Source organism: Pseudoalteromonas sp. SG43-4, assembly GCF_014164325.1.
GTDB classification, from domain to species: Bacteria; Pseudomonadota; Gammaproteobacteria; order Enterobacterales; family Alteromonadaceae; genus Pseudoalteromonas; species Pseudoalteromonas distincta.
In genome coordinates this window covers 288,357-346,027 of sequence record NZ_JACJFB010000001.1, presented here as the reverse complement: position 1 = coordinate 346,027, position 57,671 = coordinate 288,357, and the positions used below count along the sequence as shown (strand labels likewise).

Genomic DNA, 57,671 nt, shown 5'->3' with positions numbered 1-57,671 from the left:
CTCAGCAATAAAATAGTGAGTTTAAAACACTTTCACAGTAGCCCGAATATGAGTGACGCTTATTCGGGCTTTTTTTACTCTGAACTTGCTAAAACATGGTTTGTGCCTAAAAATCAATTAGGTCATTATTCGGTCATGTTAAAATATTAAACTATTTTTGTTACCCGGGGTTGACACCGGTGTCATTGCTATGCGTTAATACAGTGACACCGGTGTCAGGGTTGTTGTGAGAGGCTCCCTGGTAGCGTACCTTTGAACGGGTAAATCAAAGATGCTCAGTACAGTTATTTACGTGGAGTCTGTAGTTGCTACTGAGCCTTTATCCTCTAACTAATAGAGATGAGTTAAATTATGTTACATCCTCGTATTCAAGAAGTTACCCAGCGCGTTATCGAACGCAGTAAAAATACCCGTCAAGATTATTTAGATCGCATTTCGCACGCAAAAAAACAAACAAGAGTTCGTGCCGGTTTAGGTTGCGGAAATATAGCCCATGTTATGGCTGCATGTAGCAGTGATGACAAAGCACGCTTAAAGGCTGATGAGCAACCAAATCTTGCTATTATCAACTCATACAACGACATGTTATCGGCTCATGTGCCATACAAAGACTACCCAGATTTAATTAAAGACATTGCAACAAAATACGATGCTACAGCTCAAGTTGCTGGTGGCGTTCCTGCAATGTGTGATGGTGTTACGCAAGGGCGTGACGGCATGGAACTTTCACTTTTTTCTCGCGATGTAATTGCTATGTCTACAGCAATTTCTCTTTCGCACGATGTGTTTGATGGCGTTTTTTGTTTAGGCGTTTGTGACAAAATTGTTCCTGGTTTATTAATTGGTGCATTGTCGTTTGGTCATTTACCTGTGTTCTTTTTACCAGCAGGTCCAATGCAATCAGGTATTCCGAATAAAGAAAAAGCACGTATTCGCCAAAAGTTTGCACAAGGTTTAGTGAGCCGCGAAGACTTACTTGAAGCTGAAAGTGCGTCTTATCACAGCGCTGGTACGTGTACGTTCTACGGTACTGCCAATTCAAACCAAATGTTAATGGAAATAATGGGCTTACACCTTCCAGGTAGCTCGTTTATTAATCCTTACACTGAGCTTCGCGATGGCCTTACAGGTAATGCTGTAGAGACAATGCTTAAGCAGCTTACGGATGATAAAGAAAGCCCGTGTTTAGCCGATGTGATCAGCGAAAAAACGATTATAAATGGTTTAGTGGGTCTGCTTTCTACAGGTGGTTCTACTAACCATGCAATCCATATTGTTGCGATAGCAAAAGCTGCCGGCATTCAGGTTACGTGGAAAGATATGTCTGACTTATCAGAAGTTGTACCACTTCTTACACGTATTTACCCTAACGGCTCAGCTGATGTAAACCACTTTCAAGCAGCAGGCGGTATGGGTTTCTTAATGCGAGAACTAGCAAGCGCTGGTTACTTACATACAGACGTTAAAACAATGCTTGGCGATGGTTTAGCACCATACATGACAGAGCCTCGTTTGGATAAAGACGATAGCTTGATCATGAGCGACTCAACTGGCCCAACTAAAGTTAAATGGGTAGATTGCCCAGCAAACTCGCACGATGAAGAAGTACTTCGCCCAGTGAGTAACCCATTTAGTAAGCAAGGTGGTCTGCAACTTCTAACTGGCAACTTAGGTAAAGCTGTTATCAAAGTGTCAGCTGTTGCTGAAGAACATCAAACCGTTACTGCTCCTGCAAAAGTATTTAGTTCACAAAGTGCTCTGCAAGATGCATACACTCGTGGCGAATTAAACCAAGACTTTATTGCCGTGCTAAAAGAGCAAGGCCCTAAAGCGAAAGGTATGCCAGAGCTACACAAGTTAACGCCAGTAATGGCAACGCTTCAAGATGAAGGCTTTAAAGTAGCCATTGTTACTGACGGTCGGATGTCGGGTGCATCAGGTAAAGTACCTGCTGCTATTCACTTAGCACCAGAGGCAGTAGAAGGCGGCGTTATTGCTAAAATCCGAGAAGGCGATTTAGTGACGCTTGATGCGCCAAACGGAATATTAAAAGTACACGTTAGCGACGAAGAACTTGCTAAGCGTGAAGCAGAGCTTAGCCTGCCAAGTGCAACATTTGGTACAGGTCGTGAATTATTTACTGGATTTAGAAATATCGTAAGCAGTGCCGATTTAGGCGCGAGTGCTTTTGGACTTGAATAAATATTAGCCATACTGGGTAATGAGGAACAAGTAATGAGTATTGAAAAAATCTTAGCATCGGCACCCGTAGTGCCAGTGGTTGTAATCGAAAAATTAGAAGATGCAGCACCACTTGCAAGAGCTTTATACAACGGTGGCTTAAAAGCCTTAGAAATAACACTACGTACACCCATTGCTGCAGAAGCTGTAAAGCTAATGAAAGCAGAAGTACCTGAAGCCTATGTAGGTACTGGTACGGTAGTAGATAAGGCAAGTTTTGATCTTTCGGTTGCTGCTGGTGCAGATTTTATGGTGAGTCCAGGTGTGAGCGATGAGCTTATTGCTTTAGCTAAAACATCAGATATACCATTTTTACCAGGCGCTGCAACTGCAAGTGAAGTTATGCAACTTGCGTCGCATGGTTTTAAGTATTTAAAATTCTTCCCAGCAGAAGCTGCAGGCGGAACAGCTATGCTTAAATCAATCGGTGGCCCATTACCACATATTACTTTTTGCCCAACTGGCGGCATTAGCCTAGCAACTGCTCCTAATTATTTAGCGCTTAACAACGTTATTTGTGTTGGTGGTACGTGGATGCTAGATAAACAACTAATTGAAAATAAAGACTGGCAAGCAATTGAAGCGCTTGCTCGCCAAGCAAGTGAACTTAAATAGGAGTCTAAAATGATTAATGTAGCAATTAACGGGTACGGCCGTATCGGTAGAAATGTTTTACGTGCACTTTATGAGTCAGCTCAAAACAGCGAAATTAAAATTGTAGCAATTAACGATTTAGCACCAGCTAACGTAAATGCACATTTAACGCAATATGACTCTGTTCATGGTCAATTTTCAAAAAAAGTAACACTTGAAAACAACACTATGCTAATTGGGGATGACGTAATTACGTTAACGCAAGAGCGTGACCCTGCAAACTTACCGTGGAAAGAGCTAAACGTAGATATCGTTTTAGAATGTACTGGTTTTTTCACTAAACGTGATGACGCCGCTAAGCACATTACTGCAGGCGCTAAAAAAGTAATCGTATCTGCTCCAGGTACTGGTTTAGATGCAACAGTAGTGCATGGTGTAAACAGCGACGTAATTAATGCTGACAGCAATATCATTTCTAACGCTTCTTGTACTACTAACTGTTTAGCGCCAATTGCAAAAGCAATTAACGACACAGTAGGTATTGAGCAAGGTAGCATGACGACTATTCACGCTTACACCAACGATCAAAACTTATCTGACGTTTACCACCCAGATTTATACCGTGCGCGTAGTGCAACTCAATCTATGATCCCAACTAAAACAGGAGCTGCGGCAGCTGTAGGTTTAGTATTACCAGAACTTGCTGGTAAATTAGATGGTATGTCGGTACGTGTACCTACAATCAATGTTTCTTTAGTTGATTTTACGTTTATCACTAAGCGTGATACGACTGCAGAAGAAATCAATGCAATCATGAAAGAAGCATCAACGGGTTCAATGAAGAGTATTTTAGAATATAACGAGCTTCCGCTTGTTTCTATCGACTTTAACCATAACCCAGCGTCGTCTATCTTTGATGCAACGCAAACTAAAGCCAATGGCAAACTAGTTAAAGTAATGGCTTGGTACGACAATGAGTGGGGTTTCTCAAACCGCATGTTAGACCAAGTTAAAGCATTAGGTCAGTACTTATAATTGACCTTGTAAAAGTTTAGCTTTATCCAACCAAGCCACGCATTGCGTGGCTTTTTTGCGTTTAGTTTATCTGTATATTTGCAATTCAAAATTAGAAGGGAACTATTTGTATTTTTTATACCCTAAATTTTGTTAATATGTGGGTGTGTAAATCAATGGAATTTCGTTGTATTTAATCAACTCAACGACGCAAGGAATAATAAAAATGATCAGAGCTCTATCGCGAAAAGTATTTCGCACAAATCATCTTCAGATAGGTGAGGGCAACATAAGTGGCTACATAGCCTGCTTTTTAGCAATACTGAGTTGCTTAGGCGTATTAGCGTTTCACTTTCCTGAATATTTAACCACACCAGAGCTGAGAAAAAGCTACAGCGTCGACTTTTTACGTCAGCTTATGTTTGCATCATTATTGGTCTCGGGCAGTTTAGGATTACTTAACTTTGTACGTAATACCAATAAGCGTTTAGGGGCTACAGCGTGGTTTTTTATTTTACTCGCTATTATGTTTGGCGGACCAAACGTTGAAGTAAACGAATTTGCTTCTGATACACCTTATATAGGGCTTGATTGGTTTATTTTAGATTTACTCGGCTCAACACTTATATTTATTGTGATTGAAAAGTTATTACCTCATCGTAAAGAGCAAAAAATATTACGTAGCGAATGGCGAGGCGATTTAAACCACTTTTTTGTAAATCATTTAATTATTGGTTTTGTATTACTCGTTACTAACCACTTTGTGCATTATGGCTTTGGCTGGGCTGTATCATCTACAGTACAAAGTTATATAGAGCAAACACCCTTTATAGTGCAGTTGTTTTTAATAATACTCGTGGCTGATTTAATGCAGTATTGGGTGCATCGTGCCTATCACGAAGTCCCTTTATTATGGCGCTTTCATGGCGTACATCACAGTGCTAAAGAAATGGATTGGTTAGCGGGCTCTCGCCAGCATATTCTTGAAATACTCGTAACGCGCAGCTTAGTGCTCACGCCTATATTTGTGCTTGGTTTTTCACAGCAAATAATTAGTTTGTACGTAATAATTGTGGGTTTGCAGGCTGTGTTTAACCATGCAAATGTGCGTGTGAAATTTGGTTGGCTAAAATATTTTATGGTTACACCGCAGTTTCACCATTGGCATCATGCGTCAGATAAAGCCGCGATTGACCGAAATTACGCTGCACATTTTTCGTTTTTAGATTATGTGTTTGGTACTGCTGTTAAAGGCCAAAAAGAGTGGCCACAAGCGTATGGTGTAGTCGGGGATTACATGCCCGTAGGTATGCTTAAACAACAGGTTTACCCGTTTAAGCGCACTAAATAAGTACGGAAAATCCGAATAAACATAAAATAAAAGCGAGTAAGATGTTACATTTTGCTCGCTTATATTATTAATATTAAATTTATTTTAGCTCTGCTAATAACTCAGTAAATGTAGGTCTTTGATTTAATGTAGGTTGCATGGCACATTTTGCCATATTGGACATATTAACAAAGAGCTCACTTTGTTTATCATCGCCAGTTACCGTGCCTAATAAGTCTTCAATTAAACACCCTAATGCACGTACTTCAATTAACTCGATTTGCTTTTGTTGATAATCACTTAACATGGCTAAGTTTGTGGCTGCACCAAAATCACCAAATAATACATCAGCATCTTTGTTTATCATGGTGTTATGCGCATACACGTCGCCATGGCTTACTTTACAAATATGCAAGTGATGTAAGGTACTTACCATTTGCTGTGCAATTTTTAAAATAGCGTGAGTTGAGTAATGGCAATCATCATTAAAGGTATCACGCGTACAGGTTTCAAGGCTTGGAGGCAGGCCTAAATTAGCAAAGTTTTTATCTATTAGCTCCATTACTAAACCTAGCTGATCACTTTGCTCAATGTAGGCAAGTACTTTAATTAAATTAGCGTGTTCGCCTGCTTGTAAGCAGCAATTTACTTCATCAAGCGGGTAGCCGTCGCTGGTAATTGCGCCTTTGAATAATTTAATCGCTACAGCACTTTCAATAGCTTGTGCTAAATGAATAACGCCCGATGCACCTTGGCCAATAACATGACTAAGTGTGTAATCGTTAAGAGGCTTATTTTCTAAGCTACACTTTGTAAGGCATTGGGCTTTATTAAAATCGTTACCGGCAAACGCAAGCCAAGCAAGTTTTGGTAATTCAAACAGCCAGTCGTCTACGTGTGTTAAGTTATTAGCAGAGAGCCTAACAAGCTCAAGGTTTTTACACTGCGCCATGCTACTTGGTAGTTGCTTAAGTTGATTGCCTGCAAGCGCAAGCTTTTTAAGCTGGGTGTAATTACCAAAATCTTCAGGTAATTCGCTTAACGTATTATCGGTGAGTATTAGCCACTCAATATTTTTTGGCAGGCTGTTTAAAGCAAATTCAGAAATTTGGTTACCTTTAAACGCGATCATAATTAAAGCAGGGCATTTAGCGAGCACTTTAGGAATATGCTTAAACTGGTTAAACGATAAAAACACACGCTTCAGGTGTGTTAAACAGGCAAATTCATCAGGTAGTGTTGATAAGTTATTATTTGATAAATCGAGAACTTCAAGCGTGTCAGCTAAGCTAAATATTTCTTCAGGGAATATTGTTAGCTCTTCTACTAATTGCAGGCGAGTAGCACCAACAAGTTTGCCACTTTTAAGCTCTTTAAGGGAGTTCATATTAATACCATGTTCTAAAAATGAAAAAGCCAACATAGCTGTTGGCTTAAAGTCGTTCTAACTTACTAAATTGCTATTTAGAATTGCGCGTTATGGTAAACGTTTTGTACGTCGTCGCAATCTTCTAACATTGCTAAAAAGCGTTCCATAACTTCAACGTCTTCACCTTCAATCGGCGTTTCAATTTGTGGCACAAAGCTAATTAGGTCTTCGTCAAATTCAGTCACGCCCATTTCTTCAAGCGCTGTACGTGTATTGTTGTACTCTGTGTGAGGAGCAAAAACAGTAACTTTACCGTCATCTACTTCTACGTCAGTTACATCAACATCAGCCATCATAAGAGCTTCAAGTACTGCTTCGTCGTCAGCACCGTCAAATACAAAAATAGCAAGGTGATCAAATAAATGTGAAACAGAGTTTTGAGCGCCAATTTTAGCATTTGCTTTGGTAAAACAAACACGTACATCAGCGAAGGTACGCTTGTTGTTGTCTGTTAAACAGTCAACAATAATCATACAGTTACCAGGGCCGTAACCTTCGTAACGTGTTGCTGCGTAGTCTTCACCGCCGCCGCCTTTTGCTTTGTCTATTGCGCGGTCAATAACGTGTGCTGGTACTTGGTCTTTTTTAGCGCGTTCAATTAAACGACGCAATGATAAGTTACCATCTGGATCTACACCGCCGTTTTTTGCACAAATATAAATTTCTTTGCCGTACTTAGAATAAACTTTAGTTTTAGCACCCGCAGTCTTAGCCATTGAATCTTTTTTGTTTTGGTAAGCTCTTCCCATCTGCGTTTCGCCTTAATATATGTAAATAATAGAATAAAATTATAATGCGTATTCTAAAGGTAAATGCATTCAAGGGCTAGTAAGTATTAAAACAGATTAAAACGGTAACGTTTAAAAGCCATGTAAACTGTATTTTATTAATGGGATCATCGAGGGTTCTAGACGTTGGAATTATATCTATTATGTGTAAATTTAATTCAATAAAAAAGCAACCTGTATAACAGGTTGCCTTACTAAGTAACAAAAAGTAAGTGTTACTTACCAAATACGTACACGCTCATCTTCAGGAAGGTATAACGCATCGCCTGGTTTTACATCAAACGCTTTGTACCATGCATCGTGGTTACGCGGCGCTTGTGCTCTAAAGCGACCAGGGGCATGTGTGCCACCACGCAGTTGGTTAAGCATGCTTTGCTCAGTACGTTTTTCTTTCCATACTTGTGCCCACGCAAGAAAGAAACGCTGATCGCCAGTAACGCCGTCAATAACAGGCGCTTCTTTACCATTTAAACTGAGCTTGTACGCGTGATAAGCCATTGATAGCCCACCTACATCACCAATGTTTTCGCCAAGGCTATTTCGACCATTAACAAAGTTACCTTCTATTGGCTCGTATTTACTGTACTGCACAGCCAGTTGATCGGCTTTTTTGTCAAATGCAGCGCGGTCAGCATCAGTCCACCAGTTACGTTGCACACCGTTTTCGTCAGATTTTGAACCTTGATCGTCAAATCCATGACCCATTTCATGACCAATGACAGCGCCAATACCGCCATAGTTTACAGCCGGATCGGCATTTGGATCGAAAAACGGCGGTTGTAATATCGCAGCCGGAAATACAATTTCATTAAACGAGCTATTGTAGTAAGCGTTTACGCGTTGTGGCGTCATGCCCCAGCGGTTACGGTCTGTTTTTTGTAGCTCTTTTTCAACACTTTCTGCATGAAAAAATTCACGCATGTTTTTCACATTACCAATCAAATCGTTTTTAGTAATGCTTAAACCTTCATAAGACTGCCAAACATCGGGGTAACCAATTTTTGGTACAAATGCAGCCAGTTTAGCGCGCGCATTTACTTTAGTTTCATCGCCCATCCACTCTAGGTTATCAATACGTTCACCAAGAGCTGTACGTAGGTTTTCAACCAGCTCAGACATTTGTTGTTTTGACGACTCAGGGAAGTAACGCGCTACGTATATCTTACCAATAGCAAAACCAAGCGAACTTGTGCCTGACATTTCACTTATTGCACGTTTCCAACGAGGGCGAGGCTCTTGTTGTCCGTTTAGTTCTTTACCAAAAAAAGCAAAATTAGTATTAAATACGTCTTCTGATAGTAAACCTGCGTTACCGCTAATAGCGTGATACGTTAGGTAGTCTTTCCATACTGCAATATCTTCTTGATTGATTAGCTCAATCATCGCTTTTATTGGCTCAGGCTGAGATACATTTAACTGAGGTACTTTATAACCTGTTTGCGCAAAGTATAAATCCCAGTTAAAGCCAGGGTAAGCAGTGCTTAAATCGTCACGTTCAACTTGGTTTAGGGTTAAATCGCGATTACGGCGCTTTTCACGAGGCCAGTGACCTTGTGCAATTTTGGTTTCAAGGTCAAGAATAGCTTGAGCGCGCTCAGTTGCATTTTCAGTGCCTGCAAACTCAAGCATGTCAGCAATGTGAGCAACATAAGCTGTACGGGTTTTTACAAAGCGCTCAGCGTCTTCAAGGTAGTAAGAACGATCTGGTAAACCTAAACCACCAGCACCTAGTGACATTTCATATTTATTAGGGTCTAGGCGATTAAACCACATGCCGCCGCCAAAAGGGGCTTTATTACCGGTTAACCAAGACTTACCAAACATCTCAGCTAAATCGTCAGTTGACGCTATATCACTAATTTCACTTAACAATGGCTTAATAGGCGCTACACCGAGTTTATTAAGTGTTTCGGTATCCATATACGCATTGTAAAAATCAGCAACGAGTTTTTCTTCTGCGTTTAAATCTTTACGTGCGGCTATTTCTTCAATAATAGCTTTAACATCGTCTTCGCTTCGCTCAGCTAATCCAGAAAATGCACCATAGCGGGTTTTATCTGCAGGCATTTCGTAGTTGTCATACCACGTGCCGCTGGCATACATAAAAAAGTCATCGCCTGGTTTCACTGCTTCGTTACGAGCTGTTAGATCAACACCAAAACTACCTAACTCTGCTTTTTCTGTCACTGTTGCTGTAGTTACTTTAGGTTGTTGCTCGTCTATTTTTGTTGTTTGCGGCTCTGAACAACCTGTAATAAATGTGGCAGCTAATGCTGCGGCAATTAAACTCTTTTTCATTACTTACTCCTGAGTATCACTGATTGAATTAAAGCAGCAGTGAATCATTTTTATTGTTACGAATATTTAACTTATCGATTGTTATTGATATTAATCAGACAAACAAATCTTTTGAGGTGAATCACCACAGTGCTCGATAAAGCTAATATAGGAGAAAAGAGAAAGGCTAATAGGTTCTATAAACGCTTTATTTAGCTCGAATACTTAAAAGTATCCGAGCTAAGAGGGGGCACACACTATTTATTTTTTATGCTGAAGCTCCCACATACGGGCATATTCTCCGGCGAGTGTAAGTAACTCATCGTGCTTACCTTGCTCAATAATTTGTCCGGCTTTGAGCACAATAATGGTGTCTGCATCGGTAATAGTAGATAACCGATGAGCAATAACAATACTCGTATGGTTACTGGCAACTTCACGCATTGCTGCGAGAATTGCTTGCTCAGAATGAGAGTCGAGTGCAGATGTTGCTTCATCAAAAATTAAAATAGGGGACTTTTTCAAAATGGCGCGGGCAATGGCAATACGCTGTTTTTCGCCGCCGGATACTTTTAAACCGCGCTCGCCAACCAGTGTTTTATCGCCTTTATCAAGTGTGCCTATAAAGTCTTTTAAATGCGCCATAGCAATGGCTTCGTCAATTTCAGCATCGCTTGCTGATGGTCTACCGTAAGCGATATTTTCACGAAGGGTGGTGTTAAACAGCACGGTGTCTTGCGGCACTATTGCAATGGCTTTTCGTAAACTATTAAGTGTTACTGAGTTTATTGCTTGATTATCAATACTAATTTCACCGGCGCTTACATCATAAAAACGATAAAGCAGTCGCGCCAATGAGCTTTTACCAGCCCCACTGGCACCAACAATAGCTACTTTGCTGCCTGCTTTAACACTAAAGCTAAGATTATTAAGAATAGGGCGATGCGCATCGTAACTAAAACTTACATTATTAAATGTTATTTCACCTTGGCTAATATTGAGCTCTTTAGCATTAAGTGCATCGGTTATTTGTGGTTTTTTGTTAAGTAGCCCAAGCATGTTTTCAAGGTCGGTTAGCGCGCGTCTTATTTCGCGGTACACAAAGCCTAAAAAGTTAAGCGGTAAAAACAATTGAATCATATACGCGTTGATCATCACTAGTTCACCAATAGAAAGCGTACCTGCAACTACCTCGGTTGAGCCCAACCACATTAACGCGGTAATAGCACAAGCAATAATAAGTGCTTGGCCTGAGTTGAGGGCGAGCAACGACATTCTATTTTTTAAACGGGCTTTTTCCCAGTTTGCTAAAAAGGTGTCGTACGTTTTGGCTTCAAACTGCTCATTATTGAAATATTTTACAGTTTCATAATTAAGCAAGCTGTCTATTGCGCGGGTATTACTTTTATTGTCGGCAGCATTTGCTTCTCTAATAAAGCGGTTTCGCCACTGAGTAACCACCACAGTAAAGGTAATATAAATGGCGACTGCCAATAATGTAATCAGCGCAAACCAAACAGAAAACAACGTGCCAAAAATAATCGCAACGGTCAGTATTTCAAACAAAGTAGGCACAATGTTAAACATTAAAAAGCGCATTAAAAAACTTAACCCACTAGTACCGCGTTCTATATCGCGGCTAATACCGCCAGTTTGCCTATCTAAATGAAAAGCCAGCTCAAGTGAGTGCAAATGCTTAAATACTTTTAAACCAATATCACGCATAGCGTGCTCGGTTACCCGAGAAAATACAGCATCTCTTATTTCACCTAAAAATACGCTAGCAAAACGCAGTGCACCGTACATCAATAACAATAAAGCGGGGATAACTAACAGTGGGTTAATCGACTTATCTACCGAGTCTATAATTTTTTTAAGTGCCCACGGCATCAACAAAGTGGCACCTTTTGCGCCTATAAGCGCCATAAGTGCAATAAAAACACGGCCTTTAAATTTTGTAAGGTAGGGCCACAGTGTTTTTACACTTTGGCGTAAATTCATGGCGTCGGGGCGTTTTTCTGTGCTTTGTCTGGGGCGCATTAGTGATCTCTGTTAAAACTAAATACTTAATTAATAAGCATTGTATTTTAAATGCTTGCCCTTATATACTACGCATCCCTTATTTTAGTTTTAAAACGTGAATGTTTAAATTTAGAGTGTTTTTAACTGCCTTTTTACTACTTGCTGCACTTTTTAGTGTGCAGAGCAATGCTATGGGCGCCTCACAAAATTTAAATATTACTGTTAGTACGCAGGTTTCGCTTACTGATATTGCCGATTTAACTAAAATACAGCCTATTAGTAAGTCTGTAGATACTGCGCAGCATAAAAAAACGCATCAAACCGATTTTGACGCGCACCAACCAAGGTTAACTGCCAATAATTCATCATTGTTTTTGCACACTGTTCAAAGTGAGCCAGAATACGATGTGGTTTTTGAATTTTTTGCTCAAAATCTTGTTAGGCATATATTCTTACGACCAAGAGCGATTAATCCTATACAGCCTTGGTATACGCTTGTAACTAATAGTAAAAAGTCGCGCTTGAGTGGCTGGAAAGACGTTAATTTACTCTACAGAGCTGTAACTACCTACCACGCTTAATTTTCCTTATTTAATTTTATTAGGTTTTAACTTTTAAAGTTTTAGCCTGCAGATTAATTGTGCTTTTAAAAAGTACGTTGCTAGCTTTGCTGGCAATAAGGATTCAACATGTTAAGTTTTAAAAAAGACAAAAAACCGTCTACGGCTAAGTTCAAATTAAGCTATATAGCCATGCTAATAGTATTGGTTTTATTAGCTATCAGCGCATTACCAAATTTATACCCAAATAAATCGTGGTTGCACATCAGTGCTGCTCCGCACAGTGAAACGCAATCTTTACCGAGCACTAAAACGCTAGTTACTTTTTTAAATAACCAAGGGTTAGAGGTTGAGCAGGGTTTAGATAAGCAATCAACTATTAATGTACTTTTAAACGAGCCAACTAAAAGCGCTCAGGCACAAGCGGCTATAAAAGCGCAATACCCAAACACGCAAGTTAAAATTGTTGAGCATGCAACCAGCCCTACATGGTTACAAAATTTTGGTTTATCACCAATAAAGCTGGGCCTTGATTTAAATGGCGGTGTGCTATTTGTATTAGACGTAGATTTAGATAAAGCCGTTGATGAGCAGTTAGTCAGTGCGTATCAACAAGCTAAATCAATCATTATTAAGCAAAAAGCACATGGCGTAAAAGCGCAGCAAACTCAGCACGGGTTTGAAATAAACGCATTGCCTAATGCAACAGACAAGTTAACCCCCGTTATTGAAGAGCTACAAAGCCGGTTTGCTAATTTAGCCGTTGTAACAAGCAATAACGGCAGCGTTGAAACTGCCAAATTTAGTTATTCGGAGCAAGGCCGCAGCAGCTTTGATAAAGAAGTAATGGGGCAAACACTCACAACCCTTCGTTCACGTATTGAAGAGTTAGGCATTACCGAAGCGGTAACACAGCGCCAAGGAAAGCACCGCATTCGTATAGAGCTACCAGGCGTGCAAGATCCAACCGAAGCAAAACGTATTATTGGTGCAACAGCATCGCTTGGTTTTTATCAATTAAAAGAAATTGGCGGGCAAACATTTAATATGCAATCGGGCGGAAAGATAAAGCTCGATCCTGTGCCAATTTTTACAGGCGATCATATTAATAATGCAAACATAGGCCGCGACGATTGGGGTAAACCATTGGTACAGCTAAGCCTAGACGGCCAAGGAGGGGATGCAATGTCGGCGTTTTCAAAAGCCAATATTGGTAAGCCAATGGCGACGGTTTACTCTGAGTATTCTCAAAATGCTAAAGGTGAAGTAGTTAAAAAAAGCGAAGTTATTAATGTTGCCAATATTGCTCAGCATTTAAGTTCGCGTTTTAGTATTACCAATATGAAAAGCCAACAAGCGGCAGCCGATCTAGCATTGTTATTACGTGCAGGCTCGCTTACAGCACCCGTTACAATTGTGCACGAACAAACAATAGGGCCAAGCCTCGGCAGCGAAAATATTAGTAATGGCTTAGCCGCGCTTATGTTAGGCATGGGTATTACGCTTGCATTTATGGCGCTTTGGTATCGCCGTTTAGGCCTTATTGCAAACGTAGCACTTATATTAAATTTAACGTCGCTTGTGGGCTTAATGTCATTATTACCAGGGGTTGTGTTAACGCTTCCGGGTATTGCAGGTCTGGTGCTAACCATAGGTATGGCGGTAGACACTAACGTAATAATATTTGAACGCATTAAAGAAGAACGTCGCCAAGGCCGTGCACCATATCAAGCTATTCAAGAGGGATATAAACAAGCCGCAAATACAATATTTGATGCCAATATAACCACCATGATCACCGCACTTATCTTATACGGCATAGGCTATGGGCCCGTTAAAGGTTTTGCCATTACATTGGCACTGGGGCTTTTAACATCTGTATTTACAGGTGTGTACGTATCAAAAATATTAAGCCAAACGTTGTATTTGAAAATGGGTAAAAAAGCAGGAGTAAAAGCACATGCTTAACACTTTTTTGAAAGGTGAAAAGGGTACACGTTTACGTTTTATGGGCATGCTTTTAAGCGCCATATTAGTGCTGCTATCAGTATTTACGCTTACGCAAAAAGGTTTAAATTTTGGCTTAGACTTTACCGGCGGCTATTTAACTGAGTTTACAACCAGTCAAAGTGTTGAACTAAAAGAGCTTCAATCGTTTATTGCTAAAAATCACAACGGTGAGTTTGAGCTAACCGCGCAAGGTAATAGTCATTTTCAATTAAGAGAAGCGCCAAGTGCATCAACAACAGGTAATAGCCTTGATTGGCAAAGCGCTGTTACACAAAACGATGATATAAACGCACAGGTATTATCGTCAGCTTATATTGGCTCACAAGTGGGCGATGAGTTATTTGATCAAGGCTGTTTAGCCATGTTTGCTGCAATGATTGCGGTAATGATTTACCTTGCAGTGCGTTTTGAATGGCGATTAGCGGTAGGGTCTGTGGTTGCGCTAGTGCACGATTTAATACTCGTACTTGGGTTATTTTCACTATTACAAATTGAATTTAACCTAACCGTACTGGCAAGTTTACTGGCTATTATTGGTTACTCACTTAACGACTCAATAATAGTAGGGGATAGAGTGCGTGAGCTTTTACGTGTTCAATCAAACAATATACTTAGCCCAGCGACTATTATTAATAATGCGATTAAAAGCACACTAACGCGCACCTTAATAACGTCGGGTACCACACTTGCAACGGTTGCCAGCGTTTGGTTACTTGCAGGTGCACCACTGCAAGGCTTTGCTATTGCATTATTTACCGGCATTGTAGTGGGTACGTTCTCGTCTATTTGTATAGCGGCAACTTTGCCAGAGCTATTGGGCTTAAGCGCTAAAAACTACGAAGTTAAAGTAGATGCCCACACGCAGACATTATTAGATATGCCATAAGGTTTTAATAAAGCACAAGCAAAGAGCTGCACCAACCAACAGCTCTTTGCTTGTTTAATGCTAATTTAAGCCCCGCTAGTATTCCCACCAAACTTGCGGGGGTTTAAAACAATGGTTTTAAGCCTAGCAAAAATGTTAAACTAACTGCCTTATTTTTACTGCCTGTATTGTACTAATCCCCATGAATAAAACCCACGTTATCGAACATCTTCGCTTTGCGCTAGAAGCGCAGCTTACAACAGCAAAAGTAGCGGCAAAAACCGCGCACGACACCGCCACACATGAAGAAAACATAGCCGAAAACAAATACGATACCCTAGGGCTCGAAGCCGCTTATTTAGCACAAGGCCAAGCCCAGCGCGTAAACGATTGCTATAAAAGCATAGAATTGTTTGAGCCTGCCTTTAACGAAAAGCCAACCGACAAAATAGCTATCGGTTCGTTGGTGTGTTTAGAAGATGATAACGCAGCGCAAAAATGGTTTTATTTAGGCCCTGCAGCAGGTGGTTTAACCGTAAATGTTAAACAACATGCAATTGCTGTTGTAACACCCGGCGCACCAATGGGTAAGCAATTATTAAATAAACAGATTGATGATGAAATTACGTTAACAATTGCAGGTAAAGCCCACGAATATGTTGTGGTAGAGATCTTATAAAGCTTTGGTTTTTACGAGAAGCGTTTGCTGGCAGAGCTATACTAACGAAATAAACGCTTATTTATATTCATAAATTAATTGTCGGATGGCATGGCTTCGCCACTTATCCGACCTACGTCAATGCTTTAATACCTGACGTGGTGAATATGTAATCTTTAAATGTAGGTCGGATAAGCGAAGCGCCATCCGACAAAGGTAATTTTGTCTCATAACACTATTAAAAGTCGTTTTGGTGCAAAACAACAGAGCCTATTTTATAACATGGCTAATCATTTGTTTACATTGAAGTTATTTAGTGGAATTACTGGGCTAAGTAATACACGTCGTTTTGGGATGTTATAAAACCCCAAAGTGGTGTTCGGTAAGTTGCTAGTTCACTACATCAATTTAGGAGTTCATTTAAAGCACATGAATAATAATTTAGTCAAAGTTTGCTATACAGGTGAAACTGGTTCTAGCGATATAAGAACATTTCATAGAGATGATATTTTATATGTTTCTTTAAGAGACGTACTTATTACGTTAAATAAAGAAAATCGTGAAATTAATGAAAATCATGTCGCTAAATCTATGGTGAACGTGCTTAAAGGGCAATTGAATGCGCTTGATTCAGATGAATATATTATGGAACCAGTCATAGGTGGCAAGTATTCTGATGATGAAGAAATTTTTGTTACACAACCTGGGTTATATCGAGTTTTATCTAGTGATAAAACTATTGCAGGTAAAACTTTCCAAAGATGGTTGTTTCATGAGGTTGTACCTTCATTAACCAAATATGGTGAATACCCACCACCGTTAGTTTCTCAAGACTCTGATGTTAAAAGGCTAGCTACTACTCTTTTAATGGAAATTGAACAAAGAGAAGAGTTGGAACGTAAAACTCAGGAACAATTTAATACACATGAAAAAATGCTAAATCATCTTGGCAATAAATTACAAAATATAGAATCGAACAATCAACAAATTGATTTTATGTGTGTTATGGATTTTTGTAATTTACACGGAATTGACAAAACAGAGGAGCAGCTTGTTCTTGGGTGGTGTATAAAAATCTGTGCAGAAAAAGGAGAACCATCAAGAAGAGTCATAGTTAAATCGCAGGAAGTTCTTCAATTCCCTATGTATGTATTAGTTGCTGCAGCTAAAGAATTACAAATAGATAAATAATTAGGGGACACCCAGCCTAATTACCAACACGATAAACTATTACCTTTGTTCATAAATCTATTGTCGGATGGCATGGCTTTGCCATTTATCCGACCTACGCCAATGTTGTATATATCCTAAATTTACGCTTTATTTATCTAATAGGTATCTAATAATATAGTGGACATACAATGCAATATCGTCGGAATTATGTAAAAGGAGGGTCATATTTTTTTACTGTTAATTTGCTCGACCGTAATAAATCGTTGTTAGTTGAGCATATTGATTTATTAAGAGAGTCTATCCGCGTTGTTAAATTCCAAAGGCCATTTTATATAGATGCATGGGTTGTGCTACCCGATCACCTTCATGCGGTTTTAACCTTGCCAGACAACGATACGGATTATTCTGGGCGCTGGCGAGAAATTAAAAAGCGATTTTCAAAATCACTCCCAAAAACAGAGTTTTTAACTCAAACAAGAAAACGTAAAAATGAGCGAGGAATTTGGCAACGCCGTTTTTGGGAACATACCATCAGGGATGATAATGATTATTGGCACCATGTTAACTATGTTCATTTTAATCCGTTAAAGCATGGTCTAGTTAGTCGAATAGTTGATTGGCCTTATTCAAGTTTTCACAGAGCCGTAAAGCGAGGGATTTATACGAATAACTGGTGTGGCGAAAAGATATAAATTATTTGTAGGTCGGATAAGCGAAGCGCCATCCGACAAAGCCATAGCAACATAATACACTTTAGCTTTGTACAAAAGTTTGTTGTTGAATGAAATAACTTTGGCCTTTATTACGCGTCGGATGGCATGGCTTCGCCATTTATCCGACCTGCGAATTAGCTTTTTTCACAAATTTCGCTGTTACCATCATTTCGCCAATGCCTTCTACTTTACAATCAAGTTCGTGATCTTTTTTATCAAGCACTCTTCTAACGACCGCTTTGGTGCCAATTTTAATTACTTGCGAGCTGCCTTTAATTTTTAAATCTTTGGCTACGGTCACTTTATCGCCATCATTAAGTAAAGTGCCGTTGGCATCTTTTACTAAAATTGCGTCTTCATCATTTGTAGTATTTGGGTTCCACTCATGGGCGCACTCGGGGCAAATAAGCAGTTGTTGGTCTTCGTAAACATATTCACATTGGCATTTTGGGCAAGCAGGCAGCGACATTTTTAACTCTCATAAGGTGTTGTTTTGCGTATTTTAATCTGCATTATTAGTTAATCAATATTTTTCATCTTCACGCTAAAAATATCTCGTTTGTGCGTTTTTTAAAAAGGGCATATAAAGCACATGTCGCTTAAGCAATTTAAGCGCTAACTCGTACAGTAGGTACCTGTTAAAGCACCCATCATATTAAGTGATTCGCGCAATGCCCACTTAGTACGATGGGTGTTTCTATTTATAATGCTTAGTATTTTACTAAGCATGCTTTTTATATTTTGACTTAACTAGGAAAAGTCGTGTTTAAAACCTTAATTGTGGTTGATAACAACGAGCAAACGCTTGCTCAATCGTTCGAAAATGTAATTACGTTTAATACCTACTTACGTGATTACCCAAAACATAACGAACCAAAAACACGCATTATTAATCTGTGCGACTCAAGCCAATACTTGAGCAAAGGTTACTATTGCTCATTACTTGCAGAGGCGCGCAAGCACCAAGTTTTACCCAGTGTAAAAACCATTAATGCTCTTCGTAGTGGCCAAGCTCCTATGTTAAATGTGGGCCAAATAGATGGCACACTTTACTTTGGTAATGCCCAAAACGATTTACAATCAAAAGCGGCAAAGTCGGTATTTAAACAATACCCAGCGCCTATTTTATTTGTTGATGAACAAGGATTATTGCAACAAGGCTCGATGTCGTCTTTAAGCGAGCAGCAGTACAGCGAATTTGTAGCCAAGCTAGATAACTTTACTAAAACGCAGTGGCGTATTAGTTCTGTGCAACGTCGTTTTAGATGGGACATGGCAATACTTGTTGATCATAACGAAAAAGTACCACCGAGTGACAAAGACGCCATTGCACGTTTTATTAAAGCAGCTGCTAAACACGGTATTTATGCACAAGCATTAAGCTTTGACGAAATTGATAACATTGCCCAGTTTGATGCGTTATTTATTCGCCAAACTACAGCGATTGACCACCCAACGTATCGCCTTGCAAGCAAAGCGCAAAGCCTGGGTTTAGTGGTTATTGACGATGCTGAGTCTATTTTACGTTGTTGTAATAAAGTGTATTTACACGATGCGTTTAATTACCAAAAAGTGCCAAGTTTAAAAACGGTTGTAGTGGCTGATCAAGCAAATGAAACGCTTGAGCAATTAGAAGAAGCGTTTACGTATCCGCTTGTTTTAAAAATGCCTGAAGGGTCGTTCTCAAAAGGTGTGTTTAAAGTTTCAAACCGTGATGAGCTTGCCGCTAAGCTTACAGAGCTGTTTGAATATAGCGCATTAGTGCTTGCACAAGAGTACATGTATACCGAATATGATTGGCGAGTGGGTGTGTTAAATGGCCGTGCAATTTATGCATGCCGCTATTTAATGGCGCGTAACCATTGGCAAATTTATAACCACGACGCTAAACGGTTTTTCTCTGGCGGCTTTGAAACTCTACCAACCTTTGAGTTACCAAAAGCGGTGTTAGATGCAGCAATAAAAGCATGTAAAACAGTGGGTAGGGGTTTATATGGCGTAGATGTTAAAGAGCATCAAGGCAAAGCATATGTACTTGAAGTAAACGACAACCCAAGTATTGATCACAAGGTCGAAGACGGCTATTTAGGCGACGAGCTATACATGATCATTATGGATGAGTTTAAACAACGCTTAGAAGCACGAGGCCGTGGGTAATAACATGAGCAACCTTGTTATTCGAAAGGCGCTTAGTAGTGATTTAAATGCACTGATTGACGTTGAAAACGCTTGCTTTAATAACGACAAATTAAGTCCTCGTAGTTTAAAACGCTGGCTTAGTGCAAAACACGGTATTTTACTCGTTGCCCAAAATGGCGAGCAAGTATGTGGATATGGATTAGTGTGGTGCCATAAAGGGACTCGTTTAGCGCGTTTATATTCGCTTGCTGTAAAACCCACAATGCAAGGTAAGGGCGTTGCAAAGACATTGCTTACTAGCCTTGAAAAAGAAACGTATGAGCGAGGGCGTATTTACCTTCGTTTAGAAGTGGCTGTAAATAACGAAGGTGCGATAGGGCTTTATAAAAGCTTAGGTTACAGAGTGTTTGGTCAATATAGCGATTATTACGATGACCACAGTGACGCACTACGAATGCAAAAAAACATTCGACAAACGAGTGAGTTAAAAATGGCGCGTTTAACGCCGTGGTATCAGCAAACTACCGAGTTTACGTGCGGACCTGCTGCACTATTAATGGCAATGGGCGCACTTGAGCCTACTACTGAGCTTAGCCAATCACATGAGCTGGCACTTTGGCGTGAAGGTACCACCATTTTTATGACATCGGGTCATGGTGGTTGCCATCCGTTTGGTTTGGCACTTGCCGCTAATAAGCGTGGTTTTAAAAGCGAGGTAATGGTTAATACCACAGAGCCTTTGTTTTTAGATGGCGTACGTAACGAAAACAAAAAAGTGGTACTTGCCACCGTGCATCAACAATTTGTAGATGGTATTGCACAAGCAAATATACCGCTTACGTATAAAGATGTAGAGCTTGAGCATATTGAGCAGTGGTTAAGTAAAGGCTTTAGTGTGCTGTTATTAATTAGTACATACAGTTTTGATGGTAAAAAATCGCCACACTGGGTGTGTGTTACGCACCTTGATGAGCACTGCGTGTATGTTCACGATCCGTTTTGTGAGCCCGGTAACGATAAACAGCTCGCAATAGATTGCCAATATGTACCTATTGCACGAAGTGATTTTAGCAAAATGTCAGCGTTTGGTAGCCAACGTTTAAGAACGGCGGTGGCTATAGCTAATAAAATATAAGGTTAACAGTGACTTTTTTAGATTTAATTGATGTAGCCCCGTATTCATGGGCAGCTATTGGTACTGCGGCTTTTTGTGGTGCTATTATTGGAATAGAGCGCCAATTGCGCGGCAAGCCTGTAGGTATTCGTACATCAGCCCTAATAACCTTGGGTACGTATTTGTTTTTATCCACTGCGTTTAATTTACAAGGGGATGTAATAGATCATTCTCGTGTGGTTGGGCAAATAATTACAGGTATCGGCTTTTTAGGGGCTGGCGTTATGCTCGCAAAAGATGGTGCGGTAGTTGGCGTAACCTCTGCTGCAACCATTTGGGTACTTGCATCAATAGGCGTGATGATAGCGACAGAAAACCTTGGGGCTGCAATAAAACTCTCGGTGCTGGTGGTCGGTATTTTATACGGTGTAGACGTACTTGAGGCTAAATTTAAAAGCTTAAGCAAAGGCGTACACACTAAAGTAAAAAACTATCAAAAGCGCTATTATCGAAAAGAATTTAACGAATCAGAACGCCACTAAAAGTGGCGTTTATTAATTATAGCGTAATTGTTTGATATTGGATGGCATCTTCAATAGGAGCTGGGCGCCCAATAAAATAGCCTTGTACGTTATCAACGCCTAGTTTTCTTAGTGTGTTTAATTCATCTTGATTTTCTATACCCTCAGCTACAATTGAGCAATTAATAGCTTTGGCAAATCCGCATAGTGCTTTAGCTAATAAAAACTTTCTACTGTCTTTATTTATATTTTGAGTGAGGCTTATATCTAACTTAATGATATCTGCCTCTAATTCTAAAATATGTTGAAAAGACGAATAGCCAGCTCCAACATCATCTATAGCTAATCTTACGCCTTTGCTTCTTAATGGTTGAAGTGCAGTTCGCATCGCTTGGTAGTCTAAAATAGGTGAATGTTCAGTCACTTCTAAAATTATTCTATTACAATCGATGCTTTGTAATACTTTGTCTATTGAGCCTGATAAAATATGCTGAGGTGAAGTATTTATAGTGATATAAGCTTTTTCATCAAATTGATCTAAGTAATGTAATGTATTTTGTATAGCAAGTATTTCTAATGCTTCTCCTAAACCCAGTTTTTCAGCATCTTTAAACCAAATATCAGGTGTTTTATAGGGTTCAATAAAAAAGCGTGACAGAGATTCATAACCCGAAAGTTGGTTGGTTGATAAATTAAATATGGGCTGAAAATAAATCGTAATATCGTTTGTTTTTATAATATTTTCAATAAGCGACTTTGACTCATTATTTAAAATGTCAGACTGAACTTTTTTTTCGATTAACTCAGTAGCTATTTCAGAAATGAGCCTAAGAAATGACAAATCTTTGTCGTTCAGGGCATTGTCTAATACGGTTTTATAACAGCAAAAAGTTCCATAAACTTTTCCGGTGGATAAAATAATGGGTACACCAATATAAGAGCCAATATTTAGCTTTTCTGTGACTGGCATGTTGCGGGTTATTGGGTGCTCAAGAGTATTAGGGATTATTTGTTCTAGCTCGTTATCAGATATTTTTTTACAATAAGTTTCGCAAATTGGATCTGAATTACCTACTGATACGCATGTATTTGTAGTTTGGTTATCTACCACTTTAAAAACGCGCTCAGTATTGGTGAATTTTGAAATAAACGCGACTTCCATACTTAAATGTTTTCGTACAAGTGAAAGTAACTTTAATAACTTTGATTCAATAGAAGCATCGCTTTGTGGATCAAAAAGGTGCTTACTAAGTTTATCTCTCATGCAGTTACCTTGGTATGGCGTAAATTATATTATTGATAAGAGTATAATTTATGTATAAAAAAATGCCAATTTAGAGTGTCGTCGCTGGTTAGCCAAATAACTTTCTCCTAACTACTTTTCTGTAGCCACTGGGTGTTTGGCTTAATACTTTTTTGAACACGCGGGTTAAATGCCCTTGGTCGTTATATCCAACTTCTAAAGCCACTTCTTGAATTGATAAATTTGATGATGCTAATAACTCTTTTGCGCCTTCTACACGTAGTTGTTGCCAATACTCAATTGGGCTTTGGTTAGTGGCGGCTCTAAAACGGCGGGTAAAAGTACGATAGCTTAAGCTAAATTGGGCAGCAACTTCTTGCAAGTTTAGCTCGGTGGCTAAATTCGTTTTTAGCCAAAATTGAATTTGCGCAATTAGCTCATCGGGGTGGCGGTCTACTGCACCTTCTAAGTAGCGTTGATCTTCATAGGGTTTGCGTATTTCGTGCGAAAAATTACGCTCTACATGCTGCGCGGCGGCTTTTGTGTAGTATTGGCTAATAATATGCACGATCACATCTGCAAGCGCATTAAGACTGGCCACCGTATACATTCGCTCTGACTGGGTTATAAAAAAGTCGGGCTTTAAACGTACCTGTGGGTAGTCATGGCTAAATTGTTTGGCGTAATGCCAATGGGTGGTAGCAGGGTGGCCATCAAGTAAGCCAGCCTCAGCTAATAAACAGTTGCCAGTACCGACACCAATTATATGGCTGCCTGCGCTAAAGCTTTCACTTAGCCAATCAACTATTTCTTGATTTGTTCGCACCACTGGGCGTGGGTTCCGCCAAATACCCGGCACTATAATCAAATCGCTGTAGGGCGCGTTAGTTGTTATGCAATCAGGATTTATAGCAAGGCCTGCACGGGTGGGTATAGATTCAGCACTTTTAGCCACTAAATTTATAGCAAGTGGCCTAAAGCTTTGCTTATCAAGATGCCCTTTAGCAAAGGCCTCGCCGGCTCTTAGCATTTCTATAGGCAGCGTTAAACTAGTCACTAATAAATGCGGATATACCGCTATAGCAATGTTTAGAGGTGGATTAGTGTGTTTATCAGTCATATAAATGCTCCGACCAGTACATTTTGGCCTTTTGTGCTGAATATTTGGCTATTAAAGCACAATGTGTGATGCATAATCCATTTAAACTGCCTCTTCTCCTTATAACACGTTTCTAAAAGGTAAATTATGACAGCATTACCCGTTATAGTAGGCATGGGTGGCATTAACGCCGCTGGCCGTACTTCTTTTCATCAAGGTTATCGCCGTATCGTGTTAGATAGTTTAAATGCTCAAGATCGCAGTGAAACATTTTTAGGCCTCGCCACACTGATGAATCTAGTAAGCGTTGTAAACGGCCAATTACAAGATACACAAGGTAATAATGTTGAGCAAAGCGACATAGAAGCACGCTTTGGTGAGCAAATTATTGCTGGTACACTTATTCGTAAAATTGAAAAAGAGCACTTTGATGCCGACGCAACACCGTGGCAGCAAAAAATGACACTAACCGCATCAAGCGATAACGCAATTGTGTTTGAAACGCGTGCTCGCGACTTACCTGCACCTATTCCAGCTAGCTGGCAAGTTGAAGAGCTTGAAGGCAAAAAAGTTAAAGTAACTATTGCAGCCGACTTAGACGTAAAGCATGACTCAACACGCGATAATCCAATTAAATCTGCTGGGCAATTTCCGACTGGGTTTGATCCATCAGTTATGTATAACAGCCGCTATCAGCCTCGTGGTTTGCAAGCCACTATTTTTGCAGCTACAGATGCGATTAAATCAACTGGGCTTGATTGGCAGCATATTATGAATAGCGTAGAGCCAGATAAAATTGGTACCTATTCAGCATCGGTAATTGGCCAAATGGACGACAAAGGCCTAGGTGGTTTAGTAAAGGCGCGCCAACAAGGCGACCGTGTTAGCACTAAGCAGTTAGCACTGGGCTTAAATACAATGTCTACCGATTTTATTAATGCCTATGTTACGGGCAATGTAGGTACTACGTTTTCGACCTCGGGCGCATGTGCAACGTTTTTATATAATTTACGTGCAGCGGTTAATGACATACAAGCAGGGCGCACACGCGTTGCGGTTGTCGCAAGTGTTGAGTGCGCTATTACACCAGAAGTTGTAGAAGGCTTTGGTAACATGAGTGCACTTGCAAACGTTGAAGGGCTGCGTCGTTTAGATAACTTATCAAATGATGAAGAACCAGATTACCGTACTAGCAGTCGCCCATTTGGCGATAACTGTGGCTTTACATTAGGTGAAGGCGCGCAAGTTGCTATTTTAATGGATGATGCTTTAGCCCTTGAGTTGGGCGCTGATATTATGGGCAGCGTACCGGATGTGTTTGTAAATGCAGATGGCGTTAAAAAGTCGATTACATCACCTGGACCTGGTAACTATATTACAATGGCAAAATCAGCTGCACTTGCTAGCAGCTTATTAGGTAAAGAAGCACTGCAAGAACGTAGCTTTATTTTAGCTCATGGTTCTAGTACACCGCAAAACCGTGTAACAGAGTCTTTGATTTATCATAAAGTAGCGCAAACGTTTGCTATTGATAACTGGAAAGTAACAGCGCCAAAAGCGTATGTTGGCCATACTATTGCACCTGCAAGTGGTGACCAGTTAGCGATTGCGTTAGGCATATTTAGTCATAATATTATGCCGGGTATTACCACAATTGATAAAGTGGCTGATGATGTTTACAGCGACCATCTTGATATTCGTAATAGCCATTACGAATGCGCTGATATGGATATTGCTTTTATAAATTCAAAAGGCTTTGGTGGAAACAATGCAACAGCGACTGTACTTTCACCAAAAGTAACAATGCAAATGCTTGCTAAGCGCCATGGCGATGATGTTATGACTAGTTACACACAGAAAAATAGTGTGGTTAGCGCTTCGCAGAAAACGTATCAAACACAAGCAGATTTAGGCCAGTACGAGCTTATTTATCGCTTTGGCGACGGACTTATTGACGACAACGACATTGTAATAGACGAGCAAAGTATTCAGTTACCAGGCTTTGAAAAAGCAATTACGTTTAGCATAACAAACTCCTATCAAGATATGTTTTAAGCACACATACTTGTTAGCAAGGCGCTTTTTAAGCGCCTTTTTTAATGCCTAAAATATATGTAGCTATTAGATTATTTTTGTTACCCCCCCAAATTTAGCTTATTAATTGAACTTATTTTTTGTGTTTATACTTGCTTTTATGTTGATCGTTTGTTTCTATTATATAAACACTATCTAGGATGGATAAAACCGATGAAAAAACTCATATTAGCGCTTTCTTTAACTTCTGCTTTTACTCAACTTCCTGCTTTTGCAGACGACTTTGTTCCTGCAGAAGTGATTAATAAAAACTACGATCAGCTCACTAATACTTCCTCGCGCGCTTCGAGGTTAGAGGGGATTAATTTTAGCAGTTACGTGGTCGATAAAAGCGGGCAGGTTAGTGATATAGAAATTGTAGCTACGGTCGGGCAAAAAAAGTACCAAAGAGAAGTAATGGATTACGTGTCTAAGCTCAACTACAAAAGTGCAAAATTAAATGGCGAGACTATACCTGTAGCAAAAACTATTACTGTAAGTTCGCAAAATTTACATGCTGGATTTTCAAATGATAAAGCGTCTCGCGGCTTTTTTAATGATTATGAACAAGCTAGTAAGTTAATCGATGAAAAGAAATACGATGAAGCTAAAAGCCGTATTAATGAGTTAGAAAACGAACATACGAAAAATACGGTTGAGATTGTTTTGCTTGCATGGCTTAAAAGCCAGCACAGTTATTTTGTACAAGACTGGAAGAGCTTTGATCAGCACATCAACGAAGCGTTTTTATTTAGAGGTAACCTACCAGATCAAATTCAAAAGCGTGTGATAAAAAATGCATTACAATGGTTTATATCAAAACAAGATTATGTACGTGCCTATGACGCAATAGATGCGTTAGGCAATATTGAATCCATCACTTTTACACAGCAAAATAAGGAACAGTTATTAGCTCAAGTTAATGATATTTATAAAAGTTCTGGCGATATAAAACAACAAATAGAGCTATTGCCTAAGCAGGCGGTATTACCTTTATTGTCAAAAAGTGAAGTAGCGCTTGAAGCGCAAATGCCGCTAACTAAAGTTCAGTTACGCTGCGAGAACAAAGTAGTAAATTACGATACAAGCACAATTGATAAAATTGTAATTTCACAAAACGATGTGCGTTGTGGGTTATTAATTAAAAGCGCTCAAGCACAAACCGTAACGCTAAAGCAAAGTGGTGATAGCTTTTTATAAGTTTTACGTATTGGTTAATGATATAAAACCCCGCAAATATTATGCGGGGTTTGTGTTTTTACTTATATATATTTAGCAATTAAGCTATGTTTGTGGCTTCGTTTCCAAACAATGTATCGCTTAGCGAGTAGGGTTGTTAGCCCTATTACAACGGCTATAAATAAAAGTGTTGCTGTGTAACTCATGCCATAACCTTCAGGCAAACCAACGAGAGTATCTGCGTAGGTCATATCGCTAAAATTAAAGCCAAGAATAGGTATAAGTAACCAAGCGATAGCATGTAATAAATACAAATGCACAAGGTATGAAAACATACTTGTTTTACCCAGGACTTGTAAAAAGTTATGCGAAAAATCGGTTTTTAAACCACTTAATGCCTTTAAAGAAATAAGCCCAAGGCCAACTGTAAGTAACATGAACTGAAGCGAAAGCGGATACTTTGTTGGGTTTAGAAACGACATAACAGTGAGTAATGAGCTTGTATGTATAGCAAACTGTGACATGTCACCGTATAAGTTAAACCCACGTAAAATGCCATAAAGCGCAAGGCAAGTAACCCCTAATAACAATGCGTGATTCATCACTTTTTTACTGTATTGTTGCGCTTTGTAATAAACACCAGCGCAATATGCCAATGCCATTAAGCCAACAATAGGGGCAACTGGGTAGGTTGTTCTAATTTGAAAATCAAAAGGGAGATCAAGTACATTTTTTTGATGTGCAATAGACCAAGCAGTATGTGCAAATGTATTAGGCTCAAAGCTTGTTCCATCAAATAAATTATGCCCAAACACGAGTAATAAGCCTGCTACAAAAATGGCATAAATGCCCAGGAAACGCAGCAGTCCTAAAATAACAAAGCCCCAGCCGATAGCCCAAATAACTTGTGCGTATAGCATTGGGTATAATGGGTTAAAGCTCCAAGACCACGAAACAATAGTAAATTCAAACAAAATTAGCACTAAACCACGAATAATCAAGCTCTGTGAAAATGCTTTAGTGGATACATATTTATGCTCTGTTATTGCCGCAGATAGACCTGCTAAGAATACGAAGAGTGGTGCGCAAAAGTGAGAAACAAAACGCGTAAAAAAGGTAACGGGATCAGTCCCTGGAATAGTCATCGGATCGGTAACTGAGTAATTAAGGCAATAATACATACCATGGTCAATAACCATAAATATAATTATAATGCCCCGTAATATATCAATATGATGTAAGCGGTTATCGGTTGAAGGTAGCGGCATAAGAGAGCTATATAGAGTGATTTAAAACTGTATTTATTATATGTTATATTGTATCAAATTGAAATCGTGTATTTATATTTTGCCAGTGATTATACACACGTAATACGACCAATATTTGCTCGCATTACTTGTAATGATACAGCTAATTATCACTTAAACTTTTTTACATACCTTAGCGTTATAAAATTAATAATGGCGAGCAAAATGGCTATTTCGTAACGGCTATAAGCTACAGCTATACCAATTAAGCCCATATTCCAAATACTGGCTGCGGTTGCTGTACCGGAGGTTGATTTGTTATTTTTCAAAATTGCGCCACCGCCAATAAAACCAATGCCAGTAATGATGCCTTGCAACATTTTAGATTGAGCTTCTGCGCCATCTAAAACCGACATCGCTATTAATGCATACCCACACGATGCAACAGCAACAAGAGGAAAGGTACGAAGGCCTGCACCATCATGGCTACGCTCTCTGTCGTAAGCCATAGGTAGCGCAAGTAGGTATGCAATACCTAAATGTATTAAGTTATCGATGATTTCATTCCACTGTAAATCAATTTCCATTATTGAGCCTATGCGGGTTAATTTTGTTAATAATAAGCAAACAGTGGGCCATTGCATAAATAACTAATAATCAATGGTTTATTGTAGGAAGCTGAGTTTAATAAAAATTATTGAGGAAACTTTTACATGTTTTTATTACTATTTTACGCGATAGTTAATTTGAACTGAGTTTTAAAGCCCCGTACTCTTTCATCATACCTAAAAGACACCTATGTGAACCTTTTGCCTTTAAATAAAACATTAATCACACCCACTAAACTTGAAAAAACAGCGTTACTATTTTGCGCTGGGTTATCTGTTTTTGCTTTTTTATTTCCTGAACTTCTCACAGAACACTTACAACCTACCATTAATAAAATTTTAGGTTATTTAGGGTCGCCATTTTTTATATTGCAGCTGGTGGGTGTTACAAGAAAGTTTATAAATGATTTTAGGTAGTAATACTTACATTTTTTTACAGAGTTACAATAAAAAACGTATACAATTTAGGTAATATTTTGTTAAGGATGAATGATGAAAACAATTATTGTACTTTTGTTTTTTTATTGCCTTTCTGGCTGTACAGTTGCGGGCGCTATTATTGATGGGCAAGCACAATCTCAGGCGCGTAATGATAAAAATAGTATTAGCCCGGCGCAGTCAACACCTTATAAAAACCCACTAGAGCCAGTACCTACAGATAAAAACGGATTTAACTTTACTGATATGGGATTAAAGATAGATTCGGCTCTTGTTAGCCTAGTTAAAGGGGAAAGCACTACTACGCAAGTATGTAGGCAGGTCACTAAAAGTCTAAAAGAGTGTGTAGAGGTAGAAAAGTCATCTCTACACACTAATGAGTCTAAGCAGTTAAAAACTGATGATGAAATAATAAGTGTTGGTCAATAAAGCTGCTTATAAAAAAGTAGCTATGGTCGTAGCCTGCTTGCATTTCAAGTGTAAGCGGGTAGCCTTTTTTATCTGCAATAGCGACTAAGTTTTCTGGCTTAAGTTGTTCTTGTAAAAAACCATCGGCATCACCTTGACTCACTAACATAGGTAAGTAATTAGCTTGCTCTGCGTTTTTCATCAGCTCGCAGCTGTCGTATTGCTTCCAAAGCGCTTTATCATTTCCTAAATAACCAGTAAATGCTTTTACACCCCAAGGGCATTCAATCGGATTTACAATAGGGCTAAAAGCCGAGGCACTTACAAACGCAGTCGGGTTTTTAAGTGCGACCATTAATGCACCGTGCCCGCCCATAGAATGACCGCTAATTGCTTTTGTGCTTGTTACCGGAAAATGTTGCTCTATCAATGCTGGTAATTCACTAACAACATAATCGTACATATTAAAATGGGTGTTGTAAGGAGCTTGCGTGGCATTTACGTAAAAGCCTGCGCCTTGTGCAAAGTCGTAGCTGTCTTCATTGGGTACGTTTTCGCCACGCGGGCTAGTGTCAGGCGCTACAATAGCAATACCCAGCTCTGCTGCTTTTTTAAATGCACCGGCTTTTTGCATAAAATTTTCGTCGGTACAGGTTAATCCCGATAACCAATAAAGTACCGGTACTTTATTTGCTTCACTTGCGCCAGGTGGTAAAAATACGGCAAAGCGCATAGTGCAATGTGTACTTTGCGAGCTGTGAGTATATTGCTTATGCCAACCGCCAGACACTTTTACACTTGAGATATTTTCTAACATACTTAATCCTTAAAAGCCGTAAACTTAAAAGTATTACGGCTTATTAATAAGCTATTTTACGAATGCAGTTTATTAGTAATGAATGACTGTACGAATACTTTTGCCTTCGTGCATTAAATCAAACGCTTCGTTAATATCTTCAAGGCTCATTGTGTGAGTAATAAAGTCGCTAAGAGCAAATTCACCTGCCATGTAACGCTCAACAATTTCAGGGAGTTGTGAACGGCCTTTAACGCCACCAAATGCACTACCACGCCATACACGCCCAGTTACCAGCTGAAACGGACGGGTTGATATTTCTTGGCCTGCACCTGCCACACCAATAATGACCGACTCACCCCAACCTTTGTGGCAACACTCAAGCGCTGAGCGCATTACGTCAACATTACCGATACATTCAAACGAGTAGTCAACGCCGCCATCTGTCATTTCAACAATAACTTCTTGAATTGGCTTGTCGAAATCTTTTGGGTTAATTAAATCAGTAGCACCTAGTTTTGTAGCTAAATCGAATTTAGTGGTGTTTATATCAACACCGATAATACGACCTGCACCAGCCATTTTTGCGCCAATAATCGCAGACAAACCAATACCGCCTAAGCCAAATATAGCAACAGTGTCGCCAGGCTTTACTTTAGCTGTGTTGGTAACTGCGCCCATGCCCGTTGTTACACCACAGCCTAGTAAGCAAATCTCTTCTAGTGATGCTTCTTTATTTACTTTAGCAAGTGAGATTTCTGGCAATACAGTGTACTCAGAGAAAGTTGATGTACCCATGTAGTGATAAATTGGTTGGCCATCTTTAAAAAAACGTGTAGTGCCGTCTGGCATTAGGCCTTTACCTTGTGTTTCGCGCACGGCTGAACACAGGTTAGTTTTACCTGAAGTACACATTTTACATACGCCACATTCTGCAGTGTATAAAGGAATAACATGATCCCCCACTTCAACACTCGTTACGCCTTCGCCAACTGCATAGACAACACCAGCGCCTTCGTGACCTAAAATAGCAGGAAATATGCCTTCAGGATCTTGTCCTGATAATGTAAATGCATCAGTATGACACACACCTGTAGCGGTAATTTTTACCATAACTTCGCCTTTTTTAGGCATCATCACATCAACTTCTTCAACACTAAGTGGTTGATTAGGACCCCAAGCAATGGCAGCTTTTGATTTAATAAATTCAGACATGTGTTTTATTTCCTTTAACTGGCTATTAAAAAATAATTGTAGACCCAATTTGCTTGGGTGATGGGCTTATTGTATTTGTTTCTCAAATAATGATAATCTCAATTTTATTAAAACACTTTTACAGTATAGTAATAATGGCACGTTGGGATGGAATTGATGAGTTTATAGCGGTTGGTGAAGAGGGCAGCTTTACTGCGGCTGCAAAAATGCTTGGGCTTTCGGTTGCGCATATTAGCCGCCATGTTACGGCGCTTGAGCAACGTTTAAATACCCAGCTTTTAACTCGTACTACTCGTAAAGTGGTTTTAACTAAAGAAGGTGAAGTGTACTTACATCAAATAAAGCACTTACAACACGCTATGGACGAGGCAACTCAAGGCCTTGCTCAGCAACAAAGTACGCCTAAAGGTAAAATAAAGCTCACAGCACCAGTTATGTACGGAGAGAGCTTTATTATGCCCATAGTGCATAATTTTATGAAGGAGCATCCCGAGGTAGAAGTTGTTGCCACACTAAGTAACGAGCAAGAAAACTTATTAGAGGGCGGATTTGATTTAGCCATAAGGTTAGGGCATTTAAAAGATTCGAGCTTAAAAGCGCGTAGGTTAAGTGCGCGGCGTTTTATTATGTGCGCTGCACCGCAGTATTTAACGCGATTTGGTGAGCCGCATACTTTAGGCGAGCTAAACAGCCATGAATGTTTAATTGGGAATAGTAGCTACTGGCGCGTAAACGAAAATGGGCGCGATAAACACATTAAAATAGCAGGGCGGCTACAGTGTAATAGTGGTTGGGCGCTGGTGGATGGCGCAAAAAAGGGGCTCGGTATTGTACAACTCCCAGACTACTACATTGAAAACGAAATTAACTCAGGGCAATTGGTGCCTATTTTAACACCCTATCAACCACAGCAAGAAGGGGTATGGGGCGTATATCCACCAAGGCAGTTTGTGGCGACTAATGTACGGGTATTGCTCGATTATTTAGTTAAAGGGCTGAAAGCTTAATCGCGAATTAATGGTTAAGCATGTATTGCTGTAAATATAGCCAAGTATCAGATTTTTAAATTATTTCTTACATTTTACGCCATACCCAAAGGCACTTTTTTCGTGCTACTATTGCTCAATACTTTTACGATAAGTGTTAAAAATAATATGTTTCAACCGGTTAGCTTATTTATAGGGCTTAGATATAGTCGCTCCTCTAAAGGAAATGCGTTTATATCGTTTATTTCGTTTTTTTCTATTGCCGGTATCGCTATTGGTTTAATGGCATTATTTACGGTAAGCAGTGTAATGAACGGGTTTGAAAATAGCCTAAAAACCAATATGCTTGGACTTATTCCGCATGTTGAAGTTAGCGCAGGTAAACACACTGCCACCCAAATGGGCACCCTTAAAACCGACCTCGAACAATCTCCTTATGTTGATCATGTAAGCTTATATCGCCACGGCGAAGCTATTTTGCAAACGAATAAAGACTTGCACGGCGTTTTACTACAAGGCCTTTATAACGACAGCGGGTCTTTGTATAAAATTACCGATAAAATAGTGCAAGGCGATTGGAAAACTGTATTAAACAAAAATTACAACATTGCTATAAGCCGTTATTTGAGTCGTAAATTAGGCGTTAGCGTGGGTGATAAGCTTCGCGTTATTATGCCTAATGCTTCAACATATACACCTCTTGGGCGAGTACCCAGCCAGCGTTTATTTAAAGTGGCCGCAATATACGAAACCGGATCTGAGATAGATATGGCACTTGCGTTTACAAGTGGCGCTTCACTACAACGGGTATTAAAGCTGGATAAAAACACTGCCCCAAATTTAAGTGTTTCATTGTACGAACCTTTCGAACTAGATGAGTTTATTGAAGCAAGCCAGCGTATTTTACAAGATCATAATTATAGTGATTGGCGCAGTACCCAAGGTACTCTATTTGCAGCCGTTGCTATGGAAAAGCGCATTATGTCTATGTTGCTTGCCCTCATTGTATTGGTGGCTGTATTTAATATTGTATCGGCATTAACCATGATGGTAAGCGAAAAACAAGGTGAAGTGGCCATACTACAAACGTTAGGTTTAACGCCTTCGCAAGTGCAAAAAGTGTTTATGGTGCAAGGCTTATATAACGGCGTAATTGGTACAGCAATAGGCGCATTTTTAGGTGTAATATTTAGTTTATATATAAATGAGCTACTTGCATTAGTGGGCTTAAACTTATTGGCAGGTATAGAGCTTCCGGTAAAATTTGATATTTTGAGTTTAGTAATAATAGCGTTTGCCAGTATTGCTATGAGCTTTTTAGCTACCTTATATCCTGCGCGTAAAGCCGCAAAAGTAAAACCAGCAGAGGTATTACGTTATGAATGATTTAGTAATTAGTTGTGAAAATTTAAGTAAAGTTTATCAAGATGGCAGCAACCAAGTTGAAGTATTAAAAGGTGTTGATTTAGCGCTGCAGCAAGGTGAAATGCTCGCTATTGTAGGGAGTTCTGGCTCTGGTAAAAGTACGCTTTTACACATACTTGGCACATTAGATACCGCAAGCTCAGGTAGCGCTAAAATTAAAAACCAAGAAGTTGCAAAACTTTCGCGAACAGAGCAAGCCGCATTTAGAAACCAAAACTTGGGCTTTATCTATCAATTTCATCACTTATTAATGGAGTTTAGCGCAGTCGAAAACGTGGCTATGCCATTATTAATTAAAGGCTTGAGTGCAAAAGAAGCCAAAGCTCAAGCGCTCGATATGCTCGAAAAAGTAGGCCTTGCACATCGCAGCTCGCATAAACCGTCTGCGCTTTCTGGTGGAGAGCGCCAACGCGTGGCTATTGCCCGTGCACTGGTTACAAAACCTGCGCTTGTGCTTGCTGATGAACCAACCGGTAATTTAGATAAACAAAATGCGATTAAAATTTACGATTTAATTAATGAGCTTAACCAAAGCTTAAACACCAGTTTTGTGGTAGTTACACACGATTTAGAACTTGCCGATAAGCTGGGCAAAATAGCTTATTTAGACGATGGAAAACTAGCTATTAAAGAGTCGCAGCATGTTGCTTAGTGCATTTTTAAGTAAACGTTTTAGAGCCTATTCAGGCCACAAAGATGAAAAAAACGGCTTTGTTAGTTTTATCGCTAAAGCGTCGACTATTGGTATTTTATTAGGTGTCGCGGTTTTAATTGTGGCGCTGTCGGTAATTAATGGTTTTGAGCAGCAACTAGTACATAGATTACTAAGTGTTGTGCCACAGGTTGAATATGTAGCACCAAGTAGACCCATCGCGAATTGGTCGCAAAAAATTGAGGATTTACAAACACAACCGCATGTAACAGGGGCTGCGCCATTTATTGCAGTGAATGGGATGGCGCAATATAAAAGCCAGCTAAAAGCGATAGAAATTCGAGGTGTTGAGCCATCGCTCGAGAGTAATGTATCGGCGGTAAATCAGTTTACCAGTGGTAAATTAGTCAGCCAGCTAGGCCTTGACGATGTAATTTTAGGTAAACAAATAGTAAAACAGTTAGACGCCAAAGTAGGCGATAACATTACATTACTTATTCCGCAAATTAGTCAAAAAGGTCAATCATTATTAGCGCCTAAACGCGTAACACTTAACCTTGCAGGTGTTATAGAAATGGGCGGACCGATTGATAGCACCGCTGCATTTATACATCTTAACAAAGCACAGCAAACATTGGGTTACGATGAAACCCAAGTAACAGGGCTGCGTTTAAGTGTTGATGATGTGTTTTCGGCGCATCAAATAGCGCTAAGAGTGGGCCAAACTATTGACGACTACGTGTATATTTCTAGTTGGTTTAGAACCCAAGGCAGCCTTTATCAAGATATTCAAATGGTGCGTACCATTGTTTATATTGTGGTGTTTTTAATTATAGCGGTGGCCAGTTTTAATATTGTATCGTCCTTGGTGATGGAAGTACGCGAAAAACAAGGCAATATCGCAATTTTAAAAACCATGGGCGCGAAAGACAGTACTATTTTAGCCACCTTTGTAATGCAAGGCTTAATGCAAGCATTTGTAGGCGTGGCATTAGGGACACTAATTGGCGTGGTATTAGCGCTTAATATAAGTGAGCTTTTTACGTGGATAAGCCAATTATTTGGAGCCAATCCGCTTGAGGGCGTTTATTTTATAGAGTTTTTACCAAGTAAATTAGTACTTGAAGACATTGGTATTACAGTGATTGTTACGTTTGTGCTTGCGATACTTGCCACTATTTATCCTGCATGGCAAGCAACGCGCGTAGATCCTGCCAAGGTGCTTGGTAACTAGGTATAAGAAGCTCAGATAAAAATTAATAGGGTGGTATTAGTAAACCTGTTAAACTAGGTGCTTATATAAAATTAAGCAATAACTGCTTGGTTGCTATACCTCACTTTGGGATTTACTTTGACTAATAACGATATTTTACGCCGCATTCGCTACACTTTTAACTTAACTGATACTGCTATGGTCAATGTTTTTGCATCAGCAGAGCATACGGTCACGAAAGAGCAAGTAATTGCATGGTTAACTAAAGAAGGTGAAGAGGCTTTTACCCCAATAAGTGATACTGAGTTTGCAAGCTTTTTAAATGGGTTTATTAATACCCAACGTGGCAAACGCGAAGGTGAGCAACCAGAGCCAGAGAAAAAGCTAAACAACAATATTATCTTTATGAAGCTACGTATTGCTTTAAATATGAAAGCAGAAGATGTTATAGCAACACTTGCACTTGTTGATTTTGATTTAAGTAAGCATGAGTTAAGCGCATTTTCTCGTAAAGTAGATAACAAACATTACCGTGTTTGTAACGATCAAATATTACGTTTGTTTTTAACCGGCGTACAAAAGCAGCATCGTCCAGAAGAGTCTGCTTAGTAACTGGTTTTAGCTAATTAGCTTTTAGTTAATGGGCTTGTGTATGTGCAATGCTACATAAAGCCTATTATCAATGTTAAACCCCAACACTTAATAATTAAATACATTTATAACAACACCAAGTTACTTATTGGTTTACTTGCGTGTAAAAATTATATTGCCCCCGCACAAATAGTTCACAGATTAACGCTAATTTTGGCAAAATAAAGATAATAATTGCATTCGTAAGCTATAACGCTGTAAAGCTCGGTCATAACAGCGTAGGATCAAGTTACTTTCGAATGAAAATTAGGTTTGCACTTTAGGTGCATTAACATATAAAAAATTATGCAACTAACTGCAAAACCATCACTTCCTAATGCGTTACTTATTTCTATTAGTACACCACAATTTAAAGGCGACGAAGCAACAGAATCGCTTGCAGAGCTTGCTCGTTTGGTAACTACATTAGGCTTTAAAGTAGTAGGTACACAATCGCAAAAGCAAAGTTCTACCCAAAAAGTTAATGTACTGGGCTCAGGAAAACTAGCTGAAATAGCACACCTTACCGGCAATAAAGGGATGGTTGAAAACGAGCAAGAAGATGATTTACTTGATGAAGACCCTTTAACCGAAATATCCTCAGAAATTCCATCAAACGATTTAGAGTTTGCATGTGCCGATGTAGTGGTATTTGACTGCGATTTAACGCCTTCTCAACTGCGTAATGTTGAGAACCAATTAGGTGTAGAAGTATTTGATCGCACTGGTATTATCATTGAAATATTTAGCCGTCATGCGCGTACTAAAACAGCAAAATTACAAGTTGAAATTGCTCGCCTTAATTATGTCGCGCCACGGCTTCGTGAAACATCAACAGGTGATAAAGAACGCCAAATGGGTAAAGGTGCGGGTGAAACCACACTTGAGCTAAATCGCCGTAAGGTGCGCGATCAGTTAGCAGAATTAAAGCGCGAACTTGTTAGTGTTCAAGATGTAATGATGGACAGACGTACGCAGCGCTCTGAGCTATTCTCAGTGGCTTTAATTGGTTATACCAATGCGGGCAAGTCATCAATGATGCGCGCAATTACAGGCAGTGATGTGGAAGGCGAAAACAAACTTTTTGCAACGCTAGATACCACTGTTCGCGCGCTGTATCCGATTACCCAGCCTCGTATATTGGTTTCAGATACGGTTGGTTTTATTAAAAAATTACCTCATGATTTGGTTGCTTCATTTCATTCAACGCTCGCTGAGGCACATGATGCGTCGTTACTGTTATATGTTGTAGATGCTTCAGATCCTTCTTTTCGCTCACAACTTGAAGTAGTACATAAAGTACTGGCAGAAGTTGGGGTAGAAGGTAGCAAAAAATTATTAGTACTGAATAAGTCAGACCAATTAAGTACTGATCAACAGCAGTCGCTAATGGATGAGTTTCCTGATGCGATGATGACTTCTACACGTAATCCAGATGATATTAGTAAACTGCACAAATACATTATTGGCATTGCTCAAGAGGACATGATTGAAGAAGAGATTGTTATACCGTACACAGCTAAAGGTATTGTGGGCGAAATTCGATCGAGTATGAGTGTTGTTAAAGAAGAATATGAATACAGCCATATTAAATTAACAGTGCGTTCGAGTGCGATTGATTTAGAACGTTTAAAAAAGAGAATGTTGAATTTATAATAAATTCAGTACATAAAAAGCACAGCCAATTGGCTGTGCTTTTTAGTATTAGTCCTAACATACGTAAATTTAACGCTGCTAGCTCTGAACATAGCTCTGAGATAAATTCCCTACCCAGAGCCTCAGTTACTTAAAGACGAAACTAGGAAAAAGCGTTGTCGCTTAGCTCTTCTTGCATTTGCTCGCGCATTTTAAATTTTTGCAGTTTACCTGTTACTGTCATTGGGTAGTTTTCTACGAAACGGATATGTCGTGGCATTTTAAAGTAGGCTAGTTTGTCTTTTAAAAACTCACGAATTGCTTGCTCATCAAGTACAGCATCTTCTTTTGGTTGGATCCAAGCGCACACTTCTTCGCCATACTTTTCATCGGTTATACCAAATATGGCAGCATCTTGAATGCCAGGGTAGGTGTAAAGTACTTCTTCTATTTCTCGAGGGTAAATGTTTTCGCCGCCGCGAATAATCATATCTTTTATACGCCCAACAATTGTGACAAACCCTTCTGTATCCATGACACCTAAATCGCCAGAGTGCAGCCAACCTTCGTCATCTATAGTGGCTTTTGTTTTAGCTTCGTCATTCCAATAGCAGCGCATTATGCCTGCACCTTTACTACACACTTCGCCAGGTTGACCAATTTTTTGAATGTTACCCAGCTCGTCAATTATTTTAACCTCGGTATGGGCAAGTGCGCGGCCAACCGTTGTTACTTGCCGCTCAATTGAAGAGTCTGTTTCGGTAATGTTGTTTATGGGGCTGCACTCCGTTTGCCCGTAAGCAATCAGTACTTGATGCATGTTCATTTGTGTTTGTACTTTGCGCATTACTTGCTCTGGGCATGTAGAGCCTGCCATTACACCCGTGCGTAAAGTACTTAGATCATAATCGTTAAAATTACTCAGCTCAAGCTCACTAATAAACATAGTAGGTACACCGTGCAGCGCTGTACATCCTTCTTGTTGAACTACATCAAGCGTGGTTTTTGCATCGAACGAATCACTAGGATAAATGGCTGCTGCACCTTTACTAACACACAATAAGCTACCCAATACCATTGCAAAGCAATGATATAACGGGATAGGGATACATAACTTGTCATCGCTCGTAAAGTGCATAGATTCGGCGACGAATAGCGCATTATTTAAAATATTTTTATGAGTGAGCGTTGCGCCTTTTGGGTTGCCTGTTGTGCCTGATGTAAATTGTATATTGATGTCTTGCTCAGCATTTAAGTTTTCACCTATTGCTTTTAATTCAAGCTCATGAGCTGCTGTTGGCAAGTTAATAACATCATTAAAAGAGTGCATACCAGGAGATGCTTCATCGCCAATGCGGATTATATTTTTAAGAGTGGGTAGTGCTTTTAAATTAAGTGTGTCTTTATCGCAAGTTGCAAGTTCTGGCGCTAAACAATTAAGCATTTCTAAGTAATCACTGCCTTTAAAATTTGATGCTGTGATTAGAGTAGAGCATTCAACACTATTTAAAGCATATTGTAATTCGTTAGGACGATAGGCTGGGTTGATGCACACCATTATTGCGCCAATTTTTGCCGTTGCAAATTGGGTTAAGCACCACTCAATATTATTAGGAGACCAAATACCAACGCGCTCACCTGGTTTTACGCCAAGGGCAAGTAACCCCATAGCAAGCTGATTAACTTCTTTTTGAAATTCTTTATACGTTAATCTAATACCTTGGTGATGAACTACAACAGCTAACGCCTCTGGGTTTTTGTCGACAATGAAGTCAAAGTAATCGCCTATAGTTGAATTTGTTAAAGGTGTGCTTTGTATACCTTTAAAGTAGCTTTGAGATAACGGCAAGTGATTTATTTGGTCTACTTCTTTTACCGGGGTAGTGTGTGTGTGCATTGCTCTCTCCATGAAAATGTGTGTGAGTTATGTAAACTACAAAGTTAAAATAAACACATATTGTCGACAAAGAGAAGTGCAGTTAGACTAATGTATTATTAGATTAATAAAAGCTAATACTACTTTTTAGACACAAAAAAACGCGTCTTACAATGTAAGTACGCGTTTTTAAACGAGTAATGAGTTTACATTTCGTCGCTGCGGTATGTTTTTTTCATGATATAAACGTAAGCGTTTACAAAAGCATTTTCTTGGTACTTTTTAAGGCCTGTTTCTTCAAAATCAATAGGGATGGGGTTGCGTTTTAACTGCTCTTTAACTTCCGTTGTAGTAAATAAACGTACATCTAAGTTGTTGATTAATTGAATTGCAGTTTCCATTTTAAAGCCTTTTGCACTGCCAGCAAATTTACCTTTAGGCTGACGCTCACGAATTGCAACAGAATCAATTTGGTAATCTTGCATTAGTTTTGCAAAATCGAATTGAAATTTACGCATTACTTCAGTGTCGTTACCGTTACCTAAGGTAAAGCGTGTTTGGCGCACATCGCGAATATCAAATACGTCATTATCTTTACTTAAAATACAAAGTAGTACATCACTACCGGTAATTTCTACACCACATGTTCTCATGTCTATTCTCTAAAATAACTTAATTACGCAGTATTATACGCAACGCACATTAAAATGCGAGTGTGGGTATAGCTGTAGGCGCGTAATTAATGCATTGATGCTTTTATATTTTAATAAAATGATTTTTTTGCTTTAAAAGCTACATTTTGTGGATAAAACGGGGCGATTTCACCCCTTTAAACTTGTAATTAAATGCGCGGCACGCGACAATATATCTTTGTAGTTGAATAGACTCCTCATCTACATATATTAGTCAATGCTTATTCGTAAAAGCGTTGTCGAGTCATTCTCATTTAATTTATTAAAAATACACGTGATACATTGTAGGTGTCACCACTGTAGCAAGGATTTATAATGCCAGTTATTACTCTTCCAGACGGAAGTCAACGTAGTTTTGAAAACCCTGTAAGCACGCTTGATGTTGCAAACGACATTGGTCCTGGTTTAGCTAAAGCGACCATTGCGGGCCGTGTAAATGGCGACCGTGTTGATGCATGTGATTTAATTAGTGATGACTCTCGTCTTGAGATCATTACCGCTAAAGACGATGACGGCCTTGAAATCATTCGTCACTCTTGTGCTCACTTAATCGGTCATGCAGTTAAGCAACTTTTCCCAGACGCAAAAATGGCAATTGGTCCTACCATTGATAACGGTTTTTACTACGATATCGATATGGAACACTCACTATCACAAGATGATCTTGAAGCAATTGAAAAGCGTATGCTGCAACTTGCAAAAACCAACTACGACGTAGTGAAAAAAACAGTAAGCTGGCAAGAAGCACGCGATACATTTGAAGCGCGTGGCGAAACATACAAAATAGAAATTTTGGACGAAAACATCGCTAAAGATGACCGTCCTGGGTTATATCATCACGAAGAATATGTAGACATGTGTCGTGGACCTCACGTTCCTAACATGAAATTTTGCCAAAACTTTAAAATAATGAAAGTGGCGGGTGCATATTGGCGTGGTGATTCAGAAAACAAAATGCTACAACGCATTTACGGCACCGCGTGGGGCGATAAAAAGCAACTTAAAGCGTATTTAAAGCGCCTTGAAGAAGCTGAAAAACGCGATCACCGTCGTATTGGTAAAGCGCTTGATTTATGGCATTGGCAAGAAGAAGCGCCAGGCATGGTATTTTGGCACAACGATGGTTGGAGCATTTACCGCGAGCTTGAAGAATTTGTACGTGAAAAATTACGCGAATATGAGTACGAAGAAGTAAAAGGTCCAATGATGATGGACCGTTCACTTTGGGAAAAATCAGGTCACTGGGAAAAATATTCAGAAGCAATGTTTACCACTGAGTCTGAAAAACGTGAATACGCAATTAAACCAATGAACTGCCCTGGTCACGTGCAAATCTTTAACCAAGGTTTAAAATCGTACCGTGATTTACCACTTCGTATGGCTGAATTTGGTTGTTGTCACCGTAATGAACCATCAGGTGCACTACACGGTTTAATGCGTGTACGTGGCTTTACACAAGATGACGCTCACATTTTCTGTACTGAAGAGCAGATAATGGACGAAGTGTCAGCGTGTATTAAGATGGTTTATGATACATATGAAACATTCGGATTTGAGAAGATTGTAGTTAAGCTATCTACTCGCCCAGAACAACGCATTGGTGAAGACCATATGTGGGATAAAGCAGAGCTTGCTTTAGCTGATGCACTTAAGCTAAACGATATTGAATTTGATTATCTTCCGGGCGAAGGCGCGTTTTACGGTCCTAAGATTGAATTTACTTTGTACGATTGTTTAGACAGAGCGTGGCAGTGTGGTACAGTGCAATTAGACTTTGCATTACCGGGTCGTTTAGGTGCTACTTATGTAGCAGAAAATAACGAGCGTCGTACACCTGTAATGATACATCGTGCTATCTTAGGTTCTATTGAACGCTTTATTGGCATTTTAACTGAAGAGTACGCTGGTTTATTCCCGACGTGGCTTGCACCAAAGCAAGTGGTAATTATGAATATTACCGATAAACAGGCTCCTTATGTTAAAGAAGCTGTACAAAAATTAAATAAACTTGGAATTAGAGCCGCTGCTGACTTGAGAAATGAGAAGATTGGCTTTAAAATCCGTGAGCATACACTGAAGCGTATTCCATATTTACTTGTTGTTGGCGATAAAGAAGTTGAACAGCAAGAAGTAGCAGTGCGTACTCGCACAGGTGAAGACCTTGGCAAATTTAATGTTGATGATTTTGTAGCTAAAATTAGTGAAGAAATTAAAAATCGACAGTAAAAATCGAGCGTGTAAGGCATTAACAAACAGCCATTTACACGCTTATATTATTGATATTCTTGGAGGAACGTACTATTAGAGGCGGCAAGAAAGGGCAACAAACAGCTCAAAAAAATCGTATTAACGAAGAAATTACAGCGCAAGAAGTTCGTTTAATTGACATTGAAGGCGAACAAGCTGGAATTCAGTCATTACAAGACGCGCAAACTATGGCCGATGCAGCGGGTGTTGATCTTGTTGAGATCAGTCCAAACGCTGAGCCGCCTGTTTGTAGAATCATGGACTACGGTAAGTTCATCTTTGAAAAAAGCAAAGAACTAAAAGAGCAGAAGAAGAAGCAAAAGCAAATCCAGATAAAAGAAATCAAATTCCGTCCTGGTACGGATGAAGGTGATTATCAGGTTAAGCTTCGCAACTTACGTAAGTTCTTAGAAGCTGGTGATAAAGCTAAGATTACTATCCGCTTCCGTGGTCGTGAAATGGCTCACCAAGAAATTGGTATAGAATTATTAAACCGTATCAAAGCCGATTTAGAAGAGCTTGCAGTAGTTGAGTCTTTCCCAAATCGTGTTGAAGGCCGCCAAATGGTTATGATGATGGCGCCTGTTGCTAAAAAATAATTTTTAAGCGATAATACGCACCGAAATTAGCTCAGGTCTGCAAGCAATATGCGAATATTCACCTGAGTTAACCGGTCTTAAAGCAAGATTGCGGCATTTATGTTGGGTCTTCACCGGAACATGGCAGTAAGTTAGGCCTAAAAGTGGAGCTATAGAAATATATCTCACGCCTGCTTACTAATTTAAAAGCAATACAATTGGAGTTATTGCAATGGCTTATAAGCTAAAAAGTCACAGTGGCGCTGCTAAGCGTTTCAAAAAGACTGCTTCTGGCGGTTTCAAGCGTAAACAAGCGCATCTTCGTCATATTCTGACTAAGAAAACTTCTAAGCGTAAGTTACACCTACGTCCTAAGATGATGGTTCATAAAAATGACCATGGTCTAGTTTCACGTATGTTACCGTTCGCTTAATAGGGGTTTTTAGAAATGGCAAGAGTTAAACGCGGCGTTGTCGCACGTGCACGTCACAAAAAAGTTTTAAAACAAGCAAAAGGTTACTACGGAGCACGTTCACGTGTTTACCGCGTAGCTTTCCAGGCTGTTACTAAAGCGGGTCAATACGCTTACCGTGACCGTCGTGCGAAGAAACGTACTTTCCGTCAATTATGGATTGCACGTATCAATGCTGCTTCACGTCAAAATGGTCTGTCTTACAGCCGTTTTATCAATGGTCTTAAAAAGACTTCTGTAGAAATCGATCGTAAGATCCTTGCAGATATCGCTGTTTACGACCAAGTTGCATTCGCAGCGCTTGTAGAAAAAGCAAAAGAAGGCCTAGCCGCTTAAGCTTTTTTATATAAGTATTAAAAAGGAGCCTATGGCTCCTTTTTTTGTGCCTGTAATTTAGTAACTTAAACCAATGATTAATACTAATTCGCTTAATTAAATGATCTATTTTGAGGGCGGAAAAACGTGTTGATAGCTAGGCAAAAATTCGCTATTTAGTTGTTCTCGGCAATTGCTCCTGCATCCATGCAGTCGTAAATGAGAGTTTTTTAACGCAGGTAGCGACATGTTTAGCCCCGCAAAATGATTAAGTATTATTGCGCATTGGTATAATACTTAATAAGGTTATAAAGCCTAAAAAAACAGGTGTGAATGATTGAAATGTATTTTGCTGCATTTTTTTGTTGAATCACCGCAGTTTCCTCATTATAAAAAATTTAGTTGATATAATTTATATAATTAAGGCGTTTGTTAGAGAATTATATGTTTACAAGTTTACTAATTTTATCTGCAAGTGTGGCGTATGACGCACACTTACCTCCACTCATTGAGTGGCAGGGGAAAAGCGTAGAGCTTTTACAAAAACAAGGCCCGTTAACTACTGACTTTGAGTTATCTGCAGGTGAAGCGTCGCCCGATTATGCAAATACAATGGCATTTGTAGATAGGTTAGTTGCTGCAAACCCTACTCAGTTTCAATCTCAAACCATTGGCTATAGTAATAGTAAACGCGCAATAAAAATGTTGATTGCCAGTGAACAAGGCTTTTTTGAAGCAAGGCAAATGGCTAATAGCACTAAGCCAACTATTTTTATTCAGGCAGGAATACATTCTGGTGAAATAGACGGTAAAGATGCCATGTTTATGTTACTCAGAGATATAGCGACGGGCAAGCGCCGTGACATTTTAAAAAAGGTAAACATATTATTTATTCCTATTTTAAATGTAGATGGCCACGAACGTAGCAGTGCATTCAATCGTATTAATCAAAGGGGCCCTGCAAAAATGGGCTTTAGAACAAATGCTAATAACCTTAATTTAAATCGTGATTTTACTAAATTAGATACCCCAGAAGTTAGAAGTGTTTTAAAGGTTATTAACGACTACAACCCAAATTTATACATTGATGTACACGTTACCGACGGCGCAGATTACCAATACGATGTGACTTATGGTTACAATCCGGTATTTTCGAGCGAATCGCCTGCGGTATCAGATACATTAAACCAGTTTTTTAAACCTCTCATTGACGATACGCTAGCGAAGCAAGGACACACCCCAGGACCACTTGTTTTTGTTATGGACAAGCGCGACTTTAAAAAAGGGTTAGCGGGCTGGGTTGCTACGCCACGTTTTTCAAATGGTTGGGGGGATTTAAAGTCATTGCCGACTATTTTAGTCGAAAATCATTCATTGAAGCCTTACAAGCAACGTGTATTGGGAACTTATGTATTTTTAGATGGTGCTATTACTGCACTATCAAAGCACAGTCATGAATTAGCTAATGCAGTTAAAAAAGAACAAGAATTTGTTCCTAAACAGCTAATAGTAAAGCGTGGCTATGCCAAGCAAGCTGATACGATTGCGCAGTTTAAAGGCATTGAATATTCATCAAGCATGAATTCACTTTCGGGTCAAAATGAAGTGAAATATTTGGGTAAAGCACATACATATACTGACTTACCTATTTATTGGCAAAAAGATGTACAACATACAGTTGAAGTACCTAAAGCTTTTTTTATTCCGCCTGTATATAGCAACATTATTGAGAAACTAAAGTTACATGGTGTCTCTATTAATAAACTTGAAGGGGCAAACACACAGCCTTTGAAAGTTGCAAAGGTGGCTGACTACACGTTTGATAAAGCACCATTTGAAGGGCGTTTTAGAGTATCAGCAACTTTTGATTACGTCCCTGCTATAAATGTAGATTTAGATGGTTGGTATCAAGTCAATACTCAACAAAAAGCAGGTGAGCTTGCTGTGCATTTATTGCACCCAGAAGCTCCTGATTCATTTTTTGCGTGGGGTGAGTTTAATACTATTTTTCAGCGTACCGAGTACATGGAAAACTATGCGCTAATTCCGTATGTACGCCAAATGCTAAAAGATAACCCAAAGCTTGCGCTTAAGTTTGATGAAAAACTTAAAGATAAATCATTCGCGAGTGACGCAGAAGCTCGATTAAACTGGTTATATGAACAAAGTCCATTTTATGATCAAGCGTACTTAAAGTATCCAATACTTATGTCATTCGAAGAAGAAGTTTTTATTCCAGATCAAAAAAGTAAAGAAATTTAATATGGAAATCATAACTATACCTGTCACTGCCTTTGCACAAAACAGCCGTATTATTTGGTGTAGCGAAACTAAACACGCTGTGGTTATCGACCCAGGTGGCGACACTGATAAAATAATAACGGTCCTTAATGAGCATAAACTAGCATTAAGTGCTATTTGGTTAACGCACGGGCATTTAGATCATGTGGGTGGGGCTGATATTTTACGAAATCAATTTAACGTACAAATTATTGGTCCACAAAAAGATGAGTACTTTTGGTTTGAAAACTTACCTATGCAAGCACAGATGTTTGGATTTAAACCCATTGAACCGTTTTATCCGGATATTTGGCTAAACCATAATGACACCGTGAGCGTAGGTAAACTTAGCTTTTTAGTGAAACATTGCCCGGGGCATACACCCGGTCATATAGTGTTTTACCAACCAGACTATGAGTGCGTTATTGTCGGTGACGTTATTTTTAAAGGCTCAGTAGGGCGCACTGACTTTCCTAAGGGGAACAGTGAACAACTTATAGAGTCGATTAAGACGCATATTTTAACCTTACCTGATAATACTAAAATATTGGCAGGACATGGTAGCGACACTACGGTGGGGTTTGAAAAGAAAACAAATCCTTTTGTAAGTGGTAAGTTTGGTTAAGTTGCTTATTTTAGGTTTACAAACTGCATAAACATTAAAAATAAGCAGACTGCGTTTTAAAATGGTTGTATAATTTAACCAGTTTATTTGATAAATAAGAAATAAAATGTCTCTAAATCACGTAGATCGCCAAATATTGGCACTTTTACAACAAGATGCTAGTTTATCAACCGCAGAAATTGCAGATAAAGTAGGCTTGTCTCAATCTCCATGCTGGCGTCGAATCGCTAAGCTAGAGCAAGATGGTTATATAAAAAGCAAAGTGGCTCTTTTAGATGAGAAAAAACTTGGCTTTGATATGCTTGTATATGCACATGTGCGTTTATCAAATCACGGTAAAAAGAATCTTGCTGAGTTTGAAAAGCTGATCATGAGCTACGACGAGGTAACAGAGTGTTACACTATGGCTGGTACCATGGACTTTATGCTACGCATAATTTCACAAGGCATAGAAGGGTATGAGCATTTTGTGCGCGATAATTTACTAAGCTTAGAATACGTCCAAGAAGTACATTCTAATGTAACAATGACATGTGTAAAACGCAGTACTTCCCTTCCTTTGTAAAAGCACTTCTTTTAAAAGCTAAACCATTTTTAGTTTAGTTTAACCACATAATGATAATTGTTAACGGAGCGCTAATTTGGTAGAATTTAGCGCTTTTTTTGATACCCATTACACCATTTGAGGACCTCAATGTTTAACTTACTCAGTAGGGCGCCTAGCTCTGCTAAAAACGATATTCTATCTGGATTAACTGTGGCGTTAGCCTTAGTCCCAGAAGCAGTTGCGTTTGCCTTTGTTGCAAATGTAGAACCTTTGGTTGGTCTATATGCCGCGTTTATCGTTGGTTTAATTACGGCTATTTTTGGTGGTCGCCCTGGTATGATTTCAGGTGCAACCGGTGCACTAGCTGTTGTCATGGTAAGTTTAGTGCTTGATCACGGTGTTGAGTATCTATTTGCAACTGTGTTGCTGATGGGAATACTGCAAATTCTCGCGGGTGTATTTAAGCTCGGTAAGTTTATCCGTATGGTTCCTCATCCGGTAATGCTTGGTTTTGTAAACGGGTTAGCAATTGTTATATTTTTAGCTCAGCTAGGGCAGTTTAAAGTGCCAGATGGTATGGGCGGACAAGAATGGATGACAGGTAATCCATTATTTATCATGCTTGGCTTAGTTGCATTAACCATGGCAATAATCCACTTTTTGCCAAAATTGACTACAGCAGTGCCTTCATCTCTAGTTGCTATTGTAACTGTAACTGGATTAGTGATTGGATTTGATTTAGAAGCGCATACAGTATTAGATTTCTTAAAAGGAATGACTGGAGACGAAGCTGCAACAATCGCTGGCGGCTTGCCTGAATTTCATATTCCTATGGTGCCGTTTACTTTCGAAACGCTACAAATTATTTTTCCTTATGCACTTATTTTAGCGGCTATTGGTTTAATTGAATCATTATTAACGCTTAGCTTAATTGATGAGATTACAGAAACCCGTGGTCATAGTAATAAAGAATGTATTGGTCAAGGTGCTGCAAATATTACCTGCGGTATGTTTGGTGCAATGGGTGGTTGTGCAATGATTGGTCAATCAATGATCAATATAAATTCAGGTGGTCGCTCTCGTTTATCAGGTATAAGCGCTGCACTTATGCTACTTGGTTTTATTATTTTTGCCTCTAGCTTAATTGAAATGATCCCATTAGCTGCACTTGTTGGTGTTATGTTTATGGTAGTACTTGGTACATTTGAATGGGCAAGCTTTAAAATGATGAAGCGCGTACCATTATCTGATGCATTTGTAATTGTTCTTGTGTCGGGCGTGACGGTTATTACTGATTTAGCGATTGCTGTATGTGTGGGTGTTATTGTATCGGCTCTAGTATTTGCTTGGCAGCATGCGAAGCAGATATATACAACTAACTACATTGATCAGGAAGGCGCTAAGGTGTACGAACTACATGGTCCGTTATTCTTTGGCTCTGTTAAAAACTTTTCTGAGTTATTCGATGTGAAAAATGATCCTAAAAATGTGATTGTTGAATTTAAACACAGCCGCGTATCTGACCACAGTGCAATAGAAGCAATTGATACACTTGCTGACAAATACACAAAAGCAGGTAAACAACTTCATTTACGTCACTTAAGTAAAGACTGTACGCAGTTGCTTCATAAAGCACGAGATTTAGTTGAAGTGAATGTGATTGAAGATCCAACCTACAAAGTAGCATCAGATAAACTAGCTTAATTTACACAAGGCTATTGATATTTAAAAAGCGGAAGGCGGATAACCTTTCGCTTTTTTAGTGTCTCGACTATTTGTTTGCGGTAAGACTCTTAAAAAGCAAGGCAAGCTGTAGTGCTATGCAAACTCATAAATCTATATAATAAGACTACCTAATTTTGTGAAAATTAGCCCTACATAGGTAAAAATAATAAAAATAACAAACGCCTATTTTATGGAATTAGCTTTAACCATACGGAGTAAACATCTATTTTGAACTGGCAATCTTTAGTCGATAACAGGCAACGTTTTTTTTGGCTTTTGCAAATCGCGGGCTGGATTGGTTACGCGTTAGTAAATTATATCGGCTCTAAAGTATTTGAAATGCGTGATATATATGTATTTGTTATTTTATTGAATGCTTACGCTGGTTGTTTGATGACAGTGCCGCTTAGGTATATTTACCGTAAAATTTGGAATGCCTCGCCCTGGGTGTTAATGATTGTAGTATTTGGTGCCTCTTATATAACGGGCACTCTATGGGCTGTCGTTCAAAAATTCAATCTATGGGAAATATACCGCCATGGTTATAGACCAGAGGAGTGGTTTTATTACCTGCAGCAAGGTTTAGATTCGGTTTATATTATTTTATGTTGGAGTGGTTTGTACTTTGGCGTTAAATATTATCAGTTATTACAAAGTGAGCGACAAAAAGCGTTAAAGGCCACAACGATGGCACACGAAGCGCAACTAAAAATGCTCAGGTATCAGCTCAACCCCCATTTTCTATTCAATACACTTAACGCTATTTCTACTTTAATTTTGGTTAAAGAAAACAAAGATGCTAACTTAATGGTAGCAAGGTTAAGTGACTTTTTACGTTACACACTTAATACCGATCCAATTAAAAAAGTACCGCTTGAGCAAGAGCTACATGCTCTCATGCTTTATTTAGAAATAGAGCGCGTCCGTTTTGATGAGCGATTGAAAGTAAATGTAGATATTAGCGAGCAAGCAAAAGAGGCTTTAGTACCGAGCTTAATTTTGCAACCAATTATAGAAAACGCGATTAAATATGCCATTGCCCATCTGACAGAAGGTGGTGTAATTGATATTAAAGCACAAGTATTTGCGAATGAATTATTACTAGAAGTGGGTGACAACGGCCCAGGCACTGAAATACTTGATGGCCAATTAGTTAACGCTCAAGGTGTAGGTGTTGCTAACACCAAAGATAGATTAAAAACGTTGTATGAAAATAATTATTCGTTTGTATTATCACATAATACGCCAAGTGGATTAAAAGTTAATCTGCGAGTACCTTTTGAGAAGGCTGTGAAAAATGACTAAAATAAAAACACTCATTGTTGATGATGAACCGTTAGCGCGAAAAGGTTTAGCGGTAAGACTTGAAGAATATTCTGATATTGAAGTAATTAAATTGTGTAGTTCAGGCGCTGATGCAATTGAAATGTGCCAAAGCGAGAAAATCGATTTGGTTTTTTTAGATATTCAGATGCCAGGTATGAATGGCTTTGAGGTGGCAAGAGCGCTTAGCGAAAGTACAAAAGTACTACCTGCTATTGTATTTGTAACTGCTTTTGATCAGTTTGCTGTAAAAGCATTTGAAATTCATGCTCTCGATTACATTTTAAAACCCGTTGATGATAACAGATTAAAACAGGCGGTAGAAAAAGTGCATACTTATTTAAAAACGCAGCAAGACAACGCCCATAAGAAAAAACTAGCGAGTTTTGTAGCCGGTATTACTGGTAATAATTGCGAAGAAATATTAAAAAAATTAGCCACTGGCGATACCTTAACAGATAGACGTTACCCAGAATCGCTTGCAGTAAAAGAGCAGGGTGAAATTATACGGGTACCTGTAGCGACTATCCAATGGGTTGATGCTGCAGGTGACTATATGTGTTTACATTGTGAAGATGGACAAACGCATATACTTCGTAAAACAATGAAAGAGCTTGAGCAAGAGCTAGACCCTCAGTTATTTGTGCGTGTACACCGCAGTGCGATAGTAAACACAAAACAAATTAGTAAGCTGGTTACACAAGTAAGTGGCGAGTATTTATTAGTACTTGAAAACGGACAAGAATTAAAAGTGAGCCGTAGCTATCGAGATAAGGTTAAAGCGGCATTAGCAAGTTAAAGCCAACGCTTTTATTACAGGTACAAAAAATGCGAGCTAAGCTCGCATTTTTTATATTTAGTAATTATACCAATCCGCAACAATACTTAGTTATTTTGCGGGGCTAACGTGTCGCTACCTGTGTTAAAAAATTCTCATTTACGACTGCATGGATGCAGAAGGTAGAGCAATGCAGGAGCAATTGCCGAGAACAACTTAATAGCGATTTTTTGAATAGCTATCAACACGTTTTTCTATCCTCAAAATAGATCACTTAATTAAGCGAATTGGTATTAATTATGCGACAGTTACAATTTTCATTGTGTTAGTTGCGCCCACAGTTTCCATTGAGTCACCGTGAGTAATAATTACTGTATCGCCAGACTGTAAAGAACCTTGAGAAACTAAAGTATCAAGTGCCGCTTTTACCATACCGTCTTTTTCAGTTTTTGTAGAATCAAAAAATACTGGGTAAACACCACGATAAAGTGCTGTTTGACCTAATGTACTCGCATGGCGTGAAAGCGAGTAGATTGGTAAGCCAGAGCTGATACGTGACATTAATTTAGCCGTGCTACCAGATTCAGTAAGCGTGATGATAGCTTTAACAGAATCTAAGTGATTAGCTGCATACATAGCAGAAAGTGCGATAGATTCTGCATTGTTAGAAAAACGACTATCTAAACGATGCTTAGAAACATGCGTTTCTTTTTGAGATTCAGCACCTAAACAAACACGTGCCATAGTTGCAACAGTTTCTTCAGGGTAATCACCAGCAGCTGTTTCAGCTGAAAGCATTACAGCATCTGTTCCATCAAGAACAGCATTTGCAACATCCATAACTTCTGCACGTGTAGGCATAGGGTTATCGATCATCGATTCCATCATTTGCGTTGCTGTAACTACAGTACGGTTTAATGAACGAGCACGACGAATAATTAGTTTTTGCTTGCCCATAAGAGCTGCATCACCAATTTCAACACCTAAATCACCCCGGGCAACCATTACAGCGTCAGACGCTAGAATGATGTCATCAACAGCTTCTTGTGTTTCAACGGCTTCAGCACGTTCAATTTTTGCAAGTAGTTGTGCTTTTGAACCAGCAGCTTCAGCAAGTGAGCGTACGTAGCGCATATCGTCGCCACTACGTGGGAATGATACGGCAATGTAATCTACGTCAATTTCAGCGGCAGTTATTAAATCTTCTTTATCTTTTTCAGTAAATGCTGGAGCAGTTAAGCCACCACCTAAACGGTTAATACCTTTATTGTTAGATAAAACACCGCCAACAGTTACAGTACAATGTACTAAGTGCCCAGCTACTTCATCAACAGTTAGTTGAATAAGGCCGTCATTTAGGAGTAGTAAGTCGTTAGGGCTAACGTCGTTAGGTAATTCTTTATAATCAATACCTACAGAGTTAACATCGCCTTCGCCTTTTTCCATTTTTGCATCAAGAGTGAACTTTGCACCCACAGAAAGCGTTACTTTACCTTCTTTAAAAGTAGAAACGCGGATTTTAGGGCCTTGAAGATCAGCAAGAATAGCAATATGCTTGCCTAATTTTTTTGCAATATCGCGTACAGCTTGCGCACGGTCTTTATGATCTTGGGCAACACCATGTGAGAAGTTTAAACGTACTACATTAGCCCCAGCGATAATAATTTTTTCTAAGTTGTTATCTCTATCGGTAGCAGGTCCAAGGGTAGCGACTATTTTCGTGCGTCTTAGCATCAATTTCTCCTGTTTGCTTGGTGAAAGCATGTTGACGTTATTTTGTTGAATTAAAACATCTATATTAGATTAAAATATTTTAATTATGTGCAAACTTCAAAGGTTTGCCACTATTTTATACAAAACTATTGTGTCATCATTATGACACCGGTGTCAGAATGCGTCAATGATCTTAATTTCAATTAGCGTTGCTTTTAGTCACCCCGAGAGCATTGATGTTTGATATAATTACGTAGCTTATTTATCTGTAATAAAAAAGCATGTTGTATGGGCTCATAGTTAGTATTTTATGACTGTATGAGTATAATGCACGCGGTATTATTTAATTTATACATTGAATTTTCTAACCAAATAGTTGTTACCGAGGAGGACACTAGATGCAAGTTGCATTAGTAGGGTTAGGCGTTATGGGAAAAAATCTTGCCCTAAACTTGATTGAAAAAGGGATAACGCTAGTCGCTTATGATAAAAACCCACATGCGGGTGAAGAGTTACTAAGTTGTGCCAAATCACAAGGCATGGCTGATAGGCTTCACATTGTCTCTGATTTAAGTGACATGGTAAGGCGTTTAGAGGCACCTCGTTCTATTTTATTACTTGTTCCTGCTGGTGAGTTAGTTGATACAGTTTGTAATGAACTTGTAGAGGCCGGCGTTAATTGTGACGATATGATAGTCGATTGCGGCAATAGTAATTATAAAGACGGTATAACGCGTAAACTCAAATACCAAAATAAATTTGAATTTGCCACTATGGGAATTTCTGGCGGTGCAGAAGGCGCTCGCCATGGTCCTGCAATGATGGCAAGTGGTTCTGAAGGTGGTTGGGAACGTATTGAGCCATGGTTTGAAAAAGTAGCTGCTAGCTATAATGGCGACTCGTGTTTTGCACGTGTTGGTCAATCAGCAAGTGGTCATTTTGTAAAAATGGTTCACAACGGTATTGAATACGCACTGATGCAACTTATTGCAGAAGTTTACCAATTACTTCGTTTAGGTACTAATCGTTCTCCAAAAGAAGTAGCTGAGATATTTAATGACTGGTCAGAAGGTCAATTAAATAGTTACTTACTGTCTATTTCTAGCCATATATTGTCACTTGAAAATCATAATAATGTACCGCTTGCGGACTTAATTGATAATAAAGTTGGCGCTAAAGGTACTGGTCTTTGGACTGCGCAAAATGCACTCGAACTTGGTATTGCTGTCCCTTCACTTGTTGCTGCTGTTCAAGCTCGTCATTTAACTAATGCATGTAACACAACGGCTGCACAAGAGATGACATATGCATCTAAATCAACGAGCAATGTTGAAATTGATTTAGAAGAGCTAAAAGACGCGTTCTTACTTGCAAGCTTACTTGCGTATCGTCAAGGTCTGGCGCTAATTAAAGGTGCATCACGTACTCATCAGTGGAAAGTAGATTTATCTAAAACGCTTCAAACGTGGCGCGCTGGTTGTATAATTCGTGCTGACTACCTTGATAGCGTTGCACAAGGTGTTGAATTTATTGACACTCTTGAAAAAGAGTCTAACTCTTTGCGAAAAATTACCGGTCAAGCAATAATGACTGGTTTAGCATTCCCTGTATTGGGAGCTACACAAACGTATTTAGCAACATTAACTACACCGAGTAATGGGCATTTAGTTCAAGCCCAGCGTGATTACTTTGGTGAGCACGGCATAAAAACCCACAGTGGTGAAATGTGTCATTTAACTGATTTAGTAGATATAGACGCTAAAGTTAGATAAAAAACAGTTGTTTAAAACGATAAAGGCACGCTATTTAGCGTGCCTTTTGTATTTTTACAGGCTAAAAATTAACGGCTCAACTCACCACGTAAGTTATCTTGCATTAAATGACGAATCGTTTCGACTTCAAGCTTTTGGCTAAATAAATAATGTAACTTAGTTAAACATGCTTCAAGAGTCATATCGTACCCACTTATTACACCAATATTTAATAGCGCATTACCTGTTGCATAGCCACCCATGTTTACATGACCTTTTAAACACTGAGTTAAGTTAACAATTACGACGCCACGTTTACTTGCTTCTTCGAGTATTGACAAAAAGCTCGGATCTTGTGGTGCATTACCTACACCAAAACTCAGTAGCACCAGTGATTTAATATTGCCATTGACCAAGCTTTTAACTACCTCTTGGCTAATGCCAGGGTACAAATAAAGCACCCCGATAGGCTGAGGTGTAATAGGTGTAACTTGCAGCTCATTTTCAACATATGGGCTAAGCTGCCCCTTAATAAGTTGAATATTAATACCCGATAACGCTAAGGGGTCTAGATTCGGCGAGGCAAAAGCATTAAACCCATCCGCGTGTGCTTTAGTTGCTCTATTACCTCTAAACAGTTGGTTATTAAAAAAGAGACTTACTTCAGCAATAGGATAATTTGCAGCTAAATACATGGCATTAAGTAAGTTTACTTGGCCATCAGAACGTAATTGTGAGAGCGGAATTTGTGAGCCGGTTACAATCACTGGTTTAGTCAAATTTTCGAACATAAATGACAGCGCTGAGGCTGTATACGCCATAGTATCAGTGCCATGGAGCACCACAAAACCATCATAATCTTGGTATTTATCTTTGATATCATTAGCAATGAGTTGCCAATGCTCTGGTGACATGTCTGAAGAATCTATAAGAGGGCAGTATTCGTGAATATCAAACAAAGGCATTTCATCACGATTAAATTCTGCGTTATTCACTACGGTTTCTGTTAAAAAACCTTCAGCTGGAATATAGCCTCGACTCGATTTTTTCATACCTATAGTACCGCCAGTATAAGCGATATAAATGCGTTTACGTTTCATAAAAAAAGCCCAGTAAAAAAACTGGGCCTAGTATAACGTTAAGCAGCTTTAAATACAGCTGATTAGGTGAAGCTATGCACTTTTATTGTGCAACGTTACACACTAAACAGCGTGCGTATACACCTTGTGGATCGTTGTAATCTTTAAGGTTTTCAACTTCAGTACTTAATTGGTTAATAACACTTTGTAAATTAGCTTGTGTTGCTAACACAGATGTTTTTTGTGTTTGCAAACCAAGCATTGATTTAATAGACGCATTACCAAAAATGTTTTGAATCATTTTTTCTTGCGAGCTTAAATCTTGTTTAATAGTTTTAACTTCATAATGATTAAGTTTGGCAAGTGCAGCAGCGGCTTCAATCGCACCTTGTTTGTCGCCTAGCTTATCAACCAAACCTAGTTCAAGTGCTTGAGATGCAATCCATACACGGCCTTGGGCAATTTTGTCAACCTGCTCAGGCGTCATATTACGCGCATCAGCAACAACATTTAAAAAGCGACCGTATGCTTCCTCAACGTTCATTTGAATTACTTGACCCATCTTTTCATTTAGTGGACGAGTGATAGAAAAGCCAGCCATTTCGGTTGTTGCAACGCCATCTGAATAAACACCAATTTTCGATAAGGTTTTCTCAAATGTCATAAACGTACCAAATACACCAATTGAGCCTGTAATTGTACTTGGTGCTGCCCAAATTTCGTTTGCAGCAGAGGCAATCCAATAACCACCTGATGCAGCCACAGAACTCATTGAAGCAATAACAGGTTTACCAGCAGCCTTAAGGGCTAATACTTCAGCACGAATAACTTCAGAGGCAAACATACTACCGCCACCAGAGTCTATACGTAGTACAACCGCTTTAACTTTATCATCTAGGCGTGCTTTACGAAGTAGGGCGGCTGTAGAGTCACCCCCAATTTCGCCTGCTTTACGCTCACCATCAACAATCGTACCTTTAGCAACAACTACCGCTACTTTTTCGGTAATAGGGTTATCAATTTCAATAGGCGGTTTAATTAAGCTTAAGTATTCACGAAATGAAACTTGCTTAAATGTCTTACCATCTTCTTGTGTGCCTACTAAATCAATTAATTGTTTACGAACTTGCTGATTTGTTTTTAAAGAGTCAACCCACTGGTGATCAAGTGCATATTTACCTGCATCGCCATCGGCAGCTTTCATTTTTTCTAGATATACGTCCATTGTTTCGTCAAAATTTGACTCATCAAACGGGCGAACAGCGGCAACATCTTGTTTGTATTCGCTCCAAAGAGCGCCTAACCAAACGCGGTTAGCTTCTTTAGCTGCTTCAGACATGTCGTTACGAATAAAAGGTTCTACTGCTGACTTAAA

Annotated in this window: 50 protein-coding genes (2 of these 50 cut by a window edge); 34 read left to right on the top strand and 16 right to left on the bottom strand. The window is 39.2% G+C overall.

Annotation, left to right across the window (positions count from 1 at the left end; translation table 11 throughout):
- From H5160_RS01570 to H5160_RS01550, 5 genes are all read left to right on the top strand, one after another.
- A protein-coding gene (locus H5160_RS01570; RefSeq protein WP_182197028.1) for a LacI family DNA-binding transcriptional regulator crosses the window boundary here: on the top strand, positions 1-16 show its end. The gene continues 998 nt to the left of window position 1, outside the view; only the last 16 of its 1,014 coding nucleotides appear in the window; its start codon lies off the left edge, out of view; its stop codon occupies positions 14-16.
- Between the two features lie 335 nt (positions 17-351).
- Positions 352-2,202 carry a phosphogluconate dehydratase gene (gene edd, locus H5160_RS01565; protein ID WP_182692865.1) on the top strand — a complete coding sequence of 617 codons (1,851 nt, stop codon included), beginning with the start codon at positions 352-354 and terminating at the stop codon, positions 2,200-2,202.
- A 33-nt stretch (positions 2,203-2,235) separates the two neighbouring features.
- The gene (eda, locus tag H5160_RS01560) at positions 2,236-2,856 is read left to right on the top strand and encodes a bifunctional 4-hydroxy-2-oxoglutarate aldolase/2-dehydro-3-deoxy-phosphogluconate aldolase (protein WP_002959756.1); all 621 of its coding nucleotides are present in this window, start codon (positions 2,236-2,238) and stop codon (positions 2,854-2,856) included.
- Between the two features lie 9 nt (positions 2,857-2,865).
- Positions 2,866-3,870 (top strand): type I glyceraldehyde-3-phosphate dehydrogenase, encoded by a 1,005-nt coding sequence (gap, locus tag H5160_RS01555; RefSeq protein ID WP_002959757.1) that lies wholly within the window; start codon positions 2,866-2,868, stop codon positions 3,868-3,870.
- Between the two features lie 205 nt (positions 3,871-4,075).
- Positions 4,076-5,200 carry a sterol desaturase family protein gene (locus tag H5160_RS01550; RefSeq protein ID WP_182736076.1) on the top strand — a complete coding sequence of 375 codons (1,125 nt, stop codon included), beginning with the start codon at positions 4,076-4,078 and terminating at the stop codon, positions 5,198-5,200.
- 79 nt (positions 5,201-5,279) lie between these two features.
- Here H5160_RS01550 and H5160_RS01545 read toward each other — a convergent pair whose 3' ends face one another.
- The 4 genes from H5160_RS01545 to H5160_RS01530 all read right to left on the bottom strand — a co-directional run bounded on the left by H5160_RS01545 (position 5,280) and on the right by H5160_RS01530 (position 11,713).
- Positions 5,280-6,602, bottom strand: coding sequence for a protein kinase domain-containing protein (locus tag H5160_RS01545; protein ID WP_404936228.1), 1,323 nt, complete (start codon positions 6,600-6,602; stop codon positions 5,280-5,282).
- Positions 6,603-6,643: 41 nt separating this feature from the next.
- Entirely contained in the window at positions 6,644-7,357 is a 714-nt protein-coding gene (locus H5160_RS01540; RefSeq protein ID WP_182736494.1) for a YebC/PmpR family DNA-binding transcriptional regulator, read from the bottom strand.
- A 258-nt stretch (positions 7,358-7,615) separates the two neighbouring features.
- Complete coding sequence (locus tag H5160_RS01535; RefSeq protein WP_182736492.1) at positions 7,616-9,694, bottom strand: M13 family metallopeptidase; 2,079 nt, start codon at positions 9,692-9,694, stop codon at positions 7,616-7,618.
- Positions 9,695-9,934: 240 nt separating this feature from the next.
- Complete coding sequence (locus H5160_RS01530) at positions 9,935-11,713, bottom strand: ABC transporter ATP-binding protein/permease (protein ID WP_182736490.1); 1,779 nt, start codon at positions 11,711-11,713, stop codon at positions 9,935-9,937.
- A 101-nt stretch (positions 11,714-11,814) separates the two neighbouring features.
- Here H5160_RS01530 and H5160_RS01525 point away from each other — a divergent pair, with 101 nt between their 5' ends.
- The 6 genes from H5160_RS01525 (at position 11,815) to H5160_RS01500 (ending at position 17,653) form a co-directional block, all read left to right on the top strand.
- Entirely contained in the window at positions 11,815-12,276 is a 462-nt protein-coding gene (locus H5160_RS01525) for a hypothetical protein (protein WP_182694981.1), read from the top strand.
- A 108-nt stretch (positions 12,277-12,384) separates the two neighbouring features.
- Positions 12,385-14,223: a protein translocase subunit SecD gene (gene secD, locus H5160_RS01520; RefSeq protein ID WP_182736488.1), complete on the top strand. Its 1,839-nt coding sequence runs from the start codon at positions 12,385-12,387 to the stop codon at positions 14,221-14,223.
- Complete coding sequence (gene secF, locus H5160_RS01515) at positions 14,216-15,151, top strand: protein translocase subunit SecF (RefSeq protein ID WP_182736486.1); 936 nt, start codon at positions 14,216-14,218, stop codon at positions 15,149-15,151. The genes secD and secF overlap by 8 nt, the downstream gene beginning before the upstream one ends.
- Before the next feature lie 181 nt (positions 15,152-15,332).
- A complete protein-coding gene (locus H5160_RS01510) occupies positions 15,333-15,809 on the top strand; it encodes a GreA/GreB family elongation factor (RefSeq protein ID WP_007582643.1) in 477 nt (158 codons plus the stop codon).
- Between the two features lie 408 nt (positions 15,810-16,217).
- Positions 16,218-16,979, top strand: coding sequence for a BRO family protein (locus H5160_RS01505; protein ID WP_182715336.1), 762 nt, complete (start codon positions 16,218-16,220; stop codon positions 16,977-16,979).
- 170 nt (positions 16,980-17,149) lie between these two features.
- On the top strand, positions 17,150-17,653 hold the full coding sequence (locus H5160_RS01500; protein WP_182715337.1) for an REP-associated tyrosine transposase: 504 nt from the start codon (positions 17,150-17,152) through the stop codon (positions 17,651-17,653).
- A gap of 139 nt (positions 17,654-17,792) precedes the next feature.
- Here H5160_RS01500 and H5160_RS01495 read toward each other — a convergent pair whose 3' ends face one another.
- A complete protein-coding gene (locus tag H5160_RS01495) occupies positions 17,793-18,143 on the bottom strand; it encodes a zinc ribbon domain-containing protein YjdM (protein WP_182715338.1) in 351 nt (116 codons plus the stop codon).
- Between the two features lie 293 nt (positions 18,144-18,436).
- Here H5160_RS01495 and H5160_RS01490 point away from each other — a divergent pair, with 293 nt between their 5' ends.
- From H5160_RS01490 to H5160_RS01480, 3 genes are read left to right on the top strand one after another with little or no spacing between them, the layout of a single operon-like run.
- Positions 18,437-19,831 (top strand): RimK family protein, encoded by a 1,395-nt coding sequence (locus H5160_RS01490; RefSeq protein WP_182736484.1) that lies wholly within the window; start codon positions 18,437-18,439, stop codon positions 19,829-19,831.
- 4 nt (positions 19,832-19,835) lie between these two features.
- On the top strand, positions 19,836-20,948 hold the full coding sequence (locus tag H5160_RS01485) for a GNAT family N-acetyltransferase/peptidase C39 family protein (RefSeq protein ID WP_182736482.1): 1,113 nt from the start codon (positions 19,836-19,838) through the stop codon (positions 20,946-20,948).
- Positions 20,949-20,956: 8 nt separating this feature from the next.
- The gene (locus H5160_RS01480) at positions 20,957-21,469 is read left to right on the top strand and encodes an MgtC/SapB family protein (protein ID WP_002960746.1); all 513 of its coding nucleotides are present in this window, start codon (positions 20,957-20,959) and stop codon (positions 21,467-21,469) included.
- 16 nt (positions 21,470-21,485) lie between these two features.
- Here the strand turns inward: H5160_RS01480 and H5160_RS01475 are convergent, their stop codons facing one another.
- Positions 21,486-22,712 carry an EAL domain-containing protein gene (locus tag H5160_RS01475; protein WP_182736480.1) on the bottom strand — a complete coding sequence of 409 codons (1,227 nt, stop codon included), beginning with the start codon at positions 22,710-22,712 and terminating at the stop codon, positions 21,486-21,488.
- A gap of 88 nt (positions 22,713-22,800) precedes the next feature.
- Positions 22,801-23,811 (bottom strand): GlxA family transcriptional regulator, encoded by a 1,011-nt coding sequence (locus H5160_RS01470; protein ID WP_138488986.1) that lies wholly within the window; start codon positions 23,809-23,811, stop codon positions 22,801-22,803.
- Between the two features lie 126 nt (positions 23,812-23,937).
- Between H5160_RS01470 and H5160_RS01465 the strand changes: the two genes are divergently transcribed.
- Both H5160_RS01465 and H5160_RS01460 read left to right on the top strand, forming a co-directional pair.
- Complete coding sequence (locus H5160_RS01465; RefSeq protein ID WP_182736479.1) at positions 23,938-25,845, top strand: beta-ketoacyl synthase; 1,908 nt, start codon at positions 23,938-23,940, stop codon at positions 25,843-25,845.
- A gap of 192 nt (positions 25,846-26,037) precedes the next feature.
- On the top strand, positions 26,038-27,063 hold the full coding sequence (locus tag H5160_RS01460; RefSeq protein ID WP_182736478.1) for an energy transducer TonB: 1,026 nt from the start codon (positions 26,038-26,040) through the stop codon (positions 27,061-27,063).
- Positions 27,064-27,125: 62 nt separating this feature from the next.
- On the opposite strand, the gene H5160_RS01455 is transcribed toward H5160_RS01460, so the two are convergent.
- Together H5160_RS01455 and H5160_RS01450 are read right to left on the bottom strand one after the other, a co-directional pair.
- The gene (locus H5160_RS01455; RefSeq protein WP_182736477.1) at positions 27,126-28,310 is read right to left on the bottom strand and encodes a DUF1624 domain-containing protein; all 1,185 of its coding nucleotides are present in this window, start codon (positions 28,308-28,310) and stop codon (positions 27,126-27,128) included.
- A 149-nt stretch (positions 28,311-28,459) separates the two neighbouring features.
- A complete protein-coding gene (locus H5160_RS01450) occupies positions 28,460-28,876 on the bottom strand; it encodes an MgtC/SapB family protein (RefSeq protein ID WP_002960738.1) in 417 nt (138 codons plus the stop codon).
- A gap of 513 nt (positions 28,877-29,389) precedes the next feature.
- On the opposite strand from H5160_RS01450, the gene H5160_RS01445 reads away from it, so the two are divergent.
- Positions 29,390-29,764, top strand: a complete 375-nt coding sequence (locus H5160_RS01445; RefSeq protein ID WP_008134020.1) for a hypothetical protein — start codon at positions 29,390-29,392, stop codon at positions 29,762-29,764.
- Here the strand turns inward: H5160_RS01445 and fghA are convergent.
- On the bottom strand, positions 29,718-30,560 hold the full coding sequence (fghA, locus tag H5160_RS01440; RefSeq protein ID WP_024595630.1) for an S-formylglutathione hydrolase: 843 nt from the start codon (positions 30,558-30,560) through the stop codon (positions 29,718-29,720). The two genes, H5160_RS01445 and fghA, sit on opposite strands and share 47 nt — an antisense overlap.
- Positions 30,561-30,632: 72 nt before the next feature.
- Positions 30,633-31,754 carry an S-(hydroxymethyl)glutathione dehydrogenase/class III alcohol dehydrogenase gene (locus tag H5160_RS01435; protein WP_002960732.1) on the bottom strand — a complete coding sequence of 374 codons (1,122 nt, stop codon included), beginning with the start codon at positions 31,752-31,754 and terminating at the stop codon, positions 30,633-30,635.
- 134 nt (positions 31,755-31,888) lie between these two features.
- Between H5160_RS01435 and H5160_RS01430 the strand changes: the two genes are divergently transcribed.
- The 6 genes from H5160_RS01430 to hflX all read left to right on the top strand — a co-directional run bounded on the left by H5160_RS01430 (position 31,889) and on the right by hflX (position 38,316).
- Complete coding sequence (locus tag H5160_RS01430) at positions 31,889-32,761, top strand: LysR family transcriptional regulator (RefSeq protein WP_182694990.1); 873 nt, start codon at positions 31,889-31,891, stop codon at positions 32,759-32,761.
- A 147-nt stretch (positions 32,762-32,908) separates the two neighbouring features.
- Positions 32,909-34,126 carry a lipoprotein-releasing ABC transporter permease subunit gene (locus tag H5160_RS01425; RefSeq protein WP_182736476.1) on the top strand — a complete coding sequence of 406 codons (1,218 nt, stop codon included), beginning with the start codon at positions 32,909-32,911 and terminating at the stop codon, positions 34,124-34,126.
- Entirely contained in the window at positions 34,119-34,817 is a 699-nt protein-coding gene (gene lolD, locus H5160_RS01420) for a lipoprotein-releasing ABC transporter ATP-binding protein LolD (RefSeq protein WP_007375330.1), read from the top strand. Before H5160_RS01425 ends, lolD begins: the two co-directional genes overlap by 8 nt.
- Positions 34,807-36,051, top strand: a complete 1,245-nt coding sequence (locus H5160_RS01415) for a lipoprotein-releasing ABC transporter permease subunit (protein ID WP_182692978.1) — start codon at positions 34,807-34,809, stop codon at positions 36,049-36,051. The genes lolD and H5160_RS01415 overlap by 11 nt, the downstream gene beginning before the upstream one ends.
- A 117-nt stretch (positions 36,052-36,168) precedes the next feature.
- On the top strand, positions 36,169-36,639 hold the full coding sequence (locus H5160_RS01410) for a DUF1456 family protein (protein WP_182694991.1): 471 nt from the start codon (positions 36,169-36,171) through the stop codon (positions 36,637-36,639).
- 327 nt (positions 36,640-36,966) lie between these two features.
- Complete coding sequence (gene hflX, locus H5160_RS01405) at positions 36,967-38,316, top strand: GTPase HflX (RefSeq protein WP_024595635.1); 1,350 nt, start codon at positions 36,967-36,969, stop codon at positions 38,314-38,316.
- Between the two features lie 142 nt (positions 38,317-38,458).
- Here the strand turns inward: hflX and H5160_RS01400 are convergent, their stop codons facing one another.
- Together H5160_RS01400 and H5160_RS01395 are read right to left on the bottom strand one after the other, a co-directional pair.
- The gene (locus tag H5160_RS01400; protein WP_182736475.1) at positions 38,459-40,192 is read right to left on the bottom strand and encodes an AMP-binding protein; all 1,734 of its coding nucleotides are present in this window, start codon (positions 40,190-40,192) and stop codon (positions 38,459-38,461) included.
- 185 nt (positions 40,193-40,377) lie between these two features.
- A complete protein-coding gene (locus H5160_RS01395; protein WP_024595637.1) occupies positions 40,378-40,824 on the bottom strand; it encodes a DUF3010 family protein in 447 nt (148 codons plus the stop codon).
- Positions 40,825-41,178: 354 nt separating this feature from the next.
- Here H5160_RS01395 and thrS point away from each other — a divergent pair, with 354 nt between their 5' ends.
- From thrS to H5160_RS01345, 10 genes are all read left to right on the top strand, one after another.
- Complete coding sequence (thrS, locus tag H5160_RS01390; protein ID WP_182736474.1) at positions 41,179-43,089, top strand: threonine--tRNA ligase; 1,911 nt, start codon at positions 41,179-41,181, stop codon at positions 43,087-43,089.
- A gap of 59 nt (positions 43,090-43,148) precedes the next feature.
- Complete coding sequence (gene infC / locus H5160_RS01385) at positions 43,149-43,709, top strand: translation initiation factor IF-3 (protein WP_002960714.1); 561 nt, start codon at positions 43,149-43,151, stop codon at positions 43,707-43,709.
- Positions 43,710-43,920: 211 nt separating this feature from the next.
- Positions 43,921-44,121, top strand: coding sequence for a 50S ribosomal protein L35 (gene rpmI, locus H5160_RS01380; RefSeq protein ID WP_002960713.1), 201 nt, complete (start codon positions 43,921-43,923; stop codon positions 44,119-44,121).
- A 15-nt stretch (positions 44,122-44,136) separates the two neighbouring features.
- Positions 44,137-44,496: a 50S ribosomal protein L20 gene (gene rplT / locus H5160_RS01375; RefSeq protein WP_002960711.1), complete on the top strand. Its 360-nt coding sequence runs from the start codon at positions 44,137-44,139 to the stop codon at positions 44,494-44,496.
- 423 nt (positions 44,497-44,919) lie between these two features.
- Positions 44,920-46,737 (top strand): M14 family metallopeptidase, encoded by a 1,818-nt coding sequence (locus tag H5160_RS01370; RefSeq protein WP_182736473.1) that lies wholly within the window; start codon positions 44,920-44,922, stop codon positions 46,735-46,737.
- Between the two features lies 1 nt (position 46,738).
- Positions 46,739-47,380: an MBL fold metallo-hydrolase gene (locus tag H5160_RS01365; RefSeq protein WP_182694046.1), complete on the top strand. Its 642-nt coding sequence runs from the start codon at positions 46,739-46,741 to the stop codon at positions 47,378-47,380.
- A gap of 106 nt (positions 47,381-47,486) precedes the next feature.
- Positions 47,487-47,945: an Lrp/AsnC family transcriptional regulator gene (locus H5160_RS01360; protein ID WP_002960703.1), complete on the top strand. Its 459-nt coding sequence runs from the start codon at positions 47,487-47,489 to the stop codon at positions 47,943-47,945.
- A gap of 129 nt (positions 47,946-48,074) precedes the next feature.
- Positions 48,075-49,631: a SulP family inorganic anion transporter gene (locus H5160_RS01355; protein WP_024596640.1), complete on the top strand. Its 1,557-nt coding sequence runs from the start codon at positions 48,075-48,077 to the stop codon at positions 49,629-49,631.
- 249 nt (positions 49,632-49,880) lie between these two features.
- Positions 49,881-50,957, top strand: coding sequence for a sensor histidine kinase (locus tag H5160_RS01350; RefSeq protein ID WP_024596641.1), 1,077 nt, complete (start codon positions 49,881-49,883; stop codon positions 50,955-50,957).
- Complete coding sequence (locus tag H5160_RS01345; RefSeq protein WP_024596642.1) at positions 50,950-51,774, top strand: LytTR family DNA-binding domain-containing protein; 825 nt, start codon at positions 50,950-50,952, stop codon at positions 51,772-51,774. Before H5160_RS01350 ends, H5160_RS01345 begins: the two co-directional genes overlap by 8 nt.
- Before the next feature lie 276 nt (positions 51,775-52,050).
- On the opposite strand, the gene pyk is transcribed toward H5160_RS01345, so the two are convergent.
- The gene (pyk, locus tag H5160_RS01340) at positions 52,051-53,487 is read right to left on the bottom strand and encodes a pyruvate kinase (protein ID WP_024596643.1); all 1,437 of its coding nucleotides are present in this window, start codon (positions 53,485-53,487) and stop codon (positions 52,051-52,053) included.
- A gap of 377 nt (positions 53,488-53,864) precedes the next feature.
- Here pyk and gndA point away from each other — a divergent pair, with 377 nt between their 5' ends.
- Positions 53,865-55,238: an NADP-dependent phosphogluconate dehydrogenase gene (gene gndA / locus H5160_RS01335; protein WP_182736472.1), complete on the top strand. Its 1,374-nt coding sequence runs from the start codon at positions 53,865-53,867 to the stop codon at positions 55,236-55,238.
- A gap of 68 nt (positions 55,239-55,306) precedes the next feature.
- Here the strand turns inward: gndA and ansA are convergent, their stop codons facing one another.
- Positions 55,307-56,317 (bottom strand): asparaginase, encoded by a 1,011-nt coding sequence (gene ansA / locus H5160_RS01330; RefSeq protein ID WP_002962901.1) that lies wholly within the window; start codon positions 56,315-56,317, stop codon positions 55,307-55,309.
- An 82-nt stretch (positions 56,318-56,399) separates the two neighbouring features.
- A protein-coding gene (gene sppA, locus H5160_RS01325; RefSeq protein ID WP_182736095.1) for a signal peptide peptidase SppA crosses the window boundary here: on the bottom strand, positions 56,400-57,671 show its 3' portion. The gene runs 594 nt beyond the window's last position; 1,272 of the gene's 1,866 nt are visible here — the last part of the coding sequence; its start codon lies off the right edge, out of view; it ends in the stop codon at positions 56,400-56,402.

Bases quoted from the DNA above. Each gene is read 5' to 3' on its own strand.
- H5160_RS01495 (WP_182715338.1), bottom strand. From the start codon at position 18,143: ATGTCGCTGCCTGCTTGCCCAAAATGCCAATGTGAATATGTTTACGAA.
- H5160_RS01470 (WP_138488986.1), bottom strand. From the start codon at position 23,811: ATGACTGATAAACACACTAATCCACCTCTAAACATTGCTATAGCGGTA.
- H5160_RS01415 (WP_182692978.1), top strand. From the start codon at position 34,807: ATGTTGCTTAGTGCATTTTTAAGTAAACGTTTTAGAGCCTATTCAGGC.
- H5160_RS01450 (WP_002960738.1), bottom strand. From the start codon at position 28,876: ATGGAAATTGATTTACAGTGGAATGAAATCATCGATAACTTAATACAT.
- gndA (WP_182736472.1), top strand. From the start codon at position 53,865: ATGCAAGTTGCATTAGTAGGGTTAGGCGTTATGGGAAAAAATCTTGCC.
- H5160_RS01400 (WP_182736475.1), bottom strand. From the start codon at position 40,192: ATGCACACACACACTACCCCGGTAAAAGAAGTAGACCAAATAAATCAC.
- H5160_RS01540 (WP_182736494.1), bottom strand. From the start codon at position 7,357: ATGGGAAGAGCTTACCAAAACAAAAAAGATTCAATGGCTAAGACTGCG.
- H5160_RS01365 (WP_182694046.1), top strand. From the start codon at position 46,739: ATGGAAATCATAACTATACCTGTCACTGCCTTTGCACAAAACAGCCGT.
- H5160_RS01360 (WP_002960703.1), top strand. From the start codon at position 47,487: ATGTCTCTAAATCACGTAGATCGCCAAATATTGGCACTTTTACAACAA.
- H5160_RS01475 (WP_182736480.1), bottom strand. From the start codon at position 22,712: ATGAGAGATAAACTTAGTAAGCACCTTTTTGATCCACAAAGCGATGCT.
- pyk (WP_024596643.1), bottom strand. From the start codon at position 53,487: ATGCTAAGACGCACGAAAATAGTCGCTACCCTTGGACCTGCTACCGAT.
- H5160_RS01500 (WP_182715337.1), top strand. From the start codon at position 17,150: ATGCAATATCGTCGGAATTATGTAAAAGGAGGGTCATATTTTTTTACT.
- secD (WP_182736488.1), top strand. From the start codon at position 12,385: ATGTTAAGTTTTAAAAAAGACAAAAAACCGTCTACGGCTAAGTTCAAA.
- edd (WP_182692865.1), top strand. From the start codon at position 352: ATGTTACATCCTCGTATTCAAGAAGTTACCCAGCGCGTTATCGAACGC.
- H5160_RS01510 (WP_007582643.1), top strand. From the start codon at position 15,333: ATGAATAAAACCCACGTTATCGAACATCTTCGCTTTGCGCTAGAAGCG.
- secF (WP_182736486.1), top strand. From the start codon at position 14,216: ATGCTTAACACTTTTTTGAAAGGTGAAAAGGGTACACGTTTACGTTTT.
- H5160_RS01465 (WP_182736479.1), top strand. From the start codon at position 23,938: ATGACAGCATTACCCGTTATAGTAGGCATGGGTGGCATTAACGCCGCT.
- H5160_RS01455 (WP_182736477.1), bottom strand. From the start codon at position 28,310: ATGCCGCTACCTTCAACCGATAACCGCTTACATCATATTGATATATTA.
- H5160_RS01525 (WP_182694981.1), top strand. From the start codon at position 11,815: ATGTTTAAATTTAGAGTGTTTTTAACTGCCTTTTTACTACTTGCTGCA.
- H5160_RS01430 (WP_182694990.1), top strand. From the start codon at position 31,889: ATGGCACGTTGGGATGGAATTGATGAGTTTATAGCGGTTGGTGAAGAG.
- gap (WP_002959757.1), top strand. From the start codon at position 2,866: ATGATTAATGTAGCAATTAACGGGTACGGCCGTATCGGTAGAAATGTT.
- H5160_RS01535 (WP_182736492.1), bottom strand. From the start codon at position 9,694: ATGAAAAAGAGTTTAATTGCCGCAGCATTAGCTGCCACATTTATTACA.
- H5160_RS01460 (WP_182736478.1), top strand. From the start codon at position 26,038: ATGAAAAAACTCATATTAGCGCTTTCTTTAACTTCTGCTTTTACTCAA.
- H5160_RS01435 (WP_002960732.1), bottom strand. From the start codon at position 31,754: ATGTCTGAATTTATTAAATCAAAAGCTGCCATTGCTTGGGGTCCTAAT.
- H5160_RS01355 (WP_024596640.1), top strand. From the start codon at position 48,075: ATGTTTAACTTACTCAGTAGGGCGCCTAGCTCTGCTAAAAACGATATT.
- rplT (WP_002960711.1), top strand. From the start codon at position 44,137: ATGGCAAGAGTTAAACGCGGCGTTGTCGCACGTGCACGTCACAAAAAA.
- H5160_RS01425 (WP_182736476.1), top strand. From the start codon at position 32,909: ATGTTTCAACCGGTTAGCTTATTTATAGGGCTTAGATATAGTCGCTCC.
- H5160_RS01445 (WP_008134020.1), top strand. From the start codon at position 29,390: ATGAAAACAATTATTGTACTTTTGTTTTTTTATTGCCTTTCTGGCTGT.
- hflX (WP_024595635.1), top strand. From the start codon at position 36,967: ATGCAACTAACTGCAAAACCATCACTTCCTAATGCGTTACTTATTTCT.
- eda (WP_002959756.1), top strand. From the start codon at position 2,236: ATGAGTATTGAAAAAATCTTAGCATCGGCACCCGTAGTGCCAGTGGTT.
- H5160_RS01345 (WP_024596642.1), top strand. From the start codon at position 50,950: ATGACTAAAATAAAAACACTCATTGTTGATGATGAACCGTTAGCGCGA.
- fghA (WP_024595630.1), bottom strand. From the start codon at position 30,560: ATGTTAGAAAATATCTCAAGTGTAAAAGTGTCTGGCGGTTGGCATAAG.
- H5160_RS01395 (WP_024595637.1), bottom strand. From the start codon at position 40,824: ATGAGAACATGTGGTGTAGAAATTACCGGTAGTGATGTACTACTTTGT.
- H5160_RS01550 (WP_182736076.1), top strand. From the start codon at position 4,076: ATGATCAGAGCTCTATCGCGAAAAGTATTTCGCACAAATCATCTTCAG.
- H5160_RS01505 (WP_182715336.1), top strand. From the start codon at position 16,218: ATGAATAATAATTTAGTCAAAGTTTGCTATACAGGTGAAACTGGTTCT.
- lolD (WP_007375330.1), top strand. From the start codon at position 34,119: ATGAATGATTTAGTAATTAGTTGTGAAAATTTAAGTAAAGTTTATCAA.
- H5160_RS01545 (WP_404936228.1), bottom strand. From the start codon at position 6,602: ATGTTGGCTTTTTCATTTTTAGAACATGGTATTAATATGAACTCCCTT.
- ansA (WP_002962901.1), bottom strand. From the start codon at position 56,317: ATGAAACGTAAACGCATTTATATCGCTTATACTGGCGGTACTATAGGT.
- H5160_RS01485 (WP_182736482.1), top strand. From the start codon at position 19,836: ATGAGCAACCTTGTTATTCGAAAGGCGCTTAGTAGTGATTTAAATGCA.
- rpmI (WP_002960713.1), top strand. From the start codon at position 43,921: ATGGCTTATAAGCTAAAAAGTCACAGTGGCGCTGCTAAGCGTTTCAAA.
- H5160_RS01370 (WP_182736473.1), top strand. From the start codon at position 44,920: ATGTTTACAAGTTTACTAATTTTATCTGCAAGTGTGGCGTATGACGCA.
- H5160_RS01530 (WP_182736490.1), bottom strand. From the start codon at position 11,713: ATGCGCCCCAGACAAAGCACAGAAAAACGCCCCGACGCCATGAATTTA.
- thrS (WP_182736474.1), top strand. From the start codon at position 41,179: ATGCCAGTTATTACTCTTCCAGACGGAAGTCAACGTAGTTTTGAAAAC.